The organism is Xanthomonas sp. AC360 (assembly GCF_979258225.1).
Window position 1 is genome coordinate 2,639,184 of record NZ_OZ409846.1, and the last position, 57,671, is coordinate 2,696,854.

45 protein-coding genes, 5 tRNA genes and 1 pseudogene (2 of these 51 cut by a window edge) are annotated in these 57,671 nt (G+C 64.2%); 30 read left to right on the forward strand and 21 right to left on the reverse strand.

Annotation, left to right across the window (positions count from 1 at the left end):
* Positions 1-661, reverse strand: partial view of a translational GTPase TypA gene (gene typA / locus ACZZ0O_RS11390; RefSeq protein ID WP_055846087.1) — the start only. 1,169 nt of this gene lie to the left of the window's left edge; 661 of the gene's 1,830 nt are visible here — the first part of the coding sequence; its start codon is at positions 659-661; the stop codon falls past the left edge of the window.
* A 243-nt stretch (positions 662-904) separates the two neighbouring features.
* Between typA and ACZZ0O_RS11395 the strand changes: the two genes are divergently transcribed.
* The gene (locus ACZZ0O_RS11395) at positions 905-1,399 is read left to right on the forward strand and encodes a peptidylprolyl isomerase (protein WP_055846084.1); all 495 of its coding nucleotides are present in this window, start codon (positions 905-907) and stop codon (positions 1,397-1,399) included.
* A gap of 118 nt (positions 1,400-1,517) precedes the next feature.
* Positions 1,518-2,504, forward strand: coding sequence for a malate dehydrogenase (locus ACZZ0O_RS11400; RefSeq protein ID WP_115512404.1), 987 nt, complete (start codon positions 1,518-1,520; stop codon positions 2,502-2,504).
* A gap of 216 nt (positions 2,505-2,720) precedes the next feature.
* Here the strand turns inward: ACZZ0O_RS11400 and ACZZ0O_RS11405 are convergent, their stop codons facing one another.
* The 5 genes from ACZZ0O_RS11405 to ACZZ0O_RS11425 all read right to left on the reverse strand — a co-directional run bounded on the left by ACZZ0O_RS11405 (position 2,721) and on the right by ACZZ0O_RS11425 (position 10,181).
* A complete protein-coding gene (locus tag ACZZ0O_RS11405) occupies positions 2,721-3,335 on the reverse strand; it encodes a glutathione binding-like protein (protein ID WP_463590801.1) in 615 nt (204 codons plus the stop codon).
* 529 nt (positions 3,336-3,864) lie between these two features.
* The gene (locus tag ACZZ0O_RS11410) at positions 3,865-4,326 is read right to left on the reverse strand and encodes a cell wall hydrolase (protein WP_055846073.1); all 462 of its coding nucleotides are present in this window, start codon (positions 4,324-4,326) and stop codon (positions 3,865-3,867) included.
* A gap of 981 nt (positions 4,327-5,307) precedes the next feature.
* A complete protein-coding gene (locus ACZZ0O_RS11415; protein ID WP_463590802.1) occupies positions 5,308-6,624 on the reverse strand; it encodes an MFS transporter in 1,317 nt (438 codons plus the stop codon).
* Between the two features lie 224 nt (positions 6,625-6,848).
* A complete protein-coding gene (locus ACZZ0O_RS11420) occupies positions 6,849-8,888 on the reverse strand; it encodes an oxidoreductase (RefSeq protein ID WP_463590803.1) in 2,040 nt (679 codons plus the stop codon).
* A 270-nt stretch (positions 8,889-9,158) separates the two neighbouring features.
* A complete protein-coding gene (locus tag ACZZ0O_RS11425; RefSeq protein WP_463590804.1) occupies positions 9,159-10,181 on the reverse strand; it encodes a zinc-binding alcohol dehydrogenase family protein in 1,023 nt (340 codons plus the stop codon).
* A gap of 413 nt (positions 10,182-10,594) precedes the next feature.
* Between ACZZ0O_RS11425 and ACZZ0O_RS11430 the strand changes: the two genes are divergently transcribed.
* The 3 genes from ACZZ0O_RS11430 (at position 10,595) to ACZZ0O_RS11440 (ending at position 13,274) form a co-directional block, all read left to right on the forward strand.
* A complete protein-coding gene (locus ACZZ0O_RS11430) occupies positions 10,595-11,692 on the forward strand; it encodes an OmpA family protein (protein WP_005998405.1) in 1,098 nt (365 codons plus the stop codon).
* A gap of 201 nt (positions 11,693-11,893) precedes the next feature.
* Positions 11,894-12,394, forward strand: a complete 501-nt coding sequence (locus tag ACZZ0O_RS11435) for a hypothetical protein (RefSeq protein ID WP_463590805.1) — start codon at positions 11,894-11,896, stop codon at positions 12,392-12,394.
* A gap of 19 nt (positions 12,395-12,413) precedes the next feature.
* Positions 12,414-13,274, forward strand: coding sequence for a pseudouridine synthase (locus tag ACZZ0O_RS11440; RefSeq protein WP_463590806.1), 861 nt, complete (start codon positions 12,414-12,416; stop codon positions 13,272-13,274).
* On the opposite strand, the gene ACZZ0O_RS11445 is transcribed toward ACZZ0O_RS11440, so the two are convergent.
* Complete coding sequence (locus tag ACZZ0O_RS11445; RefSeq protein WP_463590807.1) at positions 13,213-13,617, reverse strand: HNH endonuclease; 405 nt, start codon at positions 13,615-13,617, stop codon at positions 13,213-13,215. The genes ACZZ0O_RS11440 and ACZZ0O_RS11445 overlap by 62 nt on opposite strands.
* 2 nt (positions 13,618-13,619) lie before the next feature.
* Positions 13,620-14,828 carry a glycine C-acetyltransferase gene (kbl, locus tag ACZZ0O_RS11450; protein WP_055846051.1) on the reverse strand — a complete coding sequence of 403 codons (1,209 nt, stop codon included), beginning with the start codon at positions 14,826-14,828 and terminating at the stop codon, positions 13,620-13,622.
* Positions 14,829-14,920: 92 nt separating this feature from the next.
* Here kbl and ACZZ0O_RS11455 point away from each other — a divergent pair.
* The 5 genes and pseudogenes from ACZZ0O_RS11455 to ACZZ0O_RS11475 all read left to right on the forward strand — a co-directional run bounded on the left by ACZZ0O_RS11455 (position 14,921) and on the right by ACZZ0O_RS11475 (position 19,864).
* A pseudogene (locus ACZZ0O_RS11455) lies at positions 14,921-16,017 on the forward strand (sulfate ABC transporter substrate-binding protein).
* 2 nt (positions 16,018-16,019) lie between these two features.
* Positions 16,020-16,877, forward strand: a complete 858-nt coding sequence (gene cysT / locus ACZZ0O_RS11460) for a sulfate ABC transporter permease subunit CysT (RefSeq protein ID WP_055846046.1) — start codon at positions 16,020-16,022, stop codon at positions 16,875-16,877.
* Complete coding sequence (gene cysW, locus ACZZ0O_RS11465; protein WP_463590808.1) at positions 16,874-17,827, forward strand: sulfate ABC transporter permease subunit CysW; 954 nt, start codon at positions 16,874-16,876, stop codon at positions 17,825-17,827. Before cysT ends, cysW begins: the two co-directional genes overlap by 4 nt.
* Positions 17,828-17,834: 7 nt before the next feature.
* Positions 17,835-18,866, forward strand: coding sequence for a sulfate/molybdate ABC transporter ATP-binding protein (locus ACZZ0O_RS11470; protein WP_055846341.1), 1,032 nt, complete (start codon positions 17,835-17,837; stop codon positions 18,864-18,866).
* Positions 18,867-19,147: 281 nt separating this feature from the next.
* Positions 19,148-19,864 carry a TorF family putative porin gene (locus tag ACZZ0O_RS11475; protein WP_055846041.1) on the forward strand — a complete coding sequence of 239 codons (717 nt, stop codon included), beginning with the start codon at positions 19,148-19,150 and terminating at the stop codon, positions 19,862-19,864.
* A 137-nt stretch (positions 19,865-20,001) separates the two neighbouring features.
* Here the strand turns inward: ACZZ0O_RS11475 and tdh are convergent, their stop codons facing one another.
* Positions 20,002-21,036 carry an L-threonine 3-dehydrogenase gene (tdh, locus tag ACZZ0O_RS11480; RefSeq protein ID WP_193552432.1) on the reverse strand — a complete coding sequence of 345 codons (1,035 nt, stop codon included), beginning with the start codon at positions 21,034-21,036 and terminating at the stop codon, positions 20,002-20,004.
* Positions 21,037-21,667: 631 nt separating this feature from the next.
* A complete protein-coding gene (locus tag ACZZ0O_RS11485; RefSeq protein ID WP_463590809.1) occupies positions 21,668-24,082 on the reverse strand; it encodes a TonB-dependent receptor in 2,415 nt (804 codons plus the stop codon).
* Between the two features lie 104 nt (positions 24,083-24,186).
* Here ACZZ0O_RS11485 and ACZZ0O_RS11490 point away from each other — a divergent pair, with 104 nt between their 5' ends.
* The 11 genes from ACZZ0O_RS11490 to ACZZ0O_RS11540 all read left to right on the forward strand — a co-directional run bounded on the left by ACZZ0O_RS11490 (position 24,187) and on the right by ACZZ0O_RS11540 (position 37,987).
* Complete coding sequence (locus ACZZ0O_RS11490) at positions 24,187-26,268, forward strand: phosphocholine-specific phospholipase C (RefSeq protein WP_463590810.1); 2,082 nt, start codon at positions 24,187-24,189, stop codon at positions 26,266-26,268.
* 385 nt (positions 26,269-26,653) lie between these two features.
* Positions 26,654-27,298, forward strand: a complete 645-nt coding sequence (locus ACZZ0O_RS11495) for a histidine phosphatase family protein (protein WP_463590811.1) — start codon at positions 26,654-26,656, stop codon at positions 27,296-27,298.
* A 110-nt stretch (positions 27,299-27,408) separates the two neighbouring features.
* A complete protein-coding gene (locus ACZZ0O_RS11500; protein WP_323525947.1) occupies positions 27,409-27,918 on the forward strand; it encodes a hypothetical protein in 510 nt (169 codons plus the stop codon).
* A gap of 798 nt (positions 27,919-28,716) precedes the next feature.
* Positions 28,717-30,018 carry a bifunctional tetrahydrofolate synthase/dihydrofolate synthase gene (folC, locus tag ACZZ0O_RS11505; protein WP_463590812.1) on the forward strand — a complete coding sequence of 434 codons (1,302 nt, stop codon included), beginning with the start codon at positions 28,717-28,719 and terminating at the stop codon, positions 30,016-30,018.
* 67 nt (positions 30,019-30,085) lie between these two features.
* The gene (locus tag ACZZ0O_RS11510; protein WP_463590813.1) at positions 30,086-31,150 is read left to right on the forward strand and encodes an SPOR domain-containing protein; all 1,065 of its coding nucleotides are present in this window, start codon (positions 30,086-30,088) and stop codon (positions 31,148-31,150) included.
* 225 nt (positions 31,151-31,375) lie between these two features.
* Entirely contained in the window at positions 31,376-32,131 is a 756-nt protein-coding gene (locus ACZZ0O_RS11515) for a CvpA family protein (protein ID WP_055846024.1), read from the forward strand.
* Between the two features lie 30 nt (positions 32,132-32,161).
* Positions 32,162-33,628 (forward strand): amidophosphoribosyltransferase, encoded by a 1,467-nt coding sequence (gene purF / locus ACZZ0O_RS11520; protein WP_055846019.1) that lies wholly within the window; start codon positions 32,162-32,164, stop codon positions 33,626-33,628.
* Entirely contained in the window at positions 33,603-34,208 is a 606-nt protein-coding gene (locus ACZZ0O_RS11525; protein WP_463590814.1) for a hypothetical protein, read from the forward strand. Before purF ends, ACZZ0O_RS11525 begins: the two co-directional genes overlap by 26 nt.
* Positions 34,205-35,011: a ferritin-like domain-containing protein gene (locus ACZZ0O_RS11530; protein WP_463590815.1), complete on the forward strand. Its 807-nt coding sequence runs from the start codon at positions 34,205-34,207 to the stop codon at positions 35,009-35,011. The genes ACZZ0O_RS11525 and ACZZ0O_RS11530 overlap by 4 nt, the downstream gene beginning before the upstream one ends.
* A 1,154-nt stretch (positions 35,012-36,165) precedes the next feature.
* The gene (locus tag ACZZ0O_RS11535; protein ID WP_055846011.1) at positions 36,166-37,419 is read left to right on the forward strand and encodes a zinc-dependent metalloprotease; all 1,254 of its coding nucleotides are present in this window, start codon (positions 36,166-36,168) and stop codon (positions 37,417-37,419) included.
* 148 nt (positions 37,420-37,567) lie between these two features.
* A complete protein-coding gene (locus ACZZ0O_RS11540; RefSeq protein WP_463590816.1) occupies positions 37,568-37,987 on the forward strand; it encodes a hypothetical protein in 420 nt (139 codons plus the stop codon).
* 427 nt (positions 37,988-38,414) lie between these two features.
* Here the strand turns inward: ACZZ0O_RS11540 and lpxH are convergent, their stop codons facing one another.
* The 8 genes from lpxH to ACZZ0O_RS11580 all read right to left on the reverse strand — a co-directional run bounded on the left by lpxH (position 38,415) and on the right by ACZZ0O_RS11580 (position 48,967).
* Positions 38,415-39,158 carry a UDP-2,3-diacylglucosamine diphosphatase gene (gene lpxH / locus ACZZ0O_RS11545; RefSeq protein WP_463590817.1) on the reverse strand — a complete coding sequence of 248 codons (744 nt, stop codon included), beginning with the start codon at positions 39,156-39,158 and terminating at the stop codon, positions 38,415-38,417.
* Positions 39,159-39,350: 192 nt separating this feature from the next.
* A complete protein-coding gene (locus tag ACZZ0O_RS11550; protein ID WP_055846003.1) occupies positions 39,351-39,893 on the reverse strand; it encodes a phosphatase PAP2 family protein in 543 nt (180 codons plus the stop codon).
* Positions 39,874-41,010 carry a glycosyltransferase family 4 protein gene (locus ACZZ0O_RS11555; protein WP_463590818.1) on the reverse strand — a complete coding sequence of 379 codons (1,137 nt, stop codon included), beginning with the start codon at positions 41,008-41,010 and terminating at the stop codon, positions 39,874-39,876. Before ACZZ0O_RS11555 ends, ACZZ0O_RS11550 begins: the two co-directional genes overlap by 20 nt.
* 229 nt (positions 41,011-41,239) lie before the next feature.
* Positions 41,240-42,766 (reverse strand): exopolyphosphatase, encoded by a 1,527-nt coding sequence (ppx, locus tag ACZZ0O_RS11560; protein WP_115512381.1) that lies wholly within the window; start codon positions 42,764-42,766, stop codon positions 41,240-41,242.
* A gap of 57 nt (positions 42,767-42,823) precedes the next feature.
* Positions 42,824-44,926, reverse strand: coding sequence for a polyphosphate kinase 1 (gene ppk1 / locus ACZZ0O_RS11565; protein WP_463592442.1), 2,103 nt, complete (start codon positions 44,924-44,926; stop codon positions 42,824-42,826).
* 120 nt (positions 44,927-45,046) lie between these two features.
* A complete protein-coding gene (gene phoR / locus ACZZ0O_RS11570) occupies positions 45,047-46,375 on the reverse strand; it encodes a phosphate regulon sensor histidine kinase PhoR (protein WP_055845995.1) in 1,329 nt (442 codons plus the stop codon).
* Positions 46,376-46,451: 76 nt separating this feature from the next.
* A complete protein-coding gene (phoB, locus tag ACZZ0O_RS11575; RefSeq protein WP_002806631.1) occupies positions 46,452-47,141 on the reverse strand; it encodes a phosphate regulon transcriptional regulator PhoB in 690 nt (229 codons plus the stop codon).
* Between the two features lie 179 nt (positions 47,142-47,320).
* On the reverse strand, positions 47,321-48,967 hold the full coding sequence (locus ACZZ0O_RS11580) for a M48 family metalloprotease (RefSeq protein WP_055845992.1): 1,647 nt from the start codon (positions 48,965-48,967) through the stop codon (positions 47,321-47,323).
* Between the two features lie 149 nt (positions 48,968-49,116).
* Between ACZZ0O_RS11580 and grxC the strand changes: the two genes are divergently transcribed.
* The 3 genes from grxC to ACZZ0O_RS11595 all read left to right on the forward strand — a co-directional run bounded on the left by grxC (position 49,117) and on the right by ACZZ0O_RS11595 (position 51,151).
* Positions 49,117-49,422, forward strand: coding sequence for a glutaredoxin 3 (gene grxC, locus ACZZ0O_RS11585; protein ID WP_055845990.1), 306 nt, complete (start codon positions 49,117-49,119; stop codon positions 49,420-49,422).
* Positions 49,419-49,814, forward strand: a complete 396-nt coding sequence (locus ACZZ0O_RS11590; RefSeq protein WP_115527227.1) for a carboxymuconolactone decarboxylase family protein — start codon at positions 49,419-49,421, stop codon at positions 49,812-49,814. The genes grxC and ACZZ0O_RS11590 overlap by 4 nt, the downstream gene beginning before the upstream one ends.
* Positions 49,815-50,143: 329 nt before the next feature.
* Entirely contained in the window at positions 50,144-51,151 is a 1,008-nt protein-coding gene (locus tag ACZZ0O_RS11595) for an isocitrate dehydrogenase (RefSeq protein WP_463590819.1), read from the forward strand.
* Positions 51,152-51,294: 143 nt separating this feature from the next.
* Here the strand turns inward: ACZZ0O_RS11595 and ACZZ0O_RS11600 are convergent, their stop codons facing one another.
* Entirely contained in the window at positions 51,295-52,056 is a 762-nt protein-coding gene (locus ACZZ0O_RS11600) for a Bax inhibitor-1/YccA family protein (RefSeq protein WP_055845987.1), read from the reverse strand.
* A gap of 150 nt (positions 52,057-52,206) precedes the next feature.
* Between ACZZ0O_RS11600 and ACZZ0O_RS11605 the strand changes: the two genes are divergently transcribed.
* The 4 genes from ACZZ0O_RS11605 (at position 52,207) to ACZZ0O_RS11620 (ending at position 52,670) form a co-directional block, all read left to right on the forward strand.
* Positions 52,207-52,283, forward strand: a tRNA-Pro gene (locus tag ACZZ0O_RS11605).
* Positions 52,284-52,325: 42 nt separating this feature from the next.
* Positions 52,326-52,402: transfer RNA gene (locus ACZZ0O_RS11610), tRNA-Arg, on the forward strand.
* Positions 52,403-52,434: 32 nt separating this feature from the next.
* A tRNA-His gene (locus ACZZ0O_RS11615) sits at positions 52,435-52,511 on the forward strand.
* Between the two features lie 83 nt (positions 52,512-52,594).
* Positions 52,595-52,670 (forward strand) — tRNA-Lys (locus tag ACZZ0O_RS11620).
* A 266-nt stretch (positions 52,671-52,936) separates the two neighbouring features.
* Here ACZZ0O_RS11620 and ACZZ0O_RS11625 read toward each other — a convergent pair.
* Both ACZZ0O_RS11625 and ACZZ0O_RS11630 read right to left on the reverse strand, forming a co-directional pair.
* Complete coding sequence (locus ACZZ0O_RS11625) at positions 52,937-54,199, reverse strand: alpha/beta hydrolase family protein (RefSeq protein WP_463590820.1); 1,263 nt, start codon at positions 54,197-54,199, stop codon at positions 52,937-52,939.
* A 734-nt stretch (positions 54,200-54,933) separates the two neighbouring features.
* Positions 54,934-56,202: a two-component system sensor histidine kinase NtrB gene (locus ACZZ0O_RS11630; protein ID WP_463590821.1), complete on the reverse strand. Its 1,269-nt coding sequence runs from the start codon at positions 56,200-56,202 to the stop codon at positions 54,934-54,936.
* Positions 56,203-56,474: 272 nt separating this feature from the next.
* Here ACZZ0O_RS11630 and ACZZ0O_RS11635 point away from each other — a divergent pair.
* Together ACZZ0O_RS11635 and tig are read left to right on the forward strand one after the other, a co-directional pair.
* A tRNA-Leu gene (locus ACZZ0O_RS11635) sits at positions 56,475-56,558 on the forward strand.
* A gap of 200 nt (positions 56,559-56,758) precedes the next feature.
* Positions 56,759-57,671, forward strand: the 5' portion of a protein-coding gene (gene tig / locus ACZZ0O_RS11640; protein ID WP_463590822.1) for a trigger factor. It continues 380 nt past the right edge of the window; the window shows 913 of its 1,293 coding nt (coding positions 1-913); the start codon lies at positions 56,759-56,761; its stop codon lies beyond the right edge, outside the window.

Consider the following 57,671-nt stretch of genomic DNA (forward strand, 5'->3'; position numbering starts at 1 on the left):
CACCGACGAAATTGTTGTAATCCAGCTGGCTGATGCGCATCTGGAACGGGCCGTCCGGATCAACGTCCGGTGCCGACACGTGCTGCATGATCGCTTCGTACAGCGGAGTCATGTCGCCGTCGCGCACGTCCGAATCCAGGCTGGCGTAGCCGTTCAATGCGGAGGTGTAGACGATCGGGAAGTCCAGCTGCTCGTCGGTTGCGCCGAGCTTGTCGAACAGGTCGAACACCTGGTCGATCACCCAGTCCGGACGTGCGCCGGGACGGTCGATCTTGTTGACCACCACGATCGGCTTGAAGCCCATCGCAAAGGCCTTCTGGGTCACGAAGCGCGTCTGCGGCATCGGGCCGTCCATCGCGTCGACCAGGATCAGCACCGAGTCCACCATCGACAGCACGCGCTCGACTTCGCCACCGAAGTCGGCGTGTCCCGGGGTGTCGACGATGTTGATGCGGTTGCCCTGCCAGGTGATGGCCGTGTTCTTGGCCAGGATCGTGATGCCACGTTCCTTTTCCTGATCGTTGCTGTCCATCACACGCTCAGCCAAGACGGTGCGTTCGGACAGGGTGCCGGACTGCTTCAGCAGGCAGTCGACGAGGGTGGTCTTGCCATGGTCGACGTGCGCGACGATGGCGATATTGCGGAGTTTTTCAATGGACATGCGGAAAGGGCCCCTGTCTGGCGCCAGTCTTGAGATGAGGTAAGCCGAATATTATAGCGGTTTCGTTGCGCTGCCGTTGCGGATTAGCTGAAGGCAATTCAGATCCCCCATTCAGGCAGCGTGACGGCGGGCGGATCCAGGCCCGGCGACGGCCTTGGACCATGGTCGTAACTGCGCGGTCGTCCACGCGCCCGGGTGTATCCTAATGGGCTGTTGATCACCCCAGAACCTGCAAGGATTTCCATGTCCCTGATCGCCACTTTCGACACGTCCCGCGGCCCGATCGTTGTTGAGCTGTACCCGGAGAAGGCACCGCTCACCGTCGCCAACTTCGTCAACCTGGCCAAGCGCGGCTTCTACAACGGCCTGAGCTTCCACCGCGTCATCGCCGACTTCATGGTCCAGGGCGGTTGCCCGGAAGGTTCCGGCCGCGGCGGCCCGGGCTATCGCTTCGAAGACGAAACCAACAATGGCGTCGGCCACGAGCGCGGCGTGCTGTCCATGGCCAATGCCGGCCCGAACACCAATGGCAGCCAGTTTTTCATCACCCACACCGCCACCCCGTGGCTGGACGGCAAGCACACCGTGTTCGGCAAGGTTACCCAGGGCCTGGACGTGGTGGATAGCGTTGCCCAGGGCGACACCATCAACACGCTCACCATCGAAGGCGACACCGACGCCGTGCTGGCCGCCAAGGCCGACCGCGTTGCGGAGTGGAACAAGATCCTCGCCGCCTGATCGCACCCCATCGAACGGCCGCCATGTGCGGCCGTTTGCTTGTCAAAGCGCGCCGCCAGGCCTTGCGCCACGCCAGCGCGCGACCCCCACCAACGCTTTTTAGCAGAGGAAACACCCCATGAAAGCACCTGTTCGTGTTGCTGTGACCGGCGCTGCCGGCCAGATCGGCTACGCCCTGCTGTTCCGTATCGCTTCGGGCGAAATGCTGGGCAAGGATCAGCCGGTGATCCTGCAATTGCTGGAACTGTCCAACGAGAAGGCCCAGGCCGCGCTCAAGGGCGTGATGATGGAGCTGGAAGACTGCGCGTTCCCGCTGTTGGCCGGCATGGTCGGCACCGACGACGCCGAAGTGGCGTTCAAGGACATCGACGTGGCGCTGCTGGTCGGTGCGCGTCCGCGCGGCCCGGGCATGGAGCGCAAGGACCTGCTGCTGGAGAACGCCAAGATCTTCACCGCGCAGGGCGCGGCGTTGAACAAGGTGGCCAAGCGTGACGTCAAGGTGCTGGTGGTCGGTAACCCGGCCAACACCAATGCCTACATCGCGATGAAGTCGGCGCCGGATCTGAACCCGAAGAACTTCACCGCCATGCTGCGTCTGGACCACAACCGCGCCCTGAGCCAGCTCTCGCTCAAGCTTGGCAAGCCGGTCGGCGGCATCGAAAAGCTGGTGGTGTGGGGCAACCACAGCCCGACCATGTACCCGGACTACCGTTTCGCCACCTCCGATGGCGCGTCCATCGGCGATGCGATCAACGACCAGGAATGGAATGCGTCTACCTTCATCCCGACCGTGGGCAAGCGCGGTGCGGCGATCATCGAAGCGCGCGGCCTGTCCTCGGCCGCATCGGCTGCCAATGCCGCCATCGATCACGTGCGTGATTGGGTGCTGGGCAGCAACGGCAAGTGGGTCACCATGGGCGTGCCGTCCGACGGCTCCTACGGGATTCCGGAAGGCGTGATCTTTGGCTTCCCGGTGATCACCGAAAACGGCCAATACACCCTGGTCAAGGATCTGCCGATCGACGACTTCAGCCAGAAGTACATCGACAAGACCCTGGCCGAGCTGGAAGAAGAGCGCAGCGGCGTGTCGCACCTGCTGGGCTGAGGTTCGCAGCTGTAGTTGCTACAAGCTGTATTTGCTACAAGAACGCCGGGCATTGCCCGGCGTTTTTTTGTCTGCATGCAGGCGATGAACGTGCATGCGGAGTTCGATCTGCTGCGATGGTCTGCGGGCGACACAGCGCGATGATCTGCACGCGCTGCGATGGGCTGCCTTATCGTGTGACGTGGCATCACGTCACCCGTTACACCGCAGTGCCGATTACGACAGGCCTTCGGCGTTCAGGGCGGCCTGCACATCCGCATCGGCCTGCATGCGCTTGAAGAACGCATCCAGTGCGGTCAGGCCGCTGAGGTCCAAGCCTGCCTTATTGGCCCAGCGCAAGGTCACGAATAGATAGGCATCGGCGCCGGTATGGCTGTCGCCGGCCAACCACTCGCGGCCCTGCAGGTGCGCATCGACGCGCGTGTAGAGCGCGCGCAACTTGTTGCGTGCATCGTCGTGACTGCGCGCGATCAATGCCTCGTCCTGCAGATACGCGGTGCTGCCGAAGATCGGCTTGAAGGTCGGGTGCACATCGGCGTTCAAAAAGGCGATCCAGCGATTGATTTCGGCGCGGCTACGCGCACTGCCGTCACCGCCCAGGCTGGTGAGCGGCGCAACATCGGCGATGTAATTCAGGATGGCCGCGTTCTGGGTCAACGCCCAATCATCGACCACCAGCAACGGCACGGCGCCCGCGGGATTGAGCTGCAGATACTCGGGCGACTTCATGGTGGCTGCATCGACCACGACCAGGTCGAACGGCAGCCCGGACCAACGCAGCACAATGTGGTCTGCAAGTGAACAGGCGCCGGGCTTGGTGTAGAGCTTCATGTGCATCCAGGGAGGACTAGGGGATGCAAGCTTAGCCGGGTTGGGCGGCCAGCTGTGCTGCCATGGGATCAACGGCAACGCGATGTAAGGCTGGGCGTATTGCGACCTGTAGCGCGACGTGTAGCGCACTGCGCAATGTGGAAAAGCGTTTTCGTGCGAGACGACACGGCCGCGTGTACTGACGCTGTTGCCGCATCGATGGCGATCGCATCACTGCTGCAATCGCGCACGTGCGGCGCGGCGGTTGTCATGGGCGAACAGCATTTGCTACGCGAAGCAGCCGATCACATGGCCGGCACCGATGTCTGGCGCTTAGTCGCCGTGGTTGCGCCACAAATGCTGCGCGTCATCAGCATCATGCGAGCAGCGATTTGCTGGCAGCGCACGCCGGGCGCTTGCGCGTGCATCGCGAGACACTGTGCATAGAGCTACGCAATGATCGGCTCGTGCGAAAACGCGGCGTTATCAGCCGAATGCGGTATCGCAACGGTGTGGACACGTTGCAATGCGCTATCGGTCCACTACGTCTTTACGACGCAGTACGCGGCCGCAACTTCTGCACGCGATAGAAAGTGTGATCGCCGATGGTGGCAACCTGATACGCATTCCGCCAACTCGGGCTAGCAATCGCGCTTGCGGCAAAGTGGCTGGCGCCAGGCACGATCTCCTTGCGCTGACCCACAGGCAACGCCCAGTTACGTTCTGCGGCGAGTGCAACGCCCAATGCCTTGTTCCAGGCATCGTCGTTCTTCAACTGCGTGCCCGGCGCGACGATTGTCGGTGCGAACTGCTTACGTGCAGTGACTACCTCGCACATCGAGTCGCCCCACAAACCGCTGTCCAGTCGACGCAACGCAACTTCCGCAACAGCCTGCTGGCCGCGCAAGGTCTGGTCGCGCGCTTCCAGATAAACGGTCGTGCTCAAACACAGCGAATCTGCAGCTGGCTGCGGCATCAACTGCGCCAGCCAGAATATCCAAATCATCTTCATACAACTCCTTGCTCCGTATGGGCCGGTTCGTAGAGCATCCAAAGTGGATGCACCAGTACGAAAGGCTTGGCGTCATGGGGAGGCGACCTGTCACGGGCCGCCCGGTCTTCGGTGAAAGAGAGATCTACCGAAGGTGCCCACCAAATGAGGTGGGTCAAAAAGTTGGCGCAAGGTAGGCGCCAATCACACAATCTTGGCTGAATGGGCGGGGTTGACGCGGGCTTGCCTCGGCTGTGTCTAGGTTGCGTCGGTAATGCCTCACGCATCGCACCATGCAATGCGCGTCGCATTCGCGCGGCGACAGGGGATCATGTGCGTTGGTCGTGTTTCGACATTACGCAGATGGCGCACCTGGATCGTTGGTGAGTTCTGCTTTCACGCTGGCTGCACGCGTTATCTGGGAACGAAAAAACAGTCATTGAATTCGGGTGTCGTTGAAGTGGACGCACACGAGCAGTCGCACGTTTTGTACGCGTCGGCGCCGCATATCATGCTGCATCGTTGAACGAGCAGTTGTCTGCCCGTGTACGCATGAAGTGTCGTAGACGATTACAAAAATTGCACTGCTGCATCGGTGCCGCAACGATCTCCACGACACTCTCGTCGCAATCACCATTTACTCAACTGTAGCGAGATCTGCGCGGGGTCTTGCTGGATCGGCGGACATCCGAGATCTCCACGTCTTATGGCGTGGTCGTCGCGGTGCTACGTCATCAGTGATCGATGTCCAAGGTCCCATCTACGATCACGCGCATTGCTTCAGAGGCGCATGTTCGAGGTGGCGCAATGATTCGGACGATTGCGTGTCTTGATTGCGAACGTAGTGTTGGCTAATGCAGCGACTGGATCTGCATCGTGCTTCGGCAATGGCGGCTAACACGACAGTGACGCGTGCGTGTTTTGGTCAGTACCAGCGACACGTTTTCGCGCGGTAATCGTCGAGGAAATGCGTAACGTGCAACTAGGTGCGCGCGGTCAAGTTTATAGCGGTGTCGGTGTCGGTGTCGGTGTCGTTTCTGCAGGCAATCGCCGTTCAAGCGAGAAGACGCGGGTGCTCCAGGCCAGCAGCAGACAGGCCAAGCCGCAGGCAATGGGCCCGAGCGCCATCGACCACGCCAGGGACTCTTGAGGTGCATCGTGGTCGTTGTAGAGATGGAGCAGCAGCCCGACCACAGCACTGCCTAGCGCAAGCGCGATCTGTGCGACGGCGGTCAGCATGGCAAAGCGGCGAGCTTGGTGCGCCGGGTCGTAGTGCATGGAGAGTTCGGCATGACGCGCCCACACCCAGTGCCCTACGCTGCCCGCCGCCATGCCCACGCCAAGCGCCAGCGCCGCATCCGGCCAGACGCTGCGCGTTGTCTGCAATGCAAACAGCAGGCCGCAGCCGACCAACGCGATACCGCTGTATCCCAGTCGCTGGCGCGCGCTGGTAGGCAGGCGCGCGGCCAGCGGTTGTACGGCCACGGAGCCAATGGCGTAGCTGATCAGGAGCGCGCTACCCCAACGCTGCGAGATGACCAGCGTCTGCGCCAGATACGGCGCCAGTTTGGTAAACGTCGGCAAGGCCAGCGACAGCAGCGCAATCACCACTATCGGCAACAGTGGATGACTACGCGACGATGCGATCGATCGATCGGCAGGTGGGTTACTTACGTGCTGCTTGTGCGTGTGCAGCGTCTGGCGAAGCCACCAGGACGAGGTCATTGCGATGGTGCTTGCCGTGCCCACAACCGTCATTGCAGTCGCGGCCCCAGCATGATGCCCTGTGTGCAACAGCAGCCCGATCGCTGCACTCATCAATAATGCGGCCAAGCCGCTGCCGATCAATCGCAGCGCGCTCACGCCTTGCGCTCCGCGCCATGGCCAACGGCACAGTCCAAGCAACGTGTTCTGCGCGACGTCACCCATGGCGTAGGCCGCACGAAACGGCAAGCTGAGTAACAGCACGCAAGGCAGGCGTGCAGGTGGTGGCAATACCGGAACCAGAAACAACAACGACATCGTCACTGCCGCCAGCGACATGCCTCGCCATTGCACGCGCCCCGCCCATGCGAGGCTGACACCCGCACGCCAGCGGTGCGCAGCGAACACCCCCATGCCTGCACTGACGAGCAGCCCGGCTGCGACCGACAAGCCGGCAGCGGTTGCACTCAGTTCCACGTATTCGGTCAAGGCGAAGATCAGCAACAACTCGCCGGTGTACCAGAGCAGGCTTTTGCCGAAGTGTGCAGCCGTGTACGCCAGCAACGTGTCCGTTGACAGGGGAGGGAGCAAGCGCGTTGTCGGTGACGTCCGCATCCGCCGCTTATAGCCCCGATCCAAGACAATAAGAAGAACGCTGCATGCCACGGCAGCGAGAAGGCGATGAGGGCGTTATTGCAGGCGAGGGTGGCAGCCATTCCGCTGCAACGTCAACGCCGCTTTCCAGTGGAGAAAGCGGCCTGCCGCTCGATTGCTATCGCGACTGGACGGTGCACCACAACCTTATCCCGGCCTTGTCTGGTGCGTCATCGGCTCACGCATTACAGTACCGCAGCGAGTCGGCTGGCCTGGTTGATCGCACGCTTGGCGTCCAGTTCGGCGGCCACGTCCGCGCCGCCGATCAGGTGCGGTTGCTGACCATTGGCCTGCAGGGCGGCCAGCAGCTCGCGTCGCGGTTCCTGGCCGGCACAGATCACCACGGTGCCGACATCGAGCAATTGCTCGGCGCCGTCCACACGAATGCGCAGGCCGGCATCGTCCACGCCCAGGTACTCCACGCCACCGAGCATCTTGACGCCCTTGGCCTTGAGCGTTGCGCGGTGGATCCAGCCGGTGGTCTTGCCCAGGCGGGCACCCGGGCGGCCGGAGCTGCGCTGCAGCAGCCAGACCTGACGGGTAGGGGGCTCGGGTTGCGGTTTGGCCAGCGCACCGCGCGCTTCGAAGGTCGGGTCCACGCCCCATTCGGCCATCCAGCGCTGTGGATCCAGCGCTGGCGACTCCCCGGCGTGCACCAGAAATTCGCCGACATCGAAACCGATGCCACCCGCGCCGATGATCGCCACCTTGGGGGCGGCCACATGCCGACCCAGCACCACATCCAGGTAGTTCACCACCATCGGGTGATCGGCGCCGGGGAAGTCGACCTTGCGCGGCTCGATGCCGGTCGCCAATACAACCTCGTCGAAGTCCTTGAGGTCTGCTGCCTGCACGTGCGTGTCCAGACGCAGCTGGACGCCAGTCGCTTCGATCCGGTGACGGAAATAGCGCAGCGTTTCGTTGAATTCTTCCTTGCCGGGGATACGTCTGGCGACATTGAACTGCCCGCCAATCTCGCTACTCGCATCGAACAAGGTGACGCGATGCCCGCGCTCGGCCGCCACCGTCGCGCACGCCAGTCCCGCCGGTCCGGCGCCGACCACGGCAATGCGCTTGGGTGTCGTCGTGGGCGTATAGATCAGCTCGGTTTCGTGCACCGCGCGCGGGTTGACCAGGCAGGTAGCCAGTTTGTTTTCGAACACGTGATCCAGGCAGGCCTGGTTGCAGGCGATACACGTATTGATGGTGTGCGACTGCCCGGCGCGGGCCTTGTTGGTCCACTCCGGGTCGGCCAGCAGCGGGCGCGCCAGCGACACCATGTCCGCTGCGCCGTCGGACAGAATGCGTTCTGCCACTTCCGGCATGTTGATGCGGTTGCTCGCCACCACCGGAATGCGCAGGTGCGGTTTGAGCTTGGCGGTGACGCCGGCGAATGCGGCGCGTGGCACCGAGGTGGCAATGGTCGGCACGCGCGCTTCATGCCAACCGATGCCGGAGTTGATGATGGTCGCGCCGGCGGCCTCGATTGCCTGCGCCTGCGCCACGATCTCTTGCCACTGGTTGCCGTCTTCGACCAGGTCCACCAGCGACAACCGGTAGATGATGATGAAGTCCGGCCCGCAGGCTTCACGGATGCGACGCACGATCTCCACCGCAAACCGCATGCGCTTGGCTGCGTCGCCACCCCAGGCATCGCTGCGCTTGTTGGTCCGCGCGGCGGTGAACTCGTTGATCAGATAGCCTTCCGAGCCCATCACCTCGACACCGTCGTAGCCGGCCTCGCGCGCCAGCCGCGCGGCGCGCGCATACGCGGCAATCTGCCGGTCCACCGCCGCTGCCGACAACGCGCGCGGGGTGAAGGGGTTGATCGGCGCCTGCAGCTTGGACGGCGCCACCGACAACGGGTGATACGCATAGCGCCCGGCGTGCAGCAACTGCATGCAGATCTTGGCGCCGTGTTCGTGCACCGCGCGGGTGACCTGGCGGTGCGGGCGCACTTCCCAGGGCCACGACAGCTTGCCGCCGAACGGCTTGAGCCAACCCACTACGTTCGGCGAGAAGCCTCCGGTGACAATCAGGCCCACTCCGCCTGCGGCGCGTTCGGCGAAATAGGCGGCCAGCCTGGGGAAATCGCGCGCACGATCTTCCAGCCCGGTGTGCATCGAGCCCATCAGGACGCGATTGCGCAATTGGGTGAAACCCAGATCGAGTGGCGTGAACAGGTGCGGAAAGGAGGAGGCGGAAGGGCCGGTGGCGGGCGACATGATATGGATACGCTGGCGTACGGAGTGCGCACGATGCAGGCAAACGGGCGTGGCGGCAAGCCCTGGGTGCCGAATTCTGCGCTGCCGGCCGCGACGCAGCTGCAGGTTGGCCGACGTCACACCGTCCGCTAGGCCAAGACCTGCGTTGCGGAGCGTCTGCCCATGCGGCGGTGGCGCTCGATCACAGCGTTCGTGCAACCCGAAGGCGGGGGCGGGCGCCCTCGGGCTGCATTTCAGTGCCGTGCAAACAGGCGGCGCCAGCCACCGCGGCTACCACCCGGCCAGCACCAATTTGCCGATCGTGCTGCCGCCCTCCAGCCGCCGATGCGCTTCGCGCAGGTTGTCGGCATTGATCGGCGACAGCGTCTCGGTGTGCGTCGTGCGCAGCTCACCAGCATCGATCAGGCTCGCAGTACGGTTGAGGATGCGATGCTGCTCCACCATGTCGTCGGTGGCGTAGCGCGACCGCGCAAACATCAGCTCCCAATGGATGCCGATGCACTTGGATTTGTACGGGTCGCCAATCATCAGCGGGCCGCGTGGCTCGACGATCAGACCGACATGCCCCTGCGGCGCCAGGATCTCGCCCAGCTGCTGCCAGTAGCGGTCGGTGTCGGCCAGATTCAGCGCTGCATCCACGTGCGGCAGACCTAACGCCTGCAACTGCGGCTGCAGTGGCTGGTGATGGTCGATCACATGGTGCGCGCCCATCTGCCGCACCCATTCGATGCTCTCCGGGCGCGAGGCAGTGGCAATCACCGTGAAGCCGGCATGCCGCGCCAGCTGGATCGCGATCGACCCCACGCCGCCGGCACCGCCGATGATCAACAGATGCCGGCCGCGATTGCGTGCGCCATCGAACGCGAACGGCATGCGTTGGAACAGAAGCTCCCACGCAGTCAGTGTGGTCAACGGCAGTGCGGCCGCCTGCGCAAAACTCAGCGAGGTGGGCTTGCACCCGGCAATGCGCGCATCCACCAGCTGGTACTGCGCGTTGCTTCCGGGCCGGCCGATATCGCCGGCGTAATACACCTCGTCGCCCACGGCAAACGCGGTGACCTCCGGGCCCACTGCTTCGATCACGCCAGCCGCGTCGTATCCCAGGATTTTCGGCTCGGTCAGGGGCTGCGGCTTCGGCGCCCGCAGTTTGGTATCGACCGGATTCACGGAGATCGCTTCGACACGTACCAATAAGTCATACCCCGACGGCGCTGCAGGGACGGGGATGTCGATGTCAAGCAGCGATGCCGGATCGTCGATCGGCAGATAGCGGGTGAGGGCGACGGCTTTCATCGGGGCTCTCCTGATGGGAAGTTCAGGGTGCGTTGTGAAGCGAGTCAGCTGCAACTACCGGCCCCACAATTCAGCTCGCACGGGGCCTTGCGTTCACCAATGTGGTTTTTGACAGGGTCGTGGCCATTGAAAACCAGCAGCCTTGTAACCGTATCCAACAGGCTAGAGTCGGCTGCCGTTCAGATGGGGTGGCCGGTGAAAGTGAGTGCCCGGTCCTTTCCTTCATGAAACTGTATACGTAGTATTGCCTGGGGTTTGCAACCCTGGTGATTGCTTTCACATGTTATATGACCGTTAACGCGATCTTCACTGAGGCCGGCTTAATCTGCGCCCCGATGGCTCTGGATGTGACGAGCATCTTTACCAAGAACAACGCCTCTATCGGTTTATCTCCCAAAGAAGGAGCTGTATAAATGAACAAGAAAATTCTCACTGCCGCGTTGCTCGGCGGTCTGGCAGTTGCCCAGGCTGCGTCCGCGCAGGAGTTCGATGACCGTTGGTACCTGACCGGTAGCGCTGGCTTCAACTTCCAGGACAGCGATCGTCTGACCAATGATGCTCCGTTCGTCACCCTGGGCCTGGGCAAGTTTGTCAGCCCGAACTGGTCGATCGACGGTGAACTGAACTATCAGAACCCGAACTTCGATGCCAACCAGGATCAGAACTGGAGCCAGTACGGCATCTCGTTCGACCTGCGTCGCCACTTCATCCAGGAAGGCCGCGGCTGGAACCCCTACCTGCTGTTCGGTCTGGGCTATCAGCGTTCGGAAGAAGAGTTCGACGCAACCCCGAACCCGGTTTCGCCGGGCCAGCAGAAAGACGGCAACTTTGCCGCCAAGGCTGGTGTCGGTCTGCAGACCACCTTCGACAAGCGCGTCGCCGTGCGTGCTGAACTGGCCTACCGCGCCGACTTCAACGACCAGAGCGTTGCTGCTCCGCAGGAAGACTGGTTCGGCGACGTGCTGGCTTCGGTCGGCGTCGTGATCCCGTTGGGACCGGCTCCGTCGACCGCTCCGCCGCCGGCTCCGGCTCCGGTTGCTCCGAGCTGCGCAGACCTGGATGACGACGGTGACGGCGTCAACAACTGCGACGACAAGTGCCCGGCTTCGCAGCCTGGCCAGACCATCGGTCCGGACGGTTGCCCGGTGCCTGTGTCGATCGACCTGAAGGGCGTGAACTTCGACTTCAACAAGTCGACCCTGCGTCCTGACGCACAGTCGATCCTGAGCGAAGCGACCGAGATCCTGAAGCGTTACCCCGACCTGAAGGTCGAGGTTGCCGGTCACACCGACTCGAAGGGTACCGACGCGTACAACCAGAAGCTGTCCGAGCGTCGTGCGACCACCGTGTACGACTACCTGACCAAGAACGGCGTTGATGCGTCGCGTCTGGTCGGCCCGATCGGCTACGGCGAGAGCCGTCCGATTGCTCCGAACGCCAACCCGGATGGTTCTGACAATCCGGAAGGCCGTGCGAAGAACCGTCGTACCGAGCTGAACGTCCAGAACTAATTGGACCGCTAGCTTGTTCCATACAAAACCCGGCCTTGCGCCGGGTTTTGTCTATGTGCGCTCCGAACATCCCCAAATTCCTCCGCGCACAGGCCGCAATGCTGTCTGTGTTGCCATCCAGGCACGGTTCCGGTTGAAACGGCGTTCATCGCTGCCTACACTCGCCGCGTCGACACCACACTTTTATTGGAAGAACCAACGATGCTGCGTACCGCTTCGGCAGGATTGCTCTGTCTCGCCTTGATTCCCGCCGCCTACGCCGCTCCGAACTGCGCCGGCAGCACGGTGTCCCAGCCGCTGCCGTTGCCCGCCACCGTCATCGCACCGGCCGCCGCCGAGTTCTACACCCGCAGCGTGCAGCTGGGCATGCCCACCGGCGTGCTGGTACAGCCGTACAGCAGCGATCAGTCGGTGGACCGCGTGCTGCTGCGCCTGCGCGTGGAAGGTTGCCAGGATCTGGCCAAGGTCATTCCGCCGGGCGGCACCGTCAATCCGAACGATCCGGCGGCCTACAAGGCCACCACTGCGTTCGACAACACGCCGTGGCGCTTCGACATGAGCCAGAACGGCAAGCGCATGACCGCCGAAGAGTTCGATGCCTGGATGAAGGCGCGCGGCGTGCGTGTGGTCAAGGCGCGTCCGGTTGCGGCACCGGCTCCGGCTGCGCCCGCAGCCGACGCCAAGCCGATCGAAAACAAGTAAGCCGCACGGTCGGGACGGCATGACCCGGCGGCCTCCGCCGGCAACGTCCCGGCATCGCAACCGTGGTTCGGCAGCGCCGACGCGCGTCTCGCGCCCATCGGCGGCAGTACCAGTGACCGCCGCGCCACGCCATGGGCTGGCGCGGGTGTTGTCCAAGCTAGGGGTGTGTTCGCGCACCGAGGCGGCACGCTGGATCGCCGATGGGCGGGTCAGCGTGGACGCGCGGGTGATCCGCGACCCTGAATGTCCGATCCGTGCCGACCAGCATGAGGCGATCACGGTCGATGGCCAGCCGTTGGCCGGGCCTGCGCGGGTCTATCTGATGCTCAACAAGCCGCGCGGCTTGGTCACCACCGTGCGCGACGAGCAGGGCAGGGACACGGTGTATCGCTGTTTCGACGGCGCCGGCCTGCCGTGGATTGCGCCGGTGGGGCGTCTGGACAAGGCCAGCGAAGGTCTGCTGCTTTTCAGCAACGACCCGCAATGGGCGGCGGCGGTGACCGACCCGGCGACCGGGCCCGACAAGACCTATCACGTGCAGATCGACTGCCGCCCTGGCGCCGAGCAGCTGGTGCAGTTGCAGGTCGGGGTGATCGATCCCGACCCCGATGGTGATGGCGCGCTGTTGCGCGCCAAGCAGGTGCGTTTGCTGCGCGAGGGCGAGCGCAATGCGTGGCTGGAAATCGTGCTGGACGAGGGCCGTAACCGGCAGATTCGTCGGCTGCTGGCGGCCGTGGACATCGGTGTGCTGCGGCTGGTGCGCGTGGCGATCGGGCCGCTGCAGATGGGCGAGTTGGGCAAAGGCGCCTGGCGGATGCTTAGCGCGGAGGAAGTTCAGGCACTGACGTCGGTTCCCGCCAGCGTGCCAGACGTGCACTGAGCAGCGCGCTGACGACCTCGACGGCGCGTGCATCGCCGGCGCCATTGGCATCGTGGCGCCGTCCTTTGGCGTGATTGCAGCCGGCACAGGCCAGCGCCAGATTGCGCGCGTCGTTGGGGTCGTCGCCAACCAGCGCGCACAGCGCTGCCGCCGCGCGGCGTCCGAACCAGGCCTGCGGGACCACGTGTTCGAGCGTGGTGTGGCCCAGCGGCTCGCCATCGATACGAATCTGCAGGCGGCGACGGCAATGCAGGCAGCGGGTTTCCCAACTGCCGGCGAGCAACTGCGCCTGGGCATCGGTGTGCGCCGCGAGCAGGAGCCGTTGGCGCAGCACCGCGCGCATGCTCAGGCCTTGATGACGTCGAGTTCGCGGCCGATCTTGATGAAGGCGTCGATGGCCAAATCCAGATGCTCGCGGGTATGCGCGGCACTGATCTGGGTGCGGATACGCGCCTGCCCCTTGGGCACCACCGGAAAGAAGAAGCCGATGGCGTAGATGCCTTCTTCCAGCAGACGCTCGGCAAACTTCTGTGCCAACGGTGCGTCGTAGAGCATCACCGGGCTGATCGGATGCACGCCGGGCTTGAGGTCGAAGCCGGCGGCGGTCATGCGCTCGCGGAAATAGCGGGTGTTGTCGACCAGTTGCGTGCGCAGGTCGCCGGCCGCTTCCAGCATGTCGAACGCCTTGATGCCGGCGGCCACCACGTGCGGCGGCAACGAATTGGAGAACAGGTAGGGGCGCGAGCGCTGGCGCAGCAGTTCGATCACCTCGCGCTTTGCGGTGGTGAAACCACCCAGCGCGCCGCCCATCGCCTTGCCCAGGGTGCCGGTGAAGATGTCGATCTGGTCCAGCACGCCCTTGACCTCGGCCGAGCCGCGCCCGGTGGCGCCCAGGAAGCCGGTGGCATGGCACTCGTCGATATGCACCAGCGCGTTGTACTTGCGCGCCAGCGCAGTGATTTCGTCCAGCGGCGCGATGAAGCCGTCCATCGAGAACACGCCATCGCTGGTGATCAGTTTGGTCTTGCAGCCGGCCGCATCGGCGGCCTGCAGCTGCGCTTCCAGATCGGCCATGTCGCAGTTGGCGTAGCGGAAGCGCTTGGCCTTGCACAGGCGCACGCCGTCGATGATCGAGGCATGGTTGAGCGCGTCGGAAATGATGGCGTCGTGCTCGCCGAGCAGCGGCTCGAACAGGCCACCGTTGGCATCGAAGCAGGCCGCATAGAGGATGGTGTCTTCGGTGCCGAAGAAATCGGCAATGGTGCGTTCGAGCTGCTTATGCAGATCCTGGGTGCCGCAGATAAAACGCACCGAGGCCATGCCGAAGCCGTGCGTGTCCAGTGCGTCCTTGGCGGCCTGGATGATGTCCGGGTGGTCGGCCAGGCCCAGGTAGTTGTTGGCGCAGAAGTTGAGCACGCTGCGGCCGTCGGCCAGCGTGATCCGCGCCGACTGCGGGCCGGTGATGATGCGCTCGGACTTGAACAGGCCCTGGGACTGGATCGTCTCCAGTTCGGCGGCGTAGTGGGCGGTGAGCGCGGCAGGCGGACGGGTCATGGCGGTCGCTGTGGCAAAGAAAGAAGCGCAATGTTAACGATCACAATGGCATACCACTACGTCATGCAAAATCGGCATAAGCGGCGGCACTGATGTCATTTCACCGCCCGCGTGCCGCTGCGCAGCATGGCATGCTTGCTGTTCAGCTGCGCCCACCGGCCAGGAGATCGTTGTGACACACCCCCGTATCCGTCTTGCTTCCCTTCTTTGCACCCTGCTGGCCCTGGCCGGCCCGGCGGGGGCGCGCGACATCGGGCTGCTCAATGTGAGCTACGACCCTACGCGCGAGTTTTACCGCGACTACAACACGGTGTTTGCGGCGCAGTGGAAGCAGCAGCACCCGCAGGACACGGTCACCGTGGAGACCTCGCATGGTGGCTCCGGCAAGCAGGCGCGGGCGGTGATCGACGGGATCGAGGCAGATGTGGTCACGCTGGCGCTGGCCTACGACGTGGATGCCATCGCGCAGAAGGCCAAGCTGATCGATACCGATTGGGAGAAGCGACTGCCCGACAACAGCGCGCCGTATACCTCCACGATCGTGTTCCTGGTGCGCAAGGGCAACCCGAAGAACATCCACGATTGGCCGGATCTGCTGCGCTCGGGCGTGGCGGTGGTGACCCCCAACCCCAAGACCTCCGGTGGCGCGCGCTGGAACTATCTGGCCGCCTGGGCCTACGCCGATCACATCTTCAAGGGCGACAGCGAACGCATCCTGCGCTACATGCAGGCGCTGTTCCGCAACGTGCCGGTGCTGGATACCGGCGCACGTGGCGCCACGACGACCTTCGTGCAGCGCGGTATCGGCGATGTGCTGCTGGCCTGGGAGAACGAGGCGTTGCTGGCGCGCGAAGAATTGGGCAAGGACAAGTTCGAGATCGTGGTGCCGAAGTTGTCGATCCTGGCCGAGCCGTCGGTGGCGCTGGTCGACAAGAACGTGGACAAGCACGGTACGCGCGATGTGGCCGAGGCCTATCTGCGTTATCTGTACGCGCCGGAAGGCCAGAAGCTGGCCGCCAAGCATTTCTATCGCCCGCGCCACCCCGAATTCGCCGACCCGGCGGACCTGGCCCGCTTCCCGGACATCAAGCTGGTCACCATCCAGCAGGCGTTCGGCTCCTGGGATAAGGCGCAGCAGGAACACTTTGCCGATGGTGGCCTGTTCGACCAGATCCAGGCCAAGAAGTAGGCATGCAGACGTCGGTTGCACGCCCAGCGTCGCCATCGCGCCGACGCGTGATGCCGGGGCTGGGCCTGAGTCTGGGCATCACCCTGACCTGGCTTGGATTGATCGTGCTGATCCCGCTGCTGGGGATCTTCATCAAGACCAGCGGTCTGGGCTGGGAAGGCTTGTGGAAGGTGTGGAGCGAACCGCGCGTGCTGTCGGCGTTGCGGGTGAGCTTTGGCACGGCCTTCGTAGCGGGCGCATTCAATGCGGTGATGGGCACCTGGGTGGCGTGGGTGTTCGTGCGTTACAGCTTTCCGGGCAAGCGCTTGTTCGATGCGGTGATCGATCTACCGTTTGCGTTGCCAACTGCGGTGGCCGGCATTGCGCTGACCGCCTTGTATGGTGAAAACGGCTGGGTCGGGCGCTGGCTGGAGGCGATCGGCATCAAGGTGGCCTACACCCAGCTGGGCATCGTGCTGGCGCTGGTATTCGTGGGATTGCCGTTTGTGGTGCGGGTGGTGCAGCCGGTGCTGGCCGAGAGCGAGCGTGAGCTGGAAGCTGCCGCCGCCACGCTGGGCGCCTCGCGCTGGCAGACCGTGTGGCGGGTGGTGCTGCCGGGGTTGTGGCCGGCGGTGCTGACCGGGTTTGCATTGGCCTTCGCGCGTGGGGTGGGCGAGTACGGCTCGGTGATCTTCATCGCCGGCAATCTGCCCAATTCCACCGAGATCGCGCCGCTGTTGATCACCATCCGGCTGGAAGAATTCGACTATGCCGGTGCTACCGCAATCGCAGCGGCAATGCTGTTGCTGTCGTTCGTGATCCTGCTGCTGGTCAACACGCTGCAGGCACGCCTGCTGCGCTATCAACAGAGGCCCGCATGAGCGATGCTGCTTCGTCGCTGCCTTCCATGTTGCAGACCCGCACGATGACCGAGCAGGCGCGCCGCATCACCGACTCGGCCACCAATGAGCCGCGCTTGGTGCAGTGGTTGATGATTCTGGGGGCGCTGGTCTTTTTGCTGGCGTTCCTGCTGCTGCCGCTGGTGCTGGTGTTTGCCGAAGCGCTGCGCGGCGGTTGGGACGTGTTTCTGCGCGCGGTGGTCGACCCGGATGCGTTGTCGGCGATCAAGCTGACGCTGCTGGTGACGGCGATCGTGTTGCCGTTGAATCTGATCTTCGGCGTTGCCGCAGCGTGGGCCATCAGCAAACATCAGTTCTGGGGCAAACGCCTGCTGGTCAGCCTGATCGACCTGCCGTTCTCGGTTTCGCCGGTGGTGGCGGGCTTGATTTTCGTGCTGATCTTCGGCCGCAGCGGTTGGGCCTGGCCGTTGATCGACGAAGGTTGGCGGGTGCAGTTACCGGCCTTGGGCGAGCTGGTGATCCAGCTGCCGCGGATCGTGTTCGCGCTGCCGGGCATCGTGCTGGCGACGACCTTCGTCACCTTCCCGTTCATTGCGCGCGAGTTGATGCCACTGATGGAGCAACAGGGCAGCGACGAAGAACTGGCCGCGTTGAGTCTGGGTGCGAACGGCTGGCAGATGTTCTGGCGCGTGACCTTGCCCAATATCCGCTGGGGCCTGTTGTATGGCGTGTTGCTGTGCGCGGCGCGCGCGATGGGCGAGTTCGGTGCGGTGTCGGTGGTGTCCGGGCATATTCGCGGACGCACCAATACGCTGCCGCTGCATGTGGAAATTCTTTACAACGAATACGCCTACAGCGCCGCATTTGCGTGCGCGTCGCTGCTGGCCTTGACCGCGCTGCTGACGCTGGCGCTGAAGACGTATCTGGAATGGCGGCACGGCGATTCGCTGGCCGCCAACCACCGCCATTGAGGTGACCATGGGCATCCGCATCCACCGCCTGCGCAAGCAGTTCGAGACCTTCACCGCCTTGGACGACATCACCCTGGACGTGCGTCAGGGCGAGTTGCTGGCTTTGCTCGGCCCCTCCGGCTCGGGCAAGACCACGCTGCTGCGGATCATGGCCGGGCTGGAGCACGCCGATGGCGGGCAGGTGCTGTTCGGCGATGAAGACGCCACGCGCATGAGCGTGCAGTCGCGCCGGGTCGGCTTCGTGTTTCAGCACTACGCATTGTTCAAGCATATGGACGTGTTCGAGAACATCGCCTTCGGGCTGCGGGTGCGCCGCGGCAACGAGCGCTGGGCCGAAGCGCGTATCCGTGCGCGGGTGGAAGAACTGCTGGCGCTGGTGCAATTGCAGGGCCTGGAGCAACGCTATCCCACCCAGCTCTCGGGTGGGCAGCGCCAGCGTGTGGCACTGGCGCGTGCGCTGGCGATCGAGCCGCGCGTGCTGCTGCTGGACGAGCCATTCGGCGCGCTGGATGCGCAGGTGCGCCGCGATCTGCGGCGCTGGCTGCGCGCGCTGCACGAGCAGACCGGTCTGACTACGGTGTTCGTGACTCATGATCAGGAAGAAGCGCTGGAACTGGCCGACCGCGTTGCCATCCTCAACCGTGGCCGCATCGAGCAACTCGACACCCCGGCGATGATCTACGACAAGCCGGCTTCGCCGTTCGTGTATTCGTTCGTGGGTGCGGTGAACCGCATTCCCGGTGTGCTGGCGCAAGGGCAGATCCAGGTGGCAGGTCACGCGTTGCCGGCAGCCAACGCCGCACTGGCCGCTGGCCCGGTCGAGGTGTACGTGCGTCCGGAAGATCTGGTGCCCGACGACGCCGGCTGGCCGGCCACGGTGGCCTGGTCGCAGCGTAGTGGGGCGCGCCTGCGCCTGCGTGCCACGCTGCAGCCGGCAGGCAATGAGGTGGAAGTGGAACTACCGGCCTCGGCAGGAAGCTTCGAGCCCGGCCAGCAGCTGCGACTGTCCGCACGGCACTACGGCGTGTTTCCAGCCTGATGCAGGCAGGCGGGCGACGCCCTGCTTCAGGTTAGGCAGTCGGCAGGAAAGATTCGCAGCGCATGCGTCCTGCTGTGGCTGGTGCGACTTCCCACTCCCCGCCATCAAGATTCGGCCCGATCGGTCGATGAAACAGGCATCTGACTAGCGTATCGGCGACCAGAGATGTGCGCTGGATCGAGCGAGCGCGACTTTTATGTTGCGCTGCAATGACAGTTGGACTAAGAAGTCATTGCAGTCTTCGCTCGCCAACCGACCGCCCATCGTTTCAGGAGATGCCCATGAAGCCTTCCCCGCTCGCTTGTTGTCTGTCGTTGCTGCTGTTGGGTGTGGTGCCGCTTGCACAGGCACAGGACGAAGAAGCGCCCGCGTCGCCGCTCAGCGGCACCTTTGCGGTGACCAGCGATTACCTGTTCCGCGGTATCTCGCAGACCAATGAAGAACCCGCGTTTCAGGCCGGGCTGACCTACAAATTGCCGTACGGTTTCTACGTCGGCACCTGGGCCTCCAATGTCGATTTCGGCGCTGGCGATCCGGATTGGGAAGTGGACGGATTTGTCGGCTACAACACCGATCTGAGCACCAATTTCAATCTCGACGTGATGGTGAACCGCTACCAGTACCTAGGCGCGGGCGCTTCCAACTACGCCGAGCTGATCACCAAAACCACGTTCCTCAAGACCTACAGCCTGACCGTTGCCTACACCAACGATCTGTACGGCACCGACACCGATGGGTATTACTACGCACTGGACGCCAACTGGGCGTTGCCGCATGACTTCACCGTTGGCGCGCATGCCGGGCACAGCATTTACACCTCGGCGCTCAGCCAGGTGGACCACGACTACAACGACTTCGGCGTGAACGTGGGCAAGACCTTCGGCCCGCTGGGTCTGACCGTGGGCTATTACGACACCAGCGAAGCGGCCGAATTCGGCTTCGGGCGGCAAAATTCGCAGAACCATTTGGTGGCGACCGCCACCGTCACCTGGCCGTGAGTGCGATGCGTTAAACGCGTGGCTGGTGCATGCGTGGCGGGCGATGACTGCCACGCGTGATGCAACTGTCTGACATCGAGCACGCGACATGCAAAAGGCGCCTTGCGGCGCCTTTTGCGTTGCTCACTGCCGCTCGGTCAGTTCCAGCTCAACACGACCTTGCCGGCCTTGCCTTCTTCCATCAGGTCGAAGCCTTTCTGGAAGTCGTCGATCGGCAGTTGGTGCGTCAGCACTTTCTGCAGCGGGAAGCCCGACAGCACCAGCTGGGTCATCTTGTACCAGGTCTCGTACATCTTGCGGCCGTAGATGCCTTGCACGGTGAGGCCCTTGAAGATGATCTTGTCCCAGTCGCAGCCGGCGCCGCGCGGCATGATGCCGAGCATGGCGATCTTGCCGCCGTGGTACATGCAATCGAGCATGTCGTTGAACGCGCGCGGGTTGCCGCTCATTTCCAGGCCCACATCGAAGCCTTCCATATGCAGGTCCTTCATCACCTCCTTCAACGAGGTGTTGGACACGTTGACCACGCGCGTGGCGCCCATGTCGGCGGCCAGCTTCAGGCGGAAATCGTTGACGTCGGTGACCACCACGTTGCGCGCACCAATGTGCTTGCAGATGCCGGCGGCAATGATGCCGATCGGGCCGGCGCCGGTGATCAGCACGTCTTCGCCGATGACATCGAACTCCAGCGCGCAATGCGCGGCGTTGCCGTACGGGTCGAAGAACGCAGCCAGCTCGGAGGGGATCTGGTCCGGGATCGGCCACAGGTTGGACGCCGGCATCACCATGTATTCGGCGAATGCACCGTTGACGTTGACGCCGATGCCCACCGTGTTGGGGCACAGGTGCGGGCGGCCACCACGGCAGTTGCGGCAATGACCGCAGACGATGTGGCCTTCGGCCGAGACGCGCTGGCCGACCTGGTAACCGGTGACCGCCGAACCGAGCTCGGCCACACGGCCGACAAACTCATGGCCGATGGTCAGGCCAGGCGTGATGGTGCGCTGGCTCCATTCGTCCCACAGATAGATGTGCAGATCGGTGCCGCAAATGGCGGTCTTTTCCAGCTTGATCAGCACCTCGTTGGGGCCGGGCGTGGGCACGGGAACCTGCTCCATCCAGATGCCTTTGTTCGCTTCGCGCTTGACCAGCGCCTTCATCGTCTGCGCCATCTGGCGGGGCCTGCTGAGTAAAAGTAAGTGGCCGATTATATGCGGGGCGAGGTGGCTGCCATGCGGCGGTGCAAGAACCGGTCTGCAGTGATGGCTGCCGTTTGGGTGGGTGGTGGTGAAGGCGGCGCTGGATGGGTTGGGGGCCGCATGCGTGGGGGTTGGCTGACGACTGCTGCCCCCATCCGCCCTGCGGGCACCTTCCCCCGCTGGCGGGGGAAGGGCGGGGATGCCAGAGAAGCAGAGCACGTCGAGAAAACGAATACGTCGACAAGTCGACAAGGCCAGAAGGCCCGCAGGCGAGAGGGCCAGGAGGCCAGGAGGTCAGAAGGCGAGAAGGCGAGAAGGCGAGAAGGCGAGAGGTCCAGGAGGCCAGAAGGCAAGAGGGCGAGAAGGCAAGAGGACGAGAAGGATTGGGTCGGGCTACGCAGCGGCGGATCGACGCCAGATGCCAGGCGATCGTCCGCATCCCTTCTCCCGCGTGCGGGAGAAGGTGGCGCGCAGCGCCGGATGAGGGGTGCCTCAGTCACCGAGGCAGTCAGCCACACAACCGCGTCGCCATGCGCCCTCGCTTGGCGCCCGTCTTCTCACCCCAACCTCTTCCCCAGCGGGAGAGCGGCGATTGCAGGGCTGCTCAGAACTTCACGTCCAGACTCATGAAGTACTGGCGCGGGGCGCCGACCACCATGGTCTGGTTGTAGCCGTCCGGATCGGAAGCGACGTAGCCGTTGGTGCCAGTGCTGGCGAAGTAGCGCTTGTCGGTGAGGTTGGTGATGTTGAGCGCCAGGGCGATATCCGCCACGCCGCCGACGCGACCGAAGTCGTAGCGCGCACCGGCGTTGAACAGCCAGTACGAGGGCACCTGCGAATCGTTGAGAAAGGTGATGTAGCGCTTGTCGACGTACTTGCCGTCCAGATCCAGGCGCAGGTTGCCCAGCTGGTAGCTGGCGCTGGAAGAGAACATCAGCGCCGGGATGCCAACCACGTCCTTGCCCGAGGTCGCGACCACACCGTTGTTGAGGTAATCGTCCTGATAGCGCGAGCGATTCCACGACAGCGAGTTCAACCAGCTCAGGCCGTCGGTCGGGCGCCACATCACCGCCAGATCCGCACCGGCGCTATGCACCGCGCCGACGTTACTCAGAATCGAGGCGCAGGTCTGCACCGCGCTGCACGGCGAGGTGGTCAGCAGACGGTTAGAGAACTTGGTGAAGTAGGCATCGGCCGAGAGCTGGAACTGCTCGTCCTGCATGCGGTAGCCCATCTGCACGGTTTGCGACTCTTCCGGCTCCAGCGTGGAGCGGCTGCGATCGAACGCGGCCTGCGAGGTGGCGAACGGGGTGAACCCGAAGGCGGCGATGTTCTTGCTGTAGGACGCGTAGATGTCCTGGCGTTCGTCGAGTTTGTAGTTTACGCCGACTTGCGGCAGAAAGCTGTCTTCGGCACGGATGCGGCCTTGCGCCAGTGATGTGGTGGGCACCAGCGATTGCGCGCGCGTGGTGGTGCTGAGCGCTTTTGCGCCGTAGTTCAACGTCAGGCGGTCATCGAGCAAACGCACGGTGTCCTGCACGTAGAGCATGCGGGTCTGGGTGGTGTAGCGCTGTAGAAAGTCGCGGCGGAACGGGGTCTGCGCTTCATACACGTTGTACAGCGAGGTGTAGCCCTCGTTGCCGAGCGCGAAGTAGTTGCGGCCCTGCGTAGTGCGCGCATTTTCGGCCCACACGCCGGCTTCCAGATCGTGAGTGCCCCACGACCACTTCAGTGCGCTGGTACCGCCGAAACGGTCCAGGCCATAGTCGGTGGTGCGCATCGACACCGGAATCTGCGCCGAGGTGACGACATACGGCGTGACCCATTGCCCCTCGCCGCGATTGGCGTGGTAGTAGCCGGTGGCATCCAACGTGACACCGCCGAACACGAACGTGCCCGACAGGCCGGCAAGATTGTCGCGGCGCAGGCCGCCGCCGGCGTAGTAACTGGCATCGAGCCAGCTGTAATCGCTGGGCAATCCGGCTAGCGATTGCGGGTAACCGTTGGCCACGCCACTGGTGGCGCCGGTGCTCTGGTAGGCGCGCGCCATCTGCACGGCGGTGGCCCAATCCGGTTGCAGGTAGTCGTAGTCCCAGCCCAGTGCGCGCTGGCTGGTCAACGACAGATCCATGTAGTCGTATTCCTTGCGCCGCGAGGTATCCAGGAACAGGCTCAGACGATTGCCGTCGCCCCACTGATACACGGTCTTGAGGTTGGCCTGTTCGGATTGCTGATCGCCGAAGCCTTTCCACTTGTCGGTGGTGGCATTGGCGTAGGACAGGTACGCCGACAAGCCATCGCGATCGCCGGTGTCGGCACGCACGAAGGTGCGTCGCGTGGCATCGCTGCCCACCGTCTGCACCAGCCGCGCCCCGGGCGTGGTCTGCGGATCGGCGGAGTAGAACTGCATGGTGCCGCCAAGGTTGGTGTTGGACGCGGTGCCGAGTGCGCCGGCGCCTTGTGCGATCTCTACCGAGCCGAGGTTTTCGGAAATGATGGCGCGGGTGATGTGCAGGCCGTTGGTGACGCCGTAGCTCATGTTGCCCAGCGGAATGCCGTCGAGCGTGTAGCCCAGGCGGCTCTGGTCGAAGCCATGCAGGGTGACTTGGGTGGACCACTCGTAGGTGCCGAACGGATCGGCGGACTGGAACTGCACGCCGGGCAGTTTTTCCACCGCCTTGAAGGCGCTGCTGCCTGGCGTCAGCTGCTCGATATCCTGCCGGCTGATGCGCTGCACCTGCCGCGTGCTGCCTTGCGAGACCACGTTGATCGCATCCAGCTGAGTCGCGTTGCCGGCCGCATCGGCGGACGTGACCGGTGCGTCCGCCACGCTGGCAGCGATCGGATCGGTGGCGTGCGCAATGACGGGAAGCAGCGCGGCGAGGGCGAGTGCCAGTGGCGTGACATGGAAACGACGGGCGGGAGTCATGGGGGAGTCCTGTTCGAGCACGGCTGAGGGCGGACGCACGGTGCAAGACCGGCGTTTCGCGACGCAGGGTGTCAATGGCTCATGAAACATTGATGACGGTGGCTGTCGCAAAACTGTCGCGTAGGCCCGCTATATGTGTCGTGTGCGGCCGCCACGTGCGTTGCACGTCACCGACTTTTGCAGGGTTTTTCGTTATGACGTCCTCTTCTTCGCGCCGCGATTTCCTCAAGCGTGTTGCTGCGCTCACCGCCGCCGGGGCATTGCCGTCGTCGATCGGCCGCGCACTCGCGCTGCCGGCCAATGCGCGGACCGGCACGCTGCGCGATATCGAACACGTGGTGATCCTGATGCAGGAGAATCGCTCGTTCGATCATTACTTCGGCACGCTGCGCGGTGTGCGCGGGTTCGGCGATCCGCATGCACTGCAGTTGCGCGATGGTCACCCGGTGTGGAGTCAGCCGGCGGCCGATGGGCGCCGACTGCTGCCGTTTGCCTTCGATGCGCAAACCACGAGCGCGCCGCTGATCAAAAGCCTGGATCATTCGTGGAAGGCCGGCCACGGGCAGGACCCGGCGCGCTGGGCCGAATACGACGCGTGGGTGCCCTACAAGGGCGAGTTGACGATGGGCTACTTCCAACGTCATGACGTTCCGTACTACCACGCACTCGCCGATGCGTTCACCATCTGCGACGGCTACTTCTGCTCGATGCACGGGCCGACCAATCCCAATCGCATGTATCTGTTCACCGGCACCAGCGGGCTGAGTGTGGGCGATACCCGCGCGCAGGTGGCCGACAACGCCGATGACGGCAACTGGACCGCCGACATGGCGCGCGATAAACCGGGTTACGCGGCGATGGGTTGGACCACCTATGCGCAGCGCTTGCAGGCGGCCGGCATCGATTGGCGCGTGTATCAGGAATACGACAATTTCGGCTGCAACTCGTTGGCGTATTTTGCGCACTACCGCGGGCTCGACACAGCCGACGAACGTTATCGCCGCGCGCGTGCCTGTGTGCCTGGATCCACCGCAGACAATGCGGCCAGCACCCAGGCCGACCACCTGATTGCCGCGATCGCGGCCGACGTGCAGGGCAATCGCTTGCCGCAGGTGTCGTGGATCATTCCGCCGACTGCGTATTGCGAACATCCGGAAGCGCCGCCGGCCTACGGCGAATCGCTGGTGGCGCGGTTGATCGATACGCTGACCTCCAATCCGCAGGTCTGGGCGAAAACAGTCTTGATCATCAATTACGACGAGAACGACGGTTTTTTCGATCATGTGCCGGCGCCATTGCCAGCGCTGGACGCGCGTATGGGCCGCAGCAATGTCGATGTACGCGGCGAGGCCTACAACGGCGTGCCAGTGGGCCTGGGCATCCGCGTGCCGATGCTGGTGATTTCGCCATGGACGCGTGGCGGTTGGGTCAACTCGCAGGTGTTCGATCACACTTCGGTGCTGCGTTTGCTGGAACGTCGCTTCGGTGTGGCCGAGACGAATATCAGCCCGTGGCGTCGCGCGGTCAGTGGCGATCTCACCAGCGTGTTCGATTTCCGCAAGCCGGACGATTCGGCGCTGAGCGCATTGCCGTCCATCGGCGACTACCGCGCACGCACGGCGGCGCTACGCAACAAGCCATTGCCGGTGCCGCCGACCAACGCCGTCATGCCGCGACAGGAGCCCGGCCAACGCCCGGCGCGCGCGTTGCCATATGCCTTACAGGTGCACGCACGCGTGCAGGACGATGGCGCGCTGCAGTTGCAGTTCGTCAATACCGGGACGGCTGCGGCGGCATTCAACGTCTACACCAGCGCGTCCACCGGCGGGCCTTGGTACTACACGGTATTACCTGGTACCCGGCTCGATGACGTGCCGATGGGCGCCGCGCACGACGGCGCATATGCGCTGCGCGTGCACGGGCCGAATGGATTTCTGCGCGAATTTGCCGGCGATCTGGCGACCACGCCGCACCCAGCGGCAACACCGTGGCTCGAAGCGCGCCAGGACGGCGGCACGCTGATCCTGGAGATCGGTAACGCCGGGCAACAGCCTTGTACGCTGCAACTGCGCGCGCTGGACTACGCAGATCCGGCCCCGCGCGCGCTGCAACTTTCTGCAGGTCAGCGCCAGATCCTGCAGTTGCCGCTCGCCGCAAGCGACCACTGGTACGACGTGGTCGTCGAGCAACCGGGCGGCGCGTTCCGGCGGCGTCTGGCCGGCCATCTGGAAACCGGCAAGCCCAGTCGCAGCGATCCGGCGTTCGGTCGCGTCTGAGTGCGCCTCACGGGGTGGCGGATATTGGCCCGGAACAGCGCCCTGCCATATCGGGACGCGTACTGCACGCTAGGAGTGCAGGTCCAGCGTGGCGGCGCTGTTCGCTGCATCGCGCGCGTGACACCGGCACACAGCGGCCGATCTCCAGGTTGAACGCGCCGGCACCGCTGCCGGCCTCGACAACTTCGCCAGGATCCGGGGATCGGAAGCGCACAGCCTCAGCTTGGAGGGTCTAGAGGCTCAGATGGGGGGCTTAACGGCCGCGCGGCGGTCAGCAGGGAACAGGGCGTGCGCTGAAGCGCAGAGGGAAGGGGCGGGGAGCGGTTATGATGCGGTCCGGTTTCGCCGCGGCGTGCCGGCCCCTCCCCCAAGGAACTCTCAGCGCATGCGCATCCTGCTTGCTCGTCACGGCGAGACGCCGTGGAACGCCGAAGGCCGTTACCAGGGCCAGATCGATATTCCGCTGTCGCCGGTTGGCGAAGGCCAGGCACGTGCGTTGGGCGAGCGGCTGCAGGCGTTGCAGATCACCCGTGCGGTCGCCTCGCCGCTGTCGCGCGCGCAGGCCACTGCCAAGGCTGCATTGGGCGCATCGCGCGAAAGCCTGCTGCAGACCGATTCGGACCTGCAGGAAATTGCCCATGGGGAGTGGGAAGGCCTGCTGGCCAGCGAGATCAACGACAAGGACCCCGCGCGCCTGCGCGCCTGGCGCGAAGAGCCGGACACCGTGCTGATGCCGGGCGGCGAATCGCTGCGTCAGGTGCTGGACCGCAGCTGGCGCGGACTGACGCGCGCGGCCGATGGCCTGGGCGCCGACGACACCTTGCTGGTGGTCGCGCACGACGCGGTCAACCGCGTGATCCTGTGCAAGATCCTCGGCCTGCCGCTGTCCAAGCTGTGGAGCTTCCGCCAGGCCCCGACCACGCTCAACCTGCTCGAAGGCGACGACGTCGATCACCTGGACGTGGTGCGCCTCAACGACTGCGCGCACCACACCCCGTTCTTTGGGGAAGCCAAGCATCGGGCGTTGTAGCAATCACGTGGCAGGTATGGTGCACAAAGTGGCTGTATCCACGTTTGCCGGGTTTGCAATGAATGCATAGACCACATCTTCTGCGTGCGGGATCCTTGTTTTTAACGCCAGTGGCGTTGCTCTTTTTTGCTAATTCCTTCAGATTCCTTCCGCCGTCCAACGCTTCGATCGATCTTACTCTTGTGGTGTTCAGTCTCACCGCGATGGCCCTGTTCGGCACGCTGTGCTGGGCCAATGCAACTGGTAGGCTCGAACGTCAGTTGCAGCGAATAGGTGTTGAACGCTGTGTCTTTCGTTGGCTGATGTCGACGATGGTGGTCGGGCTGGTTGCATGGGCGCTGGTCGTCAGGATTGTGCCTTGGGTATGGACTGAGGCGTTCGGCAACACGTATTCAGAGCAAGTGCTCATACATTCGGCGCCGAAAAGCCTGATGTGCCCTTACGCACTCAGGATTTCCCCATTGCCTCATGGGACACCTGTGCGGCTTTGCATTCGCGAGCACGAAATGATGAGCTTCCCGAATGGTGCGGTGAGTGCGGTCATCCAAGGGAAGCGCTCCTCGCTGGGTTCCACAGTGCATGACTACTATCCCGCCGCACCGCAGGCAGCGGTACCTTAGCCATTGTGGTGTGCTGTATGCGCCCGTGCCACATTCATTGACCTCTTTGTTTTTCTAGGATGGATGAGATATCACTGCCCCGCTTGCCTATGTGCGGTCCAACGAAAATTTCAAGGGTTGTGCAGTGAAGTGAAAGCTGTTTGCTTGGATGAAGGCAGCTTCCGTATTCCTCCTGTTGGGCCTGATCTTGCTCGGCGCATTTGCCGATTCCATACCGGCGCGAGTTTATGCAAGCACGCTATTGGAGATGACCATTCCTGATTGTCGGAATCGTGCTACCAGTGCTGCGACGTAAATACAGTCGTCGTCTTGGTCGACCAGCGGACATGGAAGGCCAGGGATGCGTCTTTGTATGTATTCATGCTCTTCGGGAGACCAATGATGCTGGGTTTTCTGTCCAGGCTGTTGCGCAAAAACAGTGCTTGGTTGCAGACTTTCGCCATCGGTGGTGGGTTGAATAACCGTACGTTATGCAGAGCTGCTATCAATCGAGCAGACACTTTTGCGGGTATCGGTTGCGTGGCGGACCAATGGAGTATGCGTTTCCAAGTTACCTCTGCATCAGCGAAAGCCTGTACCGCCGCTATCCCGAGCAACAGATTGCAGTGACATTGAAAGGCCAGCGCTCGATGTTCGGCTAAAAGGGGTATCGTCGCCCAGCTGTCTCCGCTCTGGCACGTAAGTCTCTATCCCTGTATACCTTCGCCGGTTGCCGTGGCACACAGCAGATGTCAACGCTTGCGATTTACGCTGGAGCGGGCTTGCCTGCATTGGTCCAAGACTCCATCAACCGGGATAATGTCTGCCGCCCGCACGACATCAGGTAACCCCGTGACCACTCCCACCACACTCACCGACTGGCTCGCCTACATTGAGCAGCAACATCCCAGCAGCATTGCGATGGGGCTGGAGCGCGTGCGCGAGGTGGCTGCGCGGCTGCAGATCGAGGCGCCGGCCAAGCATGTCATCGTTGTGGGCGGCACCAACGGCAAGGGCTCGACGGTGGCTTTTGTCGAGGCGATCGGCCGCGCCGCTGGGTGGAAGGTGGGGGCGTATACGTCGCCGCATCTGCTGCGTTACAACGAGCGTGTGCGCATCGATGGTGTCGATGCGAGCGATGCCGAGCTGGTCGCCGCATTTGCGGCAGTAGAGGCGGCGCGGGGCACGACGCCGCTGACCTATTTCGAGTACGGCACGCTGGCGGCGCTGTGGCTGTTTCAGCAGTCCGAACTTGACCTGGCGGTGCTGGAAATCGGCCTGGGTGGGCGCCTGGATGCGGTCAACCTCATCGATTCGGACGTGGCGGTGATCACCACCGTGGATATCGACCACACCGATTGGCTAGGCGAGGACCGCGAGGCGATCGGCGCCGAGAAGGCGGGCATCATCCGCGCGTGGAAGCCGGTGGTGCTGGGCGAGATCGACCCGCCCTCCAGCGTGCTGCGCCGCGCCTACCAACTTGGTGCCAACGCGATCCGCGCCGGCAGCGATTATTTCTTCGAGCCGATCGACGCCCAGCATTGGCGCTGGCGCGATGTGGCGGTGCGCCTGGAGCTGCCGATGCCGGCATTGCAGGCCCCGGTGCAGCTGGCCAACGCTGCCGCCGCCATCGCTGCGCTGCAGGCCTTGCCGGTGGATCTGCCGCATACGGCATGGGCGCAGGGCATCGCCGATGCCCAGGTGGCAGGTCGCCTGCAGCGCAGCGACGTCGCCGGCGTGGCGGTGCTGCTGGATGTAGGGCATAACCCGCAGGCCGCGCGCGCGCTGGCGCAGGCGCTCGGCGCGCAGCCGATTGCCGGCAGCACGCATGCGATCTACGCGGCGCTGGCAGATAAGGACGTCTCGGCGGTGGTGGAGGCGGTGGCCGCGCAGATCGATCAGTGGGCATTGGCCGGCTTGGAAGGTGCGCGTGGTCAGTCTGCACAGTCTCTGCAGCAGCGCCTGCAAGGCACGGTTGCTGCGCAGGCGCCATGCCATGACACCGTCGCTGGCGCCGTGCATGCGGTGCTGGCCATGACCAACCCGGGCGACCGCGTGCTGGTGTTTGGCTCGTTTCATACCGTTGCCGACGCGATGAACGCACTTCGTTCAGCCCACTAGGGTCGGCGAGGTGGCGCCGGCCTTATAATCGCCGCGGCACCCCGCCACGCCTGTAGCTCTCTTTACTGTGGACACTGCTCTGAAACAGCGACTGATTGGCGCCATCGTTCTGGTGGCGCTTGCCGTGATCTTCCTGCCGATGCTGGTCAAGGGCCCCGCGCCGTCCAGCGGTGTCGCCGATGTGCCGCTGGAGGCGCCTGCCGCGCCCGGCAATGGCGAGTTCGAAACCCGCGAATTGCCGCTGGTCACCCCTGGCAATGCGCCGGCGGGTGGTGCGCTGGGCATGGCTGGTGCCCCCAGCGCTCCGGCGGCGGTGCAGGACAACCCGGACGCAGCCGACCTGGCGAACCCCAGCAGCGCGCCGTCTGCGCCGGACGTGGCGGCCGGCAACTACGCGGTGAATTTTGGCGCGTATGCCACCAGCGCCGATGCCGATGCGGTGATCGCGCGGCTCAAGCAGGCGCAGTTGCCCGGCTTCAGCGAGAAGACCCAGATCAATGGCCGCCCTGCCTGGCGCGTGCGCGTGGGGCCGTATGCCGATCAGGCCCAGGCCGAATCGGCCAGGCTGCAGGCAGTGAAGGTGCGTGGCGACGTCAATGCGCAGGTGGTGACGCTGGACGCCAATGCCGCCGCACCGGCGCCGGTTGCGACGCCAACGCCCGCGTCGGCTGCAAAACCGAGCAGCAGCGTGGCCGCTGCCAGCGCGCCTGCTGCGCCCAAGACCGAAAGCCTGCCGCCGGAACCGGCCAAGCCGGTCGCCGCTGCTCCCAAGCCGGCCGAAGCGCCCAAGCCTGCACCGCCCAAGCCGGAAGTCGCCAAGGTAGAACCGGCCAAGCCCGAGCCTGCGAAGCCCGTTGCCGCCGCACCCACCGCGCCGGCGGCCCCTGCCGCGAGCGGCGTCGGGTTTGCCGTGCAGTTGGGCGCGTTCGGCCGCGCCGAAGACGCCAATGCCCTGCGCGACCGTGTGCGCGCTGCCGGCTTCAGCGCCTTTGTCGAACAGGTCCGTACCGACAAGGGCGCGCTCAACCGCGTGCGCGTCGGTCCGGTCGCCAACCGTGGCGATGCCGAGCAGTTGCGCGCGCAGGTTGCGGCCAAGGTCGGCATTTCCGGCATGGTGCGTCCGCATCCTTGAGATGAGCGCAACGCGTCGCGCCGCCACGCAGCGAGCGCGACAGCGGTGCGAATCGGTGTGAGCCACGCGTCCGTCCACGTGTTGTAGGCACCGCAGTGGCGGATGATCAGCGCTGGCATCTTTCGGCCATACCCGCAATTTCGACAGCCTCACGCCCACGGAGGGGAAGGTAATGATCAGCAAGCCACGTTGGACCGGCGCATGCGCCGTGCGGAGAAGTCGCCAATGATCGACATGGTGCTGGGCGTCATCATTCTGGTGTCGGCCCTGTTGGGCTTGCTGCGCGGCTTTGTCGCGATCGTGGTTGGGACCTTGTCGTGGTTGCTGGCGGGCTGGGCCACGTTTCTGTTTGGCGGCGCGGCGGCGCGCTGGCTGGCCGATGGCAAGCACCCATCGGCCACCGAGTCGTTTGGTGGCTACGCCATGGTGTTTGTCGGTGTGCTGATCAGCGTGGCGGTGATCGGCATGGTCATTCGCGCCGGCGTGGATGCGGTCAAACTCGGCGGGACCGACCGCATGCTCGGATTCGGTCTGGGCGTGGTGCGTGGCGGGTTTCTGGCCAGTGTGCTGGTGCTGCTGATGGGGTTTACGCCGTTGCCGCGTGAGCCGGCGTGGCGGCAATCGGTGCTGTTGCCGATGCTGCAGCCCGGCGCCGGCTGGATGCGAGCGCAACTGCCGGCCTGGCGCATGCCGTCGATGGACATGCCATCCATGGAACTCGGCAACTTGCCCACGGAGTTGGGGAAGTTGCCCTCGACAGGCGATAATACCGACCTGGGCAAAATGCTGTCCGGGTCTGGCTTGAGCGACACCGTGTCGCGGGCGCTCGGTAAACCTGGCAAACCCGGCAATGCCGCCAGCGACGGACGCGATCCGGCGCAGGCGATGCCGGCCAATATCGATCCGGCGCAGGTTCGCGGCGGAGAAAGCGACCCGGCTCGGGTCGAATCCCAAGGCCAGGCACGGCCACCTTCACAGTAACGGCGCAAGCCGCAGCGGAGAACGCGCACCATGTGTGGCATCGTCGGTATTGTCGGCAACCAAAACGTCGCCGGGCAACTTTATGACGGCCTGACCGTCCTGCAGCATCGTGGGCAGGACGCCGCAGGCATCGCCACCGCCGACGGCACGCGTTTGCGCGTGCAAAAAGCCAATGGCCTGGTACGCGATGTCTTCGACGAAAAGAAGATGGCGGTGCTGGAAGGCCGCGTCGGCATCGCGCATTGCCGCTACCCGACCGCCGGCTCGGAAGGCATGGACGAGGCGCAGCCGTTCTACGTCAATTCGCCCTACGGCATCGCGCTGGCGCACAACGGCAACCTGATCAACACCGAGGCCTTGCGCCAGCAGGTGTTCGAAGCCGACCGCCGCAACATCAACACCGATTCGGACAGCGAAGTGCTGCTGAACGTGTTTGCCTACGAACTGGACGCACAGCGCATGCTGACCCCCGAGGCGGCGATCCGCGCGGTGGCCGGCGTGCACCGTCGTTGCAAGGGTGGCTACGCGGTGGTGAGCGTGGTGCTGGGTCTGGGTCTGGTGGCGTTCCGCGACCCGCACGGCATCCGTCCGCTGGTGCTGGGCAAGCGCGAGCACGCCGAAGGTACCGAATACATCGTGTCCTCCGAATCGGCGGCGCTGGACATCCTCGGCTACCAGCGCGTGCGCGACGTGCGTCCCGGCGAGGCGATGGTGATCACCGCGCGCGGCGAGCTGTTCTCGGAAGTCTGCGCAGCCCCGACCATCAATGCGCCGTGCATCTTCGAGTATGTGTACTTCGCGCGTCCCGATTCGATGATCGACAACATCTCGGTGCACAAGGCGCGCATGCGCATGGGCCTGAAGCTGGGCGAAAAGATCCTGCGCCTGCGCCCGGATCACGACATCGACACCATCATTCCGATCCCGGACACCTCGCGCGATGTGGCGCTGGAAATGTCCAACGTGCTCGGCGTGAAGTACCGCGAAGGCTTCGTCAAGAATCGCTACGTGGGCCGCACCTTCATCATGCCCGGGCAGGGCGAGCGGCAGAAATCGGTGCGTCGCAAGCTCAACCCGATCCACCTGGAATTCCGCAACCGCGTGGTGCTGCTGGTGGACGATTCCATCGTGCGCGGCACCACCAGCCGGCAGATCGTGCAGATGGCGCGCGATGCTGGTGCGCGCAAGGTGTATCTAGCCTCGGCCGCGCCGCCGGTGCGCTATCCCAACATCTACGGCATCGACATGCCGGCTGCCGAAGAGCTCATCGCGCATGGCCGCAGCGAGCTGGAAATCCAGGAATTTCTCGGCTGCGACTGGCTGATCTACCAGGACCTGGAAGATCTGGAAGTGGCGGTGCGCGAAGGCAACCCGGACATCAAGCAGTTCGATTCCTCGTGCTTCAACGGCGAGTACATCACCGGCATCGAACCGGGCTATTTCGAACGCATCCAGCAACTGCGCTCGGACGATGCCAAGAAGCGTCGCCGCGCCTGAACTGCTGCGTCGCCGCGGCCACCTGACCGTGGTCGCTGCCGGGGTGGCAGCGCTGCTGGCGGGCTGCGCCGCCGATGACGCTGCGGCGATCCGCACGCTGGACGACCCGCGTTTGCGCAACGGGCAGGTGCCTGTTGCACTGAGCACCACCCTGGACATGCAATTGGATTGGCAGCAACAGGCCGCGCTGGACCCCGCAGTCGCCACGCCTGCCGGCGCGCAGCGGCTGGATCTAGCCGGCGCCACGCGCGTGGGCGAGTCACTTGTTGTCGTGCGCCTGCGCGCAGCGGCAGCTGCAGGCGCGCCGCCAGCGGGTTTGGCGGAATGGACGTACGCGGTGGATTGTCGCAGCGACCAGGCGCGTTTGCTTGGGGCAGGAATCGGTATTGGTGCGGGTGGCCCGGGCGCGCTGCCGTCATCGGTGCCAGCGCCTGCGCAGGCCGATCGCGCGCGGCTGTTCGCGCTGGTGTGTGCCAAACGCACGGCCTGCGAGTTGCGGGTCAAGGCAAACGCCTGCGAGCGGGTACGTGCCGCATCGCTCGCGGCACTGGGTCAGCAACAGGTGCGGCAGGCGCGGTGATCACCGATCTGTTCGACGCCGCACGCGCCTGCCTGGATGCTGCCGATCCGCTGCAAAAAGTCGCGTTGACGCAACAGTACGCCGCCGCGTTTCGCGATGGCGAGCTGCGGTTGAATGCGGCCGCGCCAGCACCTGCGCCGATCTGCATGCCGGGCCGGCCGGCCACACCGGCACTGGTGCATCCGCGCGAGTTGCCGCGGCGTGGACTGGGGACGGTGGAAGGACGCGCGGCCTTCATCCATGCGATTGCGCATATCGAACTCAATGCGATCGACCTGGCCTGGGATGCGGCTTATCGCTTCCGCGGCCTGCCCGATGCGTTCTATGCCGACTGGGTGGCGGTGGCCGACGACGAATCCCGCCACTTCATGCTGCTGCGCGCGCGCCTGCAGGCGCATGGACACGACTACGGCGACTTTGCCGCGCACAACGGGCTGTGGGAAATGTGCGAGAAAACCGCGCATGACGGTCTGGCGCGCATGGCGCTGGTGCCGCGAGTGCTGGAAGCGCGCGGCCTGGACGTGACACCAGCGATGATCGTCAAATTGCGCTCGCTCGGTGATGCCGCCACGGCCGAGGTGCTGGAAACCATCCTGCGCGAGGAAGTGGCGCACGTCGCGGCCGGCTCGCGCTGGTACCGCTGGTATTGCGCGCAGGCCGGTATCGAACCACGGGCACGCTTCAAGGCGTTGCTGCGCGAGTACGCCGGCGGCTACCTGCATGGCCCGTTCAATCTGCAGGCGCGGCTGCTTGCCGGTTTCGACGAAGACGAACTGGCCGATCTGGTGGAGCAGGCCGGCTGAGTAAGTGGGTTGATCGTGCTGTTGTGGAGCGGAACACACGCATGCCTGGTCGGGCACTGACCGCAGAGCGGTGCGGTACGTGCGCTTGGCGTCATCGGAGCTTCGCAGGCTGCGCTGGTCGATGCCGTAGTGCCTTCACCAGTCGGAAGGCACGCAGTGAATCCATTCCTGCCGCCGCCGTTTTTCCCGCAGGCAATGAGTACATCGCGTCAGAGCCTTGGCCGACTGTGCGATTGAAAACCAGACACACCGACCATCACGACGGGTCCTTGCCCGCTCACCGTCGCGGGACCTTACGCGGCATGGATGCCGCGTAAGAGCCTCCAGGGACGGATGCACGGCGTGTCCCGCGATGGTGGGCAGGCAAGAACCCTGCAGATAAAACGCAGATCAAGCACTCCGTAACCGACCCAGTCAAAGCACCCAAGCTTCCCAAGACAGCGGAGAGCTCCATGGATGGATGCACTGCGTGTCCCGCGATAGTGGGCGGACAAGGGCCCTGCAGATAAAAACGCAGATCAAGCACTCCGCAACCGACCCAGTCAAAGCACCCAAGCTTCCCAAGACAGCGGGAGAGCTCCATGGATGGATGCACGGCGTGTCCCGCGATGGTGGGCGGGCAAGGGCCCTGCAAATAAAGCGCAGATCAAGCGCTCCGCAACCGACCCAGTCAAAGCACCCAAGCTTCCCAAGAAACCGAGAACCCCCCCTCGCTGTTAGAGCGGCTGACAAAACGCCGCGAGCGAGAGGCCGATGGCTGCACAAGGCGCACCCAGAACCGGCATCCCGCATGTCCACCTGATGCAGACCCAGCCGAACAATACCGACACCCGGCTGATCGACGCGTAGTGGTGTGCTACCGGCTCCCAGTCTGTCGATGCACCTGCCTGAACCGGCTGACCCTCGCCGCCGCGATATCCGCGATGCGGCACAACGCACGCACATCGCCGACACCCCGGGCGACCGGAACTGTGCGCTACGTCGTTGCGCAGGCGCGCCGGAATCGCATCCAGTCATCGGCAAGCATCACAGAAATGTAATTTTCTGTTGCAACAACTTGCATTCGGTACATTCCGGCGCGCCCTAATGGCGTCCCGGGGACAGGGGCCCGGTGTTTCGCACCCGTTGCTTCCATGTCTTAGGAGAGAGAGACGATGAAGTCGAAGTCGATGTGCACCACAGTGGGTCTGATCGCCATGTGCCTGGCCGGATCGGCTGCCGCTGCCGGCAAGCCGCTGTATCAGACCGGCCCGGCACTCAGCCGCGGCGCCGCGGCGACCGCCACCGCAGAACCCTCGTTGCAACGCCTGTTGAGCGCCCCGTCCACCACCAACGCACAGGTGGTGCAGCTCGACGCCGGTGCAGTGGTTGCCGGTGAAAAACTGCTGGAATTGCAGCTGGATGGCCAGACCATCACCGCCACGCAGGCCAAGGTGGATGCGTTGGAAGGCGGCGATAGCGTGTGGTACGGCAACCTCGGCCCGCGTGCCGGCACCCGTGCACGCACCTTGTCTGGCGTGGATCCGCTGAACTCGGCCATCCTGGTGCGTAGCGGCGACACCGTCACCGGCACCATTCGCTACGCCGGCAAGCTGTATCGCCTGCGTCCGCTGGCCGATGGCCGCCATGTGCTGGTGCAGGTCGACGAGCAGCGCATGCCGCAGGAGCATCCGGCCGAATACAGCCTGCTGCCCAAGTTCGACATGCCTGGCGATGGGCGCGTGACCGCGGCGGCGGCCTCATCCGGCAGCCCGGCCACCATCCGCGTGCTGGTCGTGGCCACCAACAAGGCGGTAACTGCGTACGGCGGCAACATGCAGTCGCTGGTGCAACTGGCGGTGGCCGAAGCCAACCAGGGCTACATCAACAGCAATGTCGGCATCACCTTGCAGCTGGCCCGCTACGAGACCACCAGCTACACCGAAACCGGCAACTTCACCACCGACCTGCAGCGCTTCCGCGTCACCAATGACGGTTACATGGACAGCATCCACACCAGCCGCAACACCTACACGGCCGATGTGGGCGTGATCGTGCTGGACAACAGCAGCTACTGCGGCTTGGCCTCGGGCATCGGCTCCACGGCCGCCAGCGCCTTCGCATCGGTGTACTGGGATTGCGCCACTGGCTACTACAGCTTTGCGCATGAAATCGGCCATCTGCAAAGTGCCCGCCACGATTCCACCAACGACCCGAGCACCTCGCCATACGCCTACGGTCACGGCTATCGCTACGGCAACAGCTGGCGCACCATCATGGCCTACGACTGCACCAGCGGCTGCCCGCGGCTGAACTACTGGTCCAACCCCAACATCAGCTACAACGGCGTGCCCATGGGCAATGCCAGCACCGCCGACAATCAGCGCGTGCTGGTCAACACCAAGGCCACGATCGCCGGCTTCCGCTGATTTTTGCGGCGTTTGCCGATTCCTTGTGTGATTGCGATGGCCCGGCACCGAGAGGTGTCGGGCCATTGCGCTACACCCGAGCGCGGTGATCGCGCAGACTAGACGCACCGTCGGCACCTGCCGGCCACGTCCCGTCAGCGGAGCACTCATGTCCATGTCCTCGCGTTATGCGCTGCTGTGCCTGGCCGCGCTGGCAGTTGCCGGATGCAAACAGCAACCTGCCGAGCCCGCCGCCACTCCACCCAAGCCCGCAGTTGCGGCGCCAGCGCCGACCACCGAAAACGCTGCCGAAGCGCGTGCGTTGCAGGTACTCGAAACGCGCTTGCAGAGCGACCAGGTGTACCCGGACAACTGCATCAGCATCATGGCCGAACAAGGCGATCCGCCATCGCCGGACGTGTTTGAATTTGCCGTGCACGAACGCCACGGCGACGGCTGCCCAGGCGACCCGCAGACCAGCCCGGTGCGTGACCGCTTCCGCGTCCAGGCCGACGGCACACTGTTCTGGTACGACGTGGTCAATGCGGATTTCGTCGACTACGCCGAGCGTGCGCGCAGCACGCAGTGACGCGTTGAAGTGGTTTGGCCACGCAGGAGTACGCGCCCGCATTGGGTTGCCGCCGAGCGCTGAGAATTGAGGGTTTCCGCACCAAAGCGCGCTATTGCTAGCGGCGTCCGTTGTCGATGAGCGTCGCCAAGTGCGGCCCTTCAACAGCGCGATTCATCGATATGTCCGATGCCGGGTGGACTCGCTGCGACACTCGGATTGAGATGCGGAACGCACGCGCTGCGTCGTTTTGAGCGCGCTCTGCATTGGCTGGCCTTACCGAACGTCCTTGCCGGTATCCAGGGCACGCTGTCGTGCTTGCAAAGCATGAGTCACGACTGGCCTGCGATGCGGATAGCAGCGGCGACGCATGCACAACCGGTGGCGTCAGGGCTCACCGCGGCGCGATCCCCGCATGCAGGTGCAGCTGCAGCTGCGAGTGCCGGATCTACAGCGGCAACTGCTCCAACGCAACGCCATCGGCATCCACACGCAGTACCGAACCTTGCTCGTACCAGTCGCCCAGCACGATGCGCGTGCAGGTGTTGCCACCGGCTTGCAGGGTGTGGATTGCAGGGCGATGGGTATGGCCGTGGATCATGCGATCCAGCCCGTACCGCGCGAAGGTCGCTTCCACCTCGGCCGGCGACACGTCGGTGACGGTTTCGAGCTGCGCCTGGTCGCCCTGTTTGAGTTCGGCGTAGCGGGCCTGGCTGGCCGCACGCGCCTGCTGCGCGAACGCCACGCGTGCCGCCAGCGGCTGCGCCAGAAACTGCGCCTGAAACGCCGGGTCGCGCGTCTGCGCGCGGAACGCCTGGTAGGCGGTGTCGTCGGTGCACAACAGATCGCCGTGCATCAGCAGCGTCGTATGGCCGTAGAGATCGATCACGGTGGGGTCGGGCAGGATGCGGAAGCCCGCGCGCTGTGCGTAGGCATTGCCCACCAGGAAATCGCGGTTGCCCGGCATGAAGAAGACCGGGACGCCGGAATCGGCCACTGCGTGCAGTGCCACCGCCACCTCGTCTGCCGCGGTGGACGGCGTGTCATCGCCGATCCAGGCTTCGAACAGATCGCCAAGGATGTAGAGCGCATCGCTACCGGGCACCTGCGTCTGCAGGAAATCCAGAAACAGCGCGGTGATCGCCGGCCGGGCCGGATCCAGATGCAGGTCGGAAATGAACAGTGTCGTCATCGCGCCATTGTACGGCGCGACCGCCGGATGGCGAGGCGCGGGAACTGCGATTGCGTGAGCGGGCGATTAGCGCATTGCAGCGGGGCATGCCTGCGCAGGCAACTCGGGCAGAGTCCGCTCTCCTGCGGAAAACGATGAGGCATGAAGCGAGGGCACATGCGAGGACGCGCAGTGCAGTGTCGCAACACACCGCTACCCAATCAGCGCCGGCAGCCCCCACAACGACAGGCTCGCCAGTCCCACCCCGATCGCCGTGGCGGCCAGTACGTCGCTGGGGTAATGCAGCCCGAGCACTACGCGCGACAGCGCCACGCATGCCGAAAATGGCACCAGCAACGGTGCGAGCCATGGGTAATAGGCCAGCGCCACGATGCTGAAGGACACCGCATGCAAGGTATGGCCGGACGGAAAACTGAACTCGTCCAGCGGTGCCACCCAGGCGCGGATACGCACGTCGGCCGCATACGGGCGCGGGCGGCGGGTCCAGCGTTTGAGTGCCTTGTACAGGGTCAATGCGAGCACGCCGGTGGCGGCCATGTGCGCCGATGCGCGAACGCCGTCCATGCCGTCGAGCAGCACCAGAATGCCCATCAGGCTGTACCAGAACACGCCATCGCCCAGCCGGCTGACGGTGGCGAATGCGCGGCGTACCGGGTGGCGCCGGCACCAGTGATTTGCGCGCCGGCACCAGCGCGCTTCGTGGCCGCGCAAGACCTCAAGCCGCGTTGACGACATAACGCCCCCGTGCCGCAGTGATGCCCAACAACAAGCCATCGAAGTCGGACACCACATTGTCCGGATGCAGCCTTTTCATCGCCTGCGCTGCCGCCGCACCGAGGCGTTGGCGCAGCGCGTCGTCTTGGGTGAGCGCGACGGCGGCCTGGATAAAGGCCGCATCGGTGTCTACCGCCGCGCCGGTCTGACCATTGCGCAGATATTCCCGGGCGGCACCGTAGTCGAAGGCGACCGTCGCCACACCGCTGGCCATCGCCTCCAGGGTCACGTTGCCGAAAGTCTCGCTGCGGCTGGGGAACAGGAACAGATCGCCGCTGGCAAAATGGCGCGCCAAGGCATCGCCACGCTGCACACCGCAGAAGATGAAGTCCGGATTCTCGTGCGCGATCTTTGCGCGCGCCGGGCCATCGCCGACCCACACAAAGCGCGCTTTCGGGCGGACCTGCTGCAACTTGCGAAACGCCTGCACCGCCAAGGGTAGATTTTTTTCGTTGGCGATCCGTCCCACATAGATCGCCGCAAAGCCTTCGCCTTCGATGCCCCACTCAGCGCGCAAGGCATGATCGCGACGGCCCGGATCGAACTGCTGGCTGTCCACCGCGCGTGCCAGCAACTGCACACGTTCGAAGCCGTCGTCGCGCAGCAACTGTTGCAGCTCGCGCGTCGGCACCAGCGTGGCGTCGGCCTGGTTATGAAAGCGCCGCATCCAGCGTAACGCGGTGCCTTGCAGCCAGGCGGCACCGTAGTTCGGCAGGTATTCGTCAAAGCGAGTGTGTAAGCCGGATGCGACCGGAATGCCCAGCCGGCGTGCCGCCCGCATCGCCGACCAGCCCAGCGGGCCTTCCGTGGCCACATAGATCGCATCCGGTTGCGTCGTTCGCCAATGACGGATGAGCCGCTGGGTCGCTGGCAGCCCGAATTTCAGCCCCGGGTAGCGCGGCAGTGCAGCGCCACGTACAAGCAACGCATCGGATGTGCCGGTGTCGCTGCTCTGACGTGGACGCACCACGTCCACCTGATGTCCGCGTGCGCGCAGGCCGGTTTCCAGACCGTGGACGGTCAGCGCAACACCGTTGACCTCGGGGGGGTAGGTTTCGGTAACGATCGCGTAGCGCATGCCGCTCTCCCGTTTTCGCTAGCTTCCGGCAGGGCGATGGCATTGATGTTGCGCCGACAAGACGCGGCAGTGACAGTGGAGCCGGGAATGGGGAATAGGGAATCGGGAATCGGGAATCGGGAATCGCAAAGGCAGCGTGCTGCATTTGTTCGGCGTAATCGCCACCAGTCAGAAATTTTTCATAGCAGCGTGATCGACTAATCCCGATTCCCGATTCCCGATTCCCGCCTCAGGTTACAAACGGTTTGAACGCGATGCCCAGGCCGGCCATGCTTTCGACTTCGCCGATCAGATCGGCGCGCAGCAGCGGGCGCGAATCGATCCAGCTTTGCGACAGGATCAACGACAGCCGCGTGTCGTCGGCGGTGAGTTCCAGTGTCGGAATCGGGTCCGATTCGTGCGCACGGTGCAGCAGCACCGCCAGCCGCAGCAGTGCAGCCTTGCGGCGGGTGGGCAGCAGCAGTCGGTCGGGAAGCGCGTCGAAGGCGGTCTTGGGCACGTTGCGTCGATGCGTGCGCACCAGCGAGGCGACGACCTGTTGTTCCTGCCGCGAAAAACCGGCGATATCCGAATGTTCCAGGATGTAGCTGCCATGCACGTGGTACTGGCTGTGCGCGATGATCAGGCCCAGCTCGTGCAGGCGGGCGGCACGCCGCAGCACCTGCGCGTCGTCGCCATCCAGCTGCCAGGATTCGCACACCTGATCGAACAGGCGGCAGGCCGTGGCTTCCACGCGTTGCGCCTGTACCTCATCGATGCCGTAGCGCTGCACCAGCGAGGCCACCGAGCTATCGCGCGGGTCGTTTTCGCCGCCGCGGCCGAGCATGTCGTACAGGATGCCTTCGCGCATCGCCGCCTTGCTGACCATCAGCTTCTCCAGCCCCAGGGCCTGGAAGGCCGCTTCGAGCACCAGAATTCCACCGGCGATGATCGGCCGGCGCTCGGCCGCCAGGCCGGGCAACTGGATATCTTCGATGCGCTTGGCCTTGAGCAGCTCGTCGCGCAGCGCCGGCAGCGCCTGCGCGGTGATCGCACCCTTGGTGAGCTTCATCGCCGCGCACATGTCGCCGATCGCCTTGTGGGTGCCGGACGAGCCAATCGCCTCATGCCAGCCTAGCGCCTTGTACTGACCAGCAAATTGCTGAAATTCGGCGCCGATCTCGGTCAGCGCATCTTTCCATTTTTTCTTCGACAGCTTGCCGCCCGGGAAAAACCGCCGCGTGCTGGCGATGCAGCCGGCCTGCAGACTCTCGCGTTCCAGCGTCTGAAACCCGCGGCCGATGATGAATTCGGTCGAGCCACCGCCGATGTCGATCACCAGCCGGCGTTGATCGGGTTTGGGCGGTTGCGCATGGGCAACGCCCAGGTAGATCAGGCGCGCTTCCTCACGCCCGCTGACCACTTCGATCGCGTGCCCGAGCGCAGTTTCCGCCGGCATCAAAAACGCTTGCGGCGAACGCAGCTGACGCACCGTGTTGGTCGCCAGCGCGCGCACGCGCAGCGAGGGCACTTCACGGATGCGTTGACCGAAGCGCGCCAGACATTCGAGCGCACGTTGCCGCGCTTCGTTGGACAGGCCGCCCTTGCCATCCAGGCCGTCGGCCATGCGCACGGTTTCGCGCAGGCGGTCGACGACGCGCAGCTGACCCATCAGGTAGCGCGCAATGACCATGTGGAAACTGTTGGACCCTAAGTCGATGGCGGCAAGAAAATCGCCGTCGCGCAGGGGCGGAATCGTGGGGGAGGGCGTTGGCATGGCCGCATGGTAGCCGATGGGCGGTCGGCCACGTGAGAGGCCACGGCCGCGGCGTTCTCAGATCCGATCGAGCAAGGTCATCTGCGCCGAATGGGCCGGTTCGCCAGGGCCGGGGGTGCGCTTGTGGTACACGCCCTCGGCATCCAGTTCCCATGCACTGACGTTGTCGTCCAGGTAGTTCTGCAGCACTTCGCGATAGACGCGCTTGGCCAGATCCGGGTCCAGGATCGGGAAGCAGGTTTCCACGCGGCGCAACAGGTTGCGTTCCAGCCAATCGGCGCTGGCGCAGTACAACTCGGCCGCCCCGTCGTTGCCGAACCAGTAGACACGGCTGTGTTCCAGGAACCGTCCCACGATCGAACGCACGCGGATGTTGTCCGACACACCCGGCACGCCCGGCCGCAGCGTGCAAGCGCCACGCACGATCAGATCGATCTGCACCCCGGCTTGCGAGGCGGAATACAACGCACGCACCACCTGCGGCTCGTTGAGGGCATTCATCTTGGCGATGATGCGGCCGGGGCGGCCGTTACGCGCCAGGCGGGTCTCGCGTTCGATCCGCTTCAGCACGCCGGCATGCAAGGTAAATGGCGACTGCAGCAATTGTTCCAGCTTCATGCGCGGGGCAAGCCCGGACAACTGCTGAAACAGCATGTGTACGTCGTTGCCGATCTCCGCATCGGCGGTGATCAGGCTGATGTCGGTATACAGACGCGCGGTACCGCTGTGGTAATTGCCGGTGCCCAGGTGCACATAGCGTTTGAGCTTGCGCCCCTCGCGCCGCACGATCAGCAGCATCTTGGCGTGGGTCTTGAAACCGACCACGCCATAGACCACCTGCACGCCGGCTTCCTGCAACTTGTCGGCCAGGCCCAGGTTGGCCTCTTCGTCGAAGCGCGCACGCAGCTCCACCACCACGGTGACGTCCTTGCCGTTGCGCGCGGCCAGAATCAGCGCATCGACGATCAGCGAATCCTTGCCGGTGCGATACAGCGTCTGCTTGATCGCCAGCACGTTCGGGTCGACCGCGGCCTGGCGAATCACATCCAGCACCGCGGTAAACGCATCGAAGGGATGATGCAGCAGCACATCGCCCTTGCTGACAATCTGGAAGATGCCCTCGCTGTCGCGCAAAGTGCGCGGGTTGAACGAGGGGTACTTGAGCTCCGGGCGCTGCACCAGGTCGTAGACCTGGGTGACGCGGCTCAGGTTGACCGGCCCGACGATGCGATACACCGCGTTCTCGTTCAAACCGAAGTTCTGCAGCAAGGTGCGCATGATCGGCGCCGGGCAATCGTGCGCAATCTCCAGCCGCACCGCCGGCCGGTAGCCGCGCGTAACCAGCTCGTCGCGCAACGCAAGCGCCAGGTTTTCGACTTCTTCTTCGTCCACCACCAGCTCGGAATTGCGGGTGACACGGAACTGGTAGGAGCCCTTGACCTGCATGCCCGGGAACAATTCGTCCACGAACTCCGACAACACCGAGGACAGGAACACAAAACTCTGCGCACCCTCCGGCGACAGGCTGGCCGGCAACTGGATGATGCGCGGCAACGAGCGCGGCGCACGCACGATGGCCAGATGGCCGGCGCGCCCGAACGCATCCTGGCCTTCCAGCACCACCACGATGTTCAAGGTCTTGTTGAGAATCTTCGGGAACGGATGCGCCGGGTCCAGGCCCAACGGCGACAGCACCGGCATGATTTCGTTGCGGAAGTAGGCACGCAGCCAGCGCTTCTGGCGCGAGGTCCACGTCGCGCGGCCGAGCACGGCAACGCCGGCCTCTTCCATCGCCGGGCGCAGCACGTCATTCCATGCGTGGTACTGCTGTTCCACCAGTTTGGCCGCGCGGTCGTGCACGGCATTGAGGATGGCCGTGGGGCTCAATCCGTCCGGCGCCGGCGGCAGGCCGAACTCCTGCGCATGCCGCACGGTGGCGGCGCGGATCTCGAAGAACTCGTCCAGGTTGGTGCACGAAATGCACAGGAACCGCAGCCGTTCCAGCAGCGGCACCTGTTCGTCCAGCGCCTGCGCCAGCACCCGGAAATTGAAGTCCAGTTGCGACAGTTCCCGATTGATGTACAGCGCCGGATCACGCAAGGGATCGGTGGCGATGTCTTCGGAAGGTGTGACGTCGTGCAGTTGTTTGGCGTTGCCCATGGAGTCGGTCATCAAGACGAGTTGGTATGCGGTGTTGCTACAAGCGCGTTGCGGTGCAGCGCGTGCAACGTGCGTTGCGCAGGTGCATCGCGTCGCGCGGCGACGCGCACTCCCTACATATCATGCCAAGCGTGACAGTGGCAGGGACTGTTCGCGCTGCACGATGCGTGCGCCCACAAAATGGCACGAGAATTCGCTGCCGCGTCCCACTTCGCTTTCGATCTCCAGCCGTGCCTGGTGCAGCCCCAGGATGTGCTTGACGATCGACAGCCCCAGCCCGGTGCCGCCGCTCTCGCGCGAGCGGCTGCTGGACACGCGATAGAAGCGCTCGGTGATGCGCGGCAGATGCGAGGCAGGAATGCCGTAGCCGGTGTCGCGCACTGCCAACGCCGCGCCATCGCCTTCGCGCATGAAACGGATCGTCACCGTGCCGCCGCCGGGTGTGTAACGCACCGCGTTGGTGACCAGATTGGAAAACGCGCTGTGCAATTCCTTGTTGGAGCCGAGCAGATCCACACCGGCCTCATCAATCACGTCCACCGTATGCCGGCCCTGGCTATGCGCCTCGGCCTCGCGGCGGAGTGTCGAAAGCATCGGCGCCATCGCCACGTGTTCTTCGCCGAGTTCTTCCTGCGATTCCAGCCGCGACAGGGTCAGCAGGTCTTCGACCAGCTGCGCCATGCGCTGCGACTGCTTGCGCATCTCCGCCAGCATCGGGCCGGAGTCCGGGAAGTCCTCCGGGTCGAGCATGTCCAGATAGCCGTGCACCACCGTCAATGGCGTGCGCAGCTCGTGCGACACATTGGCTACGAAATCGCGACGTACCTGTTCCAGACGCAGCAGCTTGCTGACATCGCGTGCCACCAACAGCCAGTAGTCGTCGGAGTAGGGGATCAGGCGCAGATTCAGGCGCAGATCCGGGTCCACTGGCGAGGCCGCATCCAGCATCGGCTCGGCGTTGCGGCCGGCTGCCAGCCAGTGCGCAAGCGGCAACGGCTGCAGCCGCTCCACCACCGACACGCCCATGTCGCCGGGATGATGCAAGCCGAGCAGCCCGCCGGCAGCCTTGTTGAACCACTGCACGCGCTGGCTGTTGCGATCCACCACCACCACCGCATCAGGCAGCGCCTGCGCGGCGGCGCGGTAGGTGCGCAGCATGTCGATCAAGCGGCGCTTGCGGCCACGCATTTCGGCCTGGCTGCGATACAGCAACCGGTCCAGTTCGTTCCAGGCACCCACGCCGGCGGCAGGTTCGGCACGCTGGCGTGCGGTGAGGCGACGCAGCACCTGGCGCAACCGCCAGTAATGCCAGGCCAGCACGCCCAGCGCGGTGAGCGTCAGTGCCATCCACACATGCCCGATCAGCACGCCCGCTACGACAGCAGCGCCCAATAACAGCGCAAGGGTGCCGAGCGTCTTGAGCCAGGCGGAACGGATATGTTGGGGCATGGAAGGCGTTACCACGAAGCGTCAGGTAGGCAGCCAACCCGGCCAGGCAGCGGCCGGGTTGCCGTGCGGCACGTACTTAAGTTGCCGACGAAAAACGATAGCCCGAGCCACGCACGGTCTGCACCATGTTTTCCAGGCCGAACGGTTCCAGCGTCTTGCGCAGGCGGCGAATGTGCACATCGATGGTGCGTTCTTCCACATACACGCTGCCGCCCCAGACATGGTCCAGCAACTGGGTGCGGGTGTACACGCGCTCCGGATGGGTCATGAAGAAGTGCAGCAGGCGGTATTCGGTCGGGCCGATCGGCACCGGCGCATCGCCGGCGAACACGCGGTGCGCCGCGCCATCGATGCGCAGCCGACCCACGGCCACGCTGCCGTCTTCGTCGTCCTCGCGGGTGCGGCGCATCACCGCACGGATACGCGCCAGCAACTCGCGCGCCGAAAACGGCTTGACCACGTAGTCGTCGACGCCTGCTTCCAACCCGCCGACACGGTCGTTTTCTTCGCCACGCGCGGTCAGCATGATGATCGGAATCTCGCGCGTCAGCTGTTCCTTGCGCCAGCGCCGCGCCAGATCCAGCCCGCTGGTACCCGGCAGCATCCAGTCCAGCAGGATCAGGTCGGGGACGCGGTCGGCAATGGCGGTCTGTGCTTCGCGCGCGTCGCCGGCATGGATGGGCTCGAACTCGCCTTTGCGCAGCGCGAACGCCACCATGTCGCGGATCGCGGGTTCGTCATCGACGATTAGAATGCGTTTTTGCACGCGGGGCTTACCGTCTGGCTTTGGTGATCGCCAGTAGACTACGGTTTTGTGACTCTAATGTGACATCGCTGGCGCTGCTTGTAGACAGGCTGCCATTTTGCGAAGCGGGCTGAGCCGTTGCGAGCGGCTCCAGGCCCGGGCGCCGCATGTCGCGGTCGGCGCCAATCCCGTGCCAGCTGTCAACGCGTGGAAAGATCCGGGTCGCGAATGCCCTGGCGACGCAGCTCCAGCACGGTGGGCGTAATCGCAGCGATGCGCGCATCCACACGCGCCCGGGTCACATAATCCAGATCCTTCTTTTTCAGTGCTTCCAGCTGGATCAGGGCCTGCTCCGGGCGCCCGTTTAACGACGCCGATTCGGCATAGGCTTCGCTGGCGCGCAGATGGTCGCCAGCGAGTTCGCAGGCGCGGGCGTAGGTCTGCTGCAGCAACGGGTCTTCGCCGTTGCGGTAGAGCAGGGGTTCCAGCACCTGGCGCGCGCGCTGGCCGGATTCCTTGCTGGCTTGTTCGTTGAGCGCGCCGGCATAGGTCAATGCCACCGCACGGTTGTTCGGCAGCCGCTTGAGCAGCGCATCGAAGCGCGCATTGGCCGCCTCGCGCTGCCCCACGCGCGCCTGCGCCTCGCTCAGGCCCAGCGCCAGCCACAGGTTGTCCGGATGCGCCTCCAGCAGGCCGGCCAGCTCGGCCACCGGCTCGCTCGGCCGGCTTCCGCTGTTGCGCAGCTGTGCCAGCGCCAGCCCGTAACGCTGCGCATCGGTCAGGCCTTGCTTGGCGCTGCGGCGCAGGTTTTCGTATTCGCGAATGGCCGCATCGGGCGTGCTCGCACTGAGCACGCGCAGACGTTCCTTGGCCCAGTCGAAACTCTGTTGATCGCCGCCACGGCTCAACGCATCCACCGGCAGCCGTAACGCATACGGCAGCAGCGCGTTGCCATTGCGGCTCAACGGTTCCGACAACGATGGGTCGGACGGGTCCACGCGCTCCTGGCGCGTTCCGCCCGGCACCGAGGTGGTCAACACCACGGTGTTCTTCTTCATCTGCTCGGCGCGCGCCTTGGCCTCGCTGATGCGGGTGGTGGTGACCGGGTGGGTCTGCAGGAAGTCCGGCGCGCTATAGCCGCCCTCGTTGGCGCGCATCGCCACCGACATGCGCTCGAAGAAGCCGGCCATCGCGTCCACGTCGTAGCCGCTGCGCACCAGCGTGCGGATGCCCAATCGGTCGGCTTCGGATTCGTTGGAGCGGGTGTAGTCGATCTGGCGTTGCTGCATCAGGCCCATCGCACTGGTGATGGTGGCCATGGTGGCATCGCCTTTGGAATTGCCGCCGGCCTGCTGCGCCGCAACCACCGCCGCCAGCATGCCGAGCAAGATCGGAATCTGGTCGCGCTGCGCCCGCTCCACTCCGCGTAGCACGTGCTGCTGGGTGACGTGGGCGATTTCGTGCGAGAGCACCGCCGCCACTTCATCCTCGCGCTCGGCGGTCAGCACCAGCCCGGCGTTGACTGCGATATAGCCGCCCAGCGTGGCGAACGCGTTGATCTGGCGGTCGCGCAGCATGAAAAAGGTAAATGGCTGCTGCGGCTGGTCGCTGTTGGCGCCCAGGCGGGTGCCCATGGTCTGCAGCCAGTCGCCGATCAACGGGTCGTCCAGCACGTAGTCGTAGTTGCGCAACTCGGCCAGCATCATCTTGCCGTACTCGGCCTGACGGGCCGGGGTCAGCAGCTCGCCCGCCGACGAGCCGATATCGGGCAGGCGGCTTTCCTGGGCAGGTGCCACGCCCATGGCGAGGGCCAGGGTGAGGGCGGTGGCGAGCGGAAGCAGGCGCAAGTGAAACTCCCAGGTGGTGCGCGGAGCATGCGGGCAGCGCAGCGCAGCGGTGTGAATCGGCAATTAATCCACAGTGTTGCGGTGACGACATGGAAATTCCAGTCGCCCGCTACCATGTATCAGACCTCAGACCCACCACGGAGTTTCCTGTGAGCCAAGACCACACCGGGCAGGACGCGGCCACCGGCCCGCAGATCACCCTGTATTCCACCGCCATCTGCCCGTACTGCGTGGCGGCCAAGAACTTCCTCAAGAGCAAGGGCCAGACCTGGACCGAGGTGCGGATCGACCTGGACCCGGTCGAGCGCGACAAGATGGTCGCCCTGGCGCGACGCACCAGCGTGCCGCAGATCTTCGTTGGCGACACCCACGTGGGTGGCTACGACGACATGATGGCCATGCACCGCGCCGGCAAACTCGAACCGCTGTTCTCCGCTGCGGGCGGTCAGGCGTGAGTAGTTCCGACGACGGCAGCGCCGATCGCCTGCGCGAGTTCACCGACTTCCGCCAGCGCATGAACCAGCGCATCCTGGCCGAGCCCAACCAGGTCGTGCGGCGCTTCTTCGCGCTGGATACCCAGACCTACCAGGCCGGCGCGCTGGATGTGAAGACCAAGGAGCTGCTCGGCCTGGTCGCCTCGATGGTGCTGCGTTGCGACGACTGCATCAGCTACCACGTGGCGCAATGCAAGGAGGCCGGCGTCACCCGCGAAGAGTTCTTCGAGACCTTCTCGGTTGGCCTGGTGGTCGGTGGCTCCATCGTGATCCCGCATCTGCGCCGCGCGGTGGATTTCCTCGACCAGCTCGAAGGCGGCGCGCCTGCGCCGGCCGAACACAGCCACGGCTGATCCAGCGCTGCTCTGGCTCCAGTGCGCCGCCCACCGAGGCGGCGCGCTGCGTTTTGGGGCCTGGCGGCCATCCGGCGCACGGGACCTGGTTCGCGCTGCCGCGCGCGGTGTCGTGGAGAGCCTGCAGGGGTTGGGAGGATACGCACCGGTTCGGCATCCGTCCGGGCCACGCGCGCTGCGGCCGCTGCCCCTGTTGCCAGCCCCTTAGACGATGGTCGGTTTGGGCGCGGTCACCGGCATCGGGCATAATTGCCGGTGAAACCTCCTTGCGCCGCTCTGCCGGGTTTGACGGCTGGCGCTCCCCCCTTCAAGTTCGGAACCCCAACCTTATGACGCAGACAATCACGGTCATCCGCGGCGACGGTATTGGCCCGGAGATCATGGATGCCACGCTGTTCGTGCTCGACGCGCTGCAAGCTGGCCTGACCTACGAGTACGCAGACGCTGGCCTGGTCGCGCTGGAAAAGCACGGCGATCTGCTGCCCGAGTCCACCCTGGCCTCGATCACCAAGAACAAAGTGGCTTTGAAAAGCCCGCTGACCACGCCGGTTGGCGAAGGTTTCAGCTCGATCAACGTCGCCATGCGTCGCAAGTTCGACCTGTACGCCAACGTGCGTCCGGCCAAGTCGTTCCCCAACACCAAATCGCGTTTCGCCGATGGCGTTGACCTGATTACGGTGCGCGAAAACACCGAAGGCGCGTATCTGAGCGAAGGCCAGACCGTGTCCGAGGATGGCGAGACCGCATTCTCCGGCGCCCGCGTCACCCGCAAGGGCTCCGAGCGCATCGTGCGCTACGCCTTCGACCTGGCGCGCGCCACCGGCCGCAAGAAGGTCACCGCGGTGCATAAGGCCAACATCATCAAGTCGACCTCGGGCCTGTTCCTGAAAGTCGCCCGTGACGTCGCCACGCAGTACCCGGAAATCGAATTCCAGGAAATGATCGTCGACAACACCTGCATGCAGCTGGTGATGCGTCCGGAACAGTTCGACATCATCGTGACCACCAACCTGTTCGGCGACATCATCTCCGACCTGTGCGCCGGTCTGGTCGGCGGCCTGGGCCTGGCCCCGGGTGCCAACATCGGTCTGAATGCGGCGATCTTCGAGGCCGTGCATGGCTCGGCGCCGGACATCGCAGGGCAGGGCAAGGCCAATCCATGCGCGCTGCTGCTGGGCGCCGCGCAGATGCTGGACCACATCGGTCAGCCGCAGAACGCCGAGCGCCTGCGCGAAGCGATCGTCGCCACGCTGGAAGCCAAGGACTCGCTGACCCCCGACCTGGGTGGCACCGGCAACACCATGGGCTTCGCCAAGGCCATCGCCAGCCGCCTCTGAGCGCGCGGGTAGATCGCACAAAAAGAAAGGGCGCCTAGGCGCCCTTTGTTTTTGGTGGAAGCGGATTGCTTAACGTCAGTGTCAAACCATCAGGCCAAGCGATCGCTGTTGCGATTCCCCAATCCCGATTCCCGATTCCCCGCTTAATTGCGCGACTGCAGCTTCGACAGCAGGCGCAAAAACTCGATGTACAGCCACACCAGCGTCACCATCAGGCCGAACGCGCCGTACCACTCCATGTGCTTGGGTGCACCCTGCTCGACGCCGCTTTCGATGAAGTCGAAGTCCAGCACCAGATTCAGCGCTGCCACCACCACCACGAACAGACTGAAGCCGATGCCGATCAGGCCCGAGTCGTGGATGAAGGGAATGCGCACACCGAACAAGCCCAGCACGATGGTGGCCAGATACACCAGCGCGATGCCGCCGGTGGCCGCGACCACACCCAGCTTGAAGTTCTCGGTGGCCTTGATCAAGCCGCTGCGATACGCGAACAACAGCGCGAACATGGTGCCGAAGGTCAGTAGCACCGCCTGGAACACGATGCCGTTGAAACGTGCCTCGTAGACGGCCGAGATCGAACCCAGAAAAAAGCCTTCAATCAGCGCGTACAGCGGCGCGGTGACCGGTGCCCAGGTCGGCTTGAAGCTGGTCGCCAGTGCAAACACCAGCCCGCCGATCGCACCGGCGATCATGTACAGGCGTGCTGCCGGCAGCGGCGCGCCGTCGGCACCGATCGATTGCGACCAGGCAAACGCAGCGGTGGCGACGGCCATCAGCAACAGCAGGCCGGTCTTGTTGACCGTGCCGTTGAGTGTCATCGCCTGACCATCGCGGGTGACCACCGAGCCGGAGCCGAGGTCGAGGAACGTGGATTCCCGAAGAGCCGGGTTACCGCTACGCATGCGTGTTCTCCATGAAAGTGGTGCTCGCCGTACCGGTGAGCGTTGCTGCGAGGATACCGGATCGCCGAATTTACACAGAGTGATTGACAGCGAGGCCAATCGTTCCCAAAATAGCCGACCTTTCCAGCCTTTGGGATGGAAAGGTCCCGCCGGGGTATAGCGCAGTCTGGTAGCGCGCCTGCTTTGGGAGCAGGATGTCGGGGGTTCGAATCCCTCTACCCCGACCATTCCGAGCTCTTGACGGCGTGGGAGTGCAAAGTTCGGTCCGGGCGCCCGTAGCTCAACCGGATAGAGCACCGGCCTTCTAAGCCGGCGGTTACAGGTTCGAGTCCTGTCGGGCGCGCCATCGGCGGTGCGGTAGGAAGTAGGTTTTCAGTGGTGGCTGTAGCTCAGCTGGTTAGAGTACTGGATTGTGATTCCAGATGTCGGGGGTTCGAGTCCCCTCAGCCACCCCACTGATTGCAGGAAAGTTCGACCCGATGCATCGCGGGGTGTTGCAACGAAGCAAAAATGCACATACAATGTGCGACCAGTTTCAGGGCCGTTAGCTCAGTTGGTAGAGCAGTTGACTCTTAATCAATAGGTCCAAGGTTCGAATCCTTGACGGCCCACCAGACAGGCAGCCACTCAGCGTAAGTTGAGTGGCTGTTTTTCTTTGTGCCGATGCCTGGTCCAGGCGCACTGTATTCCCAGCATCGCTGCGCGGCCATCTACGCGTTTATCGCAACCCTTGGTGCCCACGTCGGTGCGCGAAATCGATCGGCTCGACCTCGTCATCTTGGAGATGACGAAGTGGCGATCCGAAGACGGCGACAATGCTCCGCGTACCGCCTGATGCGTTGTCGCCTCGCATCACAGCGAAGCATCGCGCGCCCTGGCTTTAGCGCTGCTTGTCCAGCAGTTGCTGGCGCACGGCGATCATGCAGCTCTCCTTGATGATCAGGTGCTCCAGAGCGCTGTTGTCGTCGCGGTTGCCGCTTCCCAGATCCAGCACCGAAACCTGCGTACTGCCGTGTCGCTTGAAGCTGTCGATGGCGGTGATGGCGTTCTTCAGTGGCACGGTGGCGTCATTGGACGAGCCGCACAGCAGCGTGCGTGTGCGTGGCGTCCAGTCCAGCAGATCGTTGCGCGCCAAGTCCTTGCGGAACGGGTTGTTCGGATTGCGTGGCACGTCCTTGTAGAAACTCGGCTGGAAATAGCTGCCGATCTTGTCGATGCCCGGCAGCGCGTCGCCGATCGCAAGATCGGTCAGCTCATCCTTACCCGGAAAATAACCCTCGACCTTGCTCGCCCACGGGTCCTGAAAGACCTGCGACGGAGCGAGATAGATGTTGTGATAAGCATGCTGCATGCCGACCAGCGCGTAAGTGGCCAGCACCAGGCCGAAGGTGCTTTCGCCAACCGCATTGGTTCCGCTCCAGCTGTCCAGGAAGGTCTGACTCAGCGCATATGGCCCGGAGATCGGTGCGCTGGCGACCAGATTGAGTTCCTTGGAATCGTGCGCTTCGATCTCGCGCTGGGTCGCCATCGCGGCATGCCCGCCTTGCGAATATCCCGACAACATGACCTTGCCCGATAGTGGCGTGTGCAAACGTGCCAGAACCTGGCGTGCGGCGCGCATCGCGTCGATGCTCGCACTGGCCTCGGTGGCCGCGTGCAGATAAGGATGGAACGGGTACTGCGACTTGCCCAATCCCAGATAATCGGTACTGACCACCACATAGCCCTTGCCCGCCAATCGAGTGACAAGCGGGTCGTCGCCCTTTGCATCGCGGATGTCCTTCGCCTGTTCCGCAGTACGTTTGGGTTGGGTGCCCTGGTTCCAGCTCAGCAAGGGGTAGGGGCCTGTGCAGCGTGTGCCGCCCGGCACCAGCAGAACGCCCGACGCGGTGGTCGGCTCTCCCTGGACACCGATCGTGGCGTAGGTGAACTCGGCCACGCGAACATCGCATGTCGGAAGGTCGCTGGCCTTGTCGTCGGGCAGCAAGGCGGCAAGTGCCGAGCGGGTATAGCTGGTCAGGAAATTACTGTTGAGCAGGGTGCCGCGCGCAGGCGACGCCACTGCGATCATCGGCAGAAAAGCCAGTGCAGTCCCAATGGCAGTGAACAGGCGTGATGCGTTGCGATTCCGTATCTGGACCATGGAGTGGTGTCTCATATGTAGTTACCCGAGAAGTGCGGATTGCGTGGGGAGCGACCGGGAATTCGAAAGCTTCCCGCTGCGACGCAATCCCTTGCAGTTGGTTGGTGCAAGTTTTGTATCCGGTAACGACTTACAGTCAGGCGCGTATCGGCCAACCTGCTTTAAAAAAAGTGGCATGCGATATGCCGATAGTGCGAGTTAAGAGCGCCAGATGATGTGCTTGTGGGGCAGGCCAGGATTTCCCAACAACGAAGCCCACACTCCCAGCGCGAATGCACGCGGTGTAACGCGATTAATCGCCGCTCCGCGTTTATCGGGTGTTTGACGCAATAGATTCGCAGAGTGATTGAAGGTGGCAGAGAGGTGCGCGACGCCTGGTTCCCTGCTGGTAACTCACTATGGCGGCGACTGCATGCAGTCGGCTGTACATGCCCGGTAGGCAGCGCGACATATCCATGCCGGAACGACATGCATGGGCATTAAGTAAGAAGTATCGAATACCGAATGGATGCTGCTGCATCACTTGATCAGCAAGCTACCAACTGCCGCCTTAGATGTTCGAAAATTCTCTTCGCCTCGATTAAGGCAAGGGTGTTACCGATATATTGCAGGCAGTGGTGAAAGAATTTTGCAGCTGCAACGCCGCGCGCAATCGACGCAGTTAGCGATTTACGTCAATTTACCTGCGCCACGCGCGCATGCAGCCGTGCATGTCTGCATTCGCCAACCGAGTGTTACACCTGGTCCACGCGCGGAAACGCAAGCAGGAAGCGCGCGCCTTTGCCCGGTGCCGATGTCACGTCGATAAAGCCGCCTGCCTGGCGCACCGCGCTGTAAACCTGCGCCAGGCCCAGGCCGGCTCCCTTGTCTGCGCTCTTGGTGGTGAAGTACGCCTCGAATAGACGCGACTGCACATGGCTGTCCATGCCGTGCCCGTCATCGGCGACCGCGATGGTGGCGAAGTCGCCGGCGGGTTTGGTCAAGGTTGCATCGGCCTTGGCGACCTGCGTTTGGCCGGTCTCCACACGGATGACGCCGCCGCTTGCGCAGGCATCGCGCGCGTTGATGACCAGATTCAAGATCGCGCGTTCCACCGTATGCCGGTCGACCATGGCGCAGCATCCGCCCGCAGCAGTGTTCACCTGCAAGCGCAGGTCTGTGCCGATGACCTGTTCCAGCAACGGATTGAGCTGGTCGGCCAGCGCGGCAAGGTCAACAGGTTCGGGGCTATACGGATACTGGCGCGAAAATCCCACCAGCCGCTGCGCCATGACCGAGCCATGTTGAAGCGCGGCATCGGCCACGCCGAGCAGTTTGGTGTCCTGTGCGTCGATCTGCCCACGCTGGACCACCAGGTCGATCGCCGAGGTGGCGGCTTGCAGCACATTGTTCAGATCGTGCACCACGCCGGCCAGCAGTTGCCCGACCGCCTCGCCTTTCTGTGCCTGTTCGGAAATTCGTTCGGCAGCCCCCTGTGCGGCGCGCGCAATGTCCAGATCGTCCTCGATGCGCTCCTGTAGATCGCGCAGGCTGTGCAGCTCGGTCGATAGAGAATTCTCGCGCGTGCGTGCGAGCATCAATGCGCCCGTGGAGAACTCGCGCTCCGCCTTCAAGGTGCGATCCAGCGTATGGAAGGCAGCCTCCAACGCACGGCGGTCGGAAATGTTCTTGCTGACCGCCAGGATCGCCTCGACGTTGCCGTCTGCGTCGAACAACGGGCTGGTGACCACCTGCCAGGTCTGGCGCACGCCAACGAAGTTGACGCAGCTGGCCTCGAACTCGTGCACCGCGCCCGCGAGCGATGCAGTAAGTGCCGTATCGATCAAGCCGACGGCTCCCGCAGGCCAGAAATCCCGCCACGGCCGAGAGATCAACTGCTCGGGGCGACTGGCGCCCAAGACGGTCAGTCCATTGGCATTGATCGCCGTGATCCGCCCGTCGAGGTCGATCTCTTTGATGCAGTCTCGCGACAGTGCCACGATCTGACGGTATCGGTCTCTCATTGCGACGGCGCGCTCTCTCGACTTGGGCTTAACGGAATTTTCGCAAATATTGACGCAGTCATGTACACGCAAAAGCATCAGGTTTGGGCTGGGATCAGGCCGGGGCGTGAATCGTTCACTTGAGTTCGGTTGGCGGGCACCTCCGGAGCGCCGATTTGGCAGGTGCATGCCAGCCATGCCAGCCTCAACCCGGCGCGCTGCCTTGGCAGCCCGTTCGCGGCGCTTTTTCTTTGCCGGCATCCCTGCAACAATGCGCATGCACCTGCGACATCGCGAAAGTGGCGGAATTGGTAGACGCACCAGATTTAGGTTCTGACGCCGCAAGGCGTGGGGGTTCGAGTCCCCCTTTCGCACCAATGCAGTGCGGCCGTGAGTGCTCCGGCCGCTGCCGCTCCGGCAAACCCATCTTTTCCGCTGCAAACGCCGGTGCGCGCGTTCCGCTGGCAGCCGTCGCCGTTATCGGCGAAACTACAAGGCTCGGCGGCATTCTCGCCATCCGTCAACCCGTCTCTTCCATCTCGTGCCGACGCTTGTGCTGTCGGTGGCAGGAGTCAACATGCAAGCATCGATCGAATCCACCGGCAATCTGGAACGCCGCCTGACCTTCACCCTGCCGCAGGAGCGTCTGGAGACCCACGTCGGTGGCCGCCTGCGCGAACTGGCGCGGACCACGCGCATCAAGGGCTTCCGTCCCGGCAAGGTGCCGACCAAGGTCATCGAGCAGCGCTTCGGTCAGCAGGTGCGTGCCGAGGCGATGGAAGGCCTGTTGCGTGAAACCTTCGACTCGGCCGTGCGCGAGCACTCGCTGCGTCTGGCCGGCAACCCGCGTATTGATCAGGGCGAAAGCGATTTCGACTTCGTCGCCACCTTCGAAGTGGTGCCGGACTTCGGCGATATCGACGTCGCCAAGCTGTCGGTGGTGCGTCACACCGCCGACGTGACCGACGCCGATATCGACCAGATGATCGAAAACCTGCGTCTGCAGCGCCGTACCTGGAACCCGGTCGAGCGCGGCGCGCAGGTTGGCGATCTGGTGGCGCTGGAAACCTGGTCGCAGGCCGGCGACGAGCGTCTGCCCGCCGAAGGCGTGGAAACCGGCAGCAGCGTGTTGGGCTCGGGCGTGATGTTCGACCAGATCGAGAAGGGCCTGGAAGGCCGGACCAAGGGTGAAGACAAGGCCCTGACCATTGATTTCCCGGCTGAGTGGCGCGTGCCGCAGCTGGCTGGCAAGACCGTGCAGGTGCATGTCAAAGCAGTTGAAGTGTCCGAGCCGGTGCTGCCGGTGGTGGACAAGGAGTTCATCAAGAGCTTCGGCGTGAAGAGCGGTGATGCCGAGCAGTTCCGCGCCGACATCCGCACCAACCTGGAGCGCGAGCTCAAGGGTGCGCTGATGAACCGCCTGCGTCGCGAAGTGGGCGAGCAGCTGATCGCTGCCTACGCGCACGTCGAGATGCCGCCGCGTCTGGTCG

Bases quoted from the DNA above. Each gene is read 5' to 3' on its own strand.
- ACZZ0O_RS11435 (WP_463590805.1), top strand. From the start codon at position 11,894: ATGCTGCGTACCGCTTCGGCAGGATTGCTCTGTCTCGCCTTGATTCCC.
- lpxH (WP_463590817.1), bottom strand. From the start codon at position 39,158: ATGACGACACTGTTCATTTCCGACCTGCATCTGGATCCGGCCCGGCCG.
- ACZZ0O_RS11415 (WP_463590802.1), bottom strand. From the start codon at position 6,624: ATGCGGACGTCACCGACAACGCGCTTGCTCCCTCCCCTGTCAACGGAC.
- ACZZ0O_RS11485 (WP_463590809.1), bottom strand. From the start codon at position 24,082: ATGTTTCATGAGCCATTGACACCCTGCGTCGCGAAACGCCGGTCTTGC.
- ACZZ0O_RS11425 (WP_463590804.1), bottom strand. From the start codon at position 10,181: ATGAAAGCCGTCGCCCTCACCCGCTATCTGCCGATCGACGATCCGGCA.
- ACZZ0O_RS11440 (WP_463590806.1), top strand. From the start codon at position 12,414: ATGACCCGGCGGCCTCCGCCGGCAACGTCCCGGCATCGCAACCGTGGT.
- ACZZ0O_RS11410 (WP_055846073.1), bottom strand. From the start codon at position 4,326: ATGAAGATGATTTGGATATTCTGGCTGGCGCAGTTGATGCCGCAGCCA.
- ACZZ0O_RS11445 (WP_463590807.1), bottom strand. From the start codon at position 13,617: ATGCGCGCGGTGCTGCGCCAACGGCTCCTGCTCGCGGCGCACACCGAT.
- ACZZ0O_RS11395 (WP_055846084.1), top strand. From the start codon at position 905: ATGTCCCTGATCGCCACTTTCGACACGTCCCGCGGCCCGATCGTTGTT.
- ACZZ0O_RS11595 (WP_463590819.1), top strand. From the start codon at position 50,144: ATGACGCAGACAATCACGGTCATCCGCGGCGACGGTATTGGCCCGGAG.
- ACZZ0O_RS11400 (WP_115512404.1), top strand. From the start codon at position 1,518: ATGAAAGCACCTGTTCGTGTTGCTGTGACCGGCGCTGCCGGCCAGATC.
- ACZZ0O_RS11550 (WP_055846003.1), bottom strand. From the start codon at position 39,893: ATGTCGTCAACGCGGCTTGAGGTCTTGCGCGGCCACGAAGCGCGCTGG.
- ACZZ0O_RS11420 (WP_463590803.1), bottom strand. From the start codon at position 8,888: ATGTCGCCCGCCACCGGCCCTTCCGCCTCCTCCTTTCCGCACCTGTTC.
- ACZZ0O_RS11600 (WP_055845987.1), bottom strand. From the start codon at position 52,056: ATGCGTAGCGGTAACCCGGCTCTTCGGGAATCCACGTTCCTCGACCTC.
- ACZZ0O_RS11475 (WP_055846041.1), top strand. From the start codon at position 19,148: ATGAAGCCTTCCCCGCTCGCTTGTTGTCTGTCGTTGCTGCTGTTGGGT.
- ACZZ0O_RS11555 (WP_463590818.1), bottom strand. From the start codon at position 41,010: ATGCGCTACGCGATCGTTACCGAAACCTACCCCCCCGAGGTCAACGGT.
- ACZZ0O_RS11515 (WP_055846024.1), top strand. From the start codon at position 31,376: ATGATCGACATGGTGCTGGGCGTCATCATTCTGGTGTCGGCCCTGTTG.
- ACZZ0O_RS11495 (WP_463590811.1), top strand. From the start codon at position 26,654: ATGCGCATCCTGCTTGCTCGTCACGGCGAGACGCCGTGGAACGCCGAA.
- ACZZ0O_RS11470 (WP_055846341.1), top strand. From the start codon at position 17,835: ATGGGCATCCGCATCCACCGCCTGCGCAAGCAGTTCGAGACCTTCACC.
- ACZZ0O_RS11430 (WP_005998405.1), top strand. From the start codon at position 10,595: ATGAACAAGAAAATTCTCACTGCCGCGTTGCTCGGCGGTCTGGCAGTT.
- ACZZ0O_RS11535 (WP_055846011.1), top strand. From the start codon at position 36,166: ATGAAGTCGAAGTCGATGTGCACCACAGTGGGTCTGATCGCCATGTGC.
- ACZZ0O_RS11405 (WP_463590801.1), bottom strand. From the start codon at position 3,335: ATGAAGCTCTACACCAAGCCCGGCGCCTGTTCACTTGCAGACCACATT.
- ACZZ0O_RS11630 (WP_463590821.1), bottom strand. From the start codon at position 56,202: ATGAGAGACCGATACCGTCAGATCGTGGCACTGTCGCGAGACTGCATC.
- ACZZ0O_RS11525 (WP_463590814.1), top strand. From the start codon at position 33,603: ATGCCAAGAAGCGTCGCCGCGCCTGAACTGCTGCGTCGCCGCGGCCAC.
- ACZZ0O_RS11625 (WP_463590820.1), bottom strand. From the start codon at position 54,199: ATGGTCCAGATACGGAATCGCAACGCATCACGCCTGTTCACTGCCATT.
- folC (WP_463590812.1), top strand. From the start codon at position 28,717: ATGTCTGCCGCCCGCACGACATCAGGTAACCCCGTGACCACTCCCACC.
- cysW (WP_463590808.1), top strand. From the start codon at position 16,874: ATGAGCGATGCTGCTTCGTCGCTGCCTTCCATGTTGCAGACCCGCACG.
- phoR (WP_055845995.1), bottom strand. From the start codon at position 46,375: ATGCCCCAACATATCCGTTCCGCCTGGCTCAAGACGCTCGGCACCCTT.
- tdh (WP_193552432.1), bottom strand. From the start codon at position 21,036: ATGGCGCAGACGATGAAGGCGCTGGTCAAGCGCGAAGCGAACAAAGGC.
- purF (WP_055846019.1), top strand. From the start codon at position 32,162: ATGTGTGGCATCGTCGGTATTGTCGGCAACCAAAACGTCGCCGGGCAA.
- ppx (WP_115512381.1), bottom strand. From the start codon at position 42,766: ATGCCAACGCCCTCCCCCACGATTCCGCCCCTGCGCGACGGCGATTTT.
- cysT (WP_055846046.1), top strand. From the start codon at position 16,020: ATGCAGACGTCGGTTGCACGCCCAGCGTCGCCATCGCGCCGACGCGTG.
- ppk1 (WP_463592442.1), bottom strand. From the start codon at position 44,926: ATGGGCAACGCCAAACAACTGCACGACGTCACACCTTCCGAAGACATC.
- ACZZ0O_RS11540 (WP_463590816.1), top strand. From the start codon at position 37,568: ATGTCCATGTCCTCGCGTTATGCGCTGCTGTGCCTGGCCGCGCTGGCA.
- ACZZ0O_RS11490 (WP_463590810.1), top strand. From the start codon at position 24,187: ATGACGTCCTCTTCTTCGCGCCGCGATTTCCTCAAGCGTGTTGCTGCG.
- kbl (WP_055846051.1), bottom strand. From the start codon at position 14,828: ATGACCCGTCCGCCTGCCGCGCTCACCGCCCACTACGCCGCCGAACTG.